Origin of the sequence: Streptomyces liliifuscus, from assembly GCF_016598615.1 — a bacterium.
GTDB lineage: Bacteria > Actinomycetota > Actinomycetes > Streptomycetales > Streptomycetaceae > Streptomyces > Streptomyces liliifuscus.
Window position 1 is genome coordinate 3,508,655 of the sequence record NZ_CP066831.1, and the last position, 57,671, is coordinate 3,566,325.

General features: G+C 71.0%; 45 protein-coding genes (2 of these 45 running past the window's edge). 20 read left to right on the forward strand and 25 right to left on the reverse strand.

The features are described 5' to 3' along the window. On the reverse strand, positions 1–159 hold the 5' portion of the coding sequence (locus tag JEQ17_RS14745) for an acyl-CoA carboxylase subunit beta (RefSeq protein ID WP_200395682.1). Its footprint begins 1,434 nt before the window's first position; only the first 159 of its 1,593 coding nucleotides appear in the window; its start codon is at positions 157–159; its stop codon lies beyond the left edge, outside the window. 154 nt (positions 160–313) lie between these two features. Beyond that, the gene (locus JEQ17_RS14750) at positions 314–2,641 is read right to left on the reverse strand and encodes a polysaccharide lyase 8 family protein (RefSeq protein ID WP_200395683.1); all 2,328 of its coding nucleotides are present in this window, start codon (positions 2,639–2,641) and stop codon (positions 314–316) included. 205 nt (positions 2,642–2,846) lie between these two features. On the opposite strand from JEQ17_RS14750, the gene JEQ17_RS14755 reads away from it, so the two are divergent. Continuing rightward, positions 2,847–3,458 carry a YceI family protein gene (locus JEQ17_RS14755; RefSeq protein ID WP_200395684.1) on the forward strand — a complete coding sequence of 204 codons (612 nt, stop codon included), beginning with the start codon at positions 2,847–2,849 and terminating at the stop codon, positions 3,456–3,458. Between the two features lie 263 nt (positions 3,459–3,721). Then, a complete protein-coding gene (locus tag JEQ17_RS14760) occupies positions 3,722–4,642 on the forward strand; it encodes an isocitrate lyase/PEP mutase family protein (protein WP_234048204.1) in 921 nt (306 codons plus the stop codon). 37 nt (positions 4,643–4,679) lie between these two features. Here JEQ17_RS14760 and JEQ17_RS14765 read toward each other — a convergent pair whose 3' ends face one another. Then, positions 4,680–5,324, reverse strand: a complete 645-nt coding sequence (locus JEQ17_RS14765) for a YdeI/OmpD-associated family protein (RefSeq protein WP_200395685.1) — start codon at positions 5,322–5,324, stop codon at positions 4,680–4,682. A 111-nt stretch (positions 5,325–5,435) separates the two neighbouring features. Between JEQ17_RS14765 and JEQ17_RS14770 the strand changes: the two genes are divergently transcribed. The 4 genes from JEQ17_RS14770 to JEQ17_RS14785 all read left to right on the forward strand — a co-directional run bounded on the left by JEQ17_RS14770 (position 5,436) and on the right by JEQ17_RS14785 (position 8,319). Continuing rightward, positions 5,436–5,978, forward strand: coding sequence for a hypothetical protein (locus JEQ17_RS14770; protein WP_200395686.1), 543 nt, complete (start codon positions 5,436–5,438; stop codon positions 5,976–5,978). Between the two features lie 9 nt (positions 5,979–5,987). Next, complete coding sequence (locus JEQ17_RS14775) at positions 5,988–6,332, forward strand: hypothetical protein (RefSeq protein WP_200395687.1); 345 nt, start codon at positions 5,988–5,990, stop codon at positions 6,330–6,332. Between the two features lie 220 nt (positions 6,333–6,552). Then, positions 6,553–7,782, forward strand: coding sequence for a Cmx/CmrA family chloramphenicol efflux MFS transporter (locus JEQ17_RS14780; RefSeq protein WP_200395688.1), 1,230 nt, complete (start codon positions 6,553–6,555; stop codon positions 7,780–7,782). A 39-nt stretch (positions 7,783–7,821) separates the two neighbouring features. Then, a complete protein-coding gene (locus JEQ17_RS14785; RefSeq protein WP_200395689.1) occupies positions 7,822–8,319 on the forward strand; it encodes an N-acetyltransferase in 498 nt (165 codons plus the stop codon). A gap of 203 nt (positions 8,320–8,522) precedes the next feature. Here JEQ17_RS14785 and JEQ17_RS14790 read toward each other — a convergent pair whose 3' ends face one another. Genes JEQ17_RS14790 through JEQ17_RS14800 form a run of 3 tightly spaced genes read right to left on the reverse strand, consistent with a single transcriptional unit; the run spans position 8,523 to position 11,868 of the window. After that, positions 8,523–9,356 carry an ABC transporter permease subunit gene (locus JEQ17_RS14790; protein ID WP_234048205.1) on the reverse strand — a complete coding sequence of 278 codons (834 nt, stop codon included), beginning with the start codon at positions 9,354–9,356 and terminating at the stop codon, positions 8,523–8,525. After that, positions 9,353–10,939 carry an ABC transporter permease subunit gene (locus JEQ17_RS14795; protein ID WP_200395690.1) on the reverse strand — a complete coding sequence of 529 codons (1,587 nt, stop codon included), beginning with the start codon at positions 10,937–10,939 and terminating at the stop codon, positions 9,353–9,355. The genes JEQ17_RS14790 and JEQ17_RS14795 overlap by 4 nt, the downstream gene beginning before the upstream one ends. Further along, positions 10,936–11,868, reverse strand: a complete 933-nt coding sequence (locus tag JEQ17_RS14800) for an ABC transporter ATP-binding protein (RefSeq protein WP_200395691.1) — start codon at positions 11,866–11,868, stop codon at positions 10,936–10,938. The genes JEQ17_RS14795 and JEQ17_RS14800 overlap by 4 nt, the downstream gene beginning before the upstream one ends. Before the next feature lie 156 nt (positions 11,869–12,024). On the opposite strand from JEQ17_RS14800, the gene JEQ17_RS14805 reads away from it, so the two are divergent. The 3 genes from JEQ17_RS14805 (at position 12,025) to JEQ17_RS14815 (ending at position 15,503) form a co-directional block, all read left to right on the forward strand. Beyond that, on the forward strand, positions 12,025–13,758 hold the full coding sequence (locus JEQ17_RS14805) for a sensor histidine kinase (protein WP_407700051.1): 1,734 nt from the start codon (positions 12,025–12,027) through the stop codon (positions 13,756–13,758). After that, positions 13,755–14,522, forward strand: a complete 768-nt coding sequence (locus JEQ17_RS14810; RefSeq protein ID WP_200395692.1) for a response regulator — start codon at positions 13,755–13,757, stop codon at positions 14,520–14,522. The genes JEQ17_RS14805 and JEQ17_RS14810 overlap by 4 nt, the downstream gene beginning before the upstream one ends. Positions 14,523–14,717: 195 nt before the next feature. After that, positions 14,718–15,503, forward strand: coding sequence for a serine protease (locus JEQ17_RS14815; RefSeq protein ID WP_200395693.1), 786 nt, complete (start codon positions 14,718–14,720; stop codon positions 15,501–15,503). Positions 15,504–15,653: 150 nt separating this feature from the next. Here the strand turns inward: JEQ17_RS14815 and JEQ17_RS14820 are convergent, their stop codons facing one another. Next, complete coding sequence (locus JEQ17_RS14820; protein WP_200395694.1) at positions 15,654–16,991, reverse strand: hypothetical protein; 1,338 nt, start codon at positions 16,989–16,991, stop codon at positions 15,654–15,656. A gap of 98 nt (positions 16,992–17,089) precedes the next feature. Beyond that, a complete protein-coding gene (locus JEQ17_RS14825) occupies positions 17,090–20,110 on the reverse strand; it encodes a glycoside hydrolase family 3 protein (protein ID WP_200395695.1) in 3,021 nt (1,006 codons plus the stop codon). Between the two features lie 252 nt (positions 20,111–20,362). Between JEQ17_RS14825 and JEQ17_RS14830 the strand changes: the two genes are divergently transcribed. After that, on the forward strand, positions 20,363–22,240 hold the full coding sequence (locus JEQ17_RS14830; protein ID WP_200395696.1) for a ricin-type beta-trefoil lectin domain protein: 1,878 nt from the start codon (positions 20,363–20,365) through the stop codon (positions 22,238–22,240). Positions 22,241–22,467: 227 nt separating this feature from the next. On the opposite strand, the gene cimA is transcribed toward JEQ17_RS14830, so the two are convergent. The 6 genes from cimA to ureA all read right to left on the reverse strand — a co-directional run bounded on the left by cimA (position 22,468) and on the right by ureA (position 30,056). Next, positions 22,468–24,108, reverse strand: a complete 1,641-nt coding sequence (gene cimA / locus JEQ17_RS14835; RefSeq protein WP_200395697.1) for a citramalate synthase — start codon at positions 24,106–24,108, stop codon at positions 22,468–22,470. Between the two features lie 298 nt (positions 24,109–24,406). Next, positions 24,407–25,675, reverse strand: a complete 1,269-nt coding sequence (locus JEQ17_RS14840) for a TolB family protein (protein WP_200395698.1) — start codon at positions 25,673–25,675, stop codon at positions 24,407–24,409. A gap of 122 nt (positions 25,676–25,797) precedes the next feature. Then, complete coding sequence (locus JEQ17_RS14845) at positions 25,798–26,403, reverse strand: TetR/AcrR family transcriptional regulator (protein WP_200395699.1); 606 nt, start codon at positions 26,401–26,403, stop codon at positions 25,798–25,800. A gap of 121 nt (positions 26,404–26,524) precedes the next feature. Further along, the gene (locus tag JEQ17_RS14850; RefSeq protein WP_200395700.1) at positions 26,525–27,565 is read right to left on the reverse strand and encodes an agmatine deiminase family protein; all 1,041 of its coding nucleotides are present in this window, start codon (positions 27,563–27,565) and stop codon (positions 26,525–26,527) included. A 41-nt stretch (positions 27,566–27,606) separates the two neighbouring features. Beyond that, positions 27,607–29,343 carry an urease subunit alpha gene (locus JEQ17_RS14855; protein ID WP_200395701.1) on the reverse strand — a complete coding sequence of 579 codons (1,737 nt, stop codon included), beginning with the start codon at positions 29,341–29,343 and terminating at the stop codon, positions 27,607–27,609. Next, positions 29,340–30,056 carry an urease subunit gamma gene (ureA, locus tag JEQ17_RS14860; protein ID WP_200395702.1) on the reverse strand — a complete coding sequence of 239 codons (717 nt, stop codon included), beginning with the start codon at positions 30,054–30,056 and terminating at the stop codon, positions 29,340–29,342. Before ureA ends, JEQ17_RS14855 begins: the two co-directional genes overlap by 4 nt. 151 nt (positions 30,057–30,207) lie before the next feature. Here ureA and JEQ17_RS14865 point away from each other — a divergent pair, with 151 nt between their 5' ends. Beyond that, positions 30,208–31,650, forward strand: coding sequence for a cytosine permease (locus JEQ17_RS14865; protein WP_200395703.1), 1,443 nt, complete (start codon positions 30,208–30,210; stop codon positions 31,648–31,650). Positions 31,651–31,739: 89 nt separating this feature from the next. Here the strand turns inward: JEQ17_RS14865 and JEQ17_RS14870 are convergent, their stop codons facing one another. Together JEQ17_RS14870 and JEQ17_RS14875 are read right to left on the reverse strand one after the other, a co-directional pair. Beyond that, positions 31,740–32,828 (reverse strand): branched-chain amino acid aminotransferase, encoded by a 1,089-nt coding sequence (locus JEQ17_RS14870; protein ID WP_200395704.1) that lies wholly within the window; start codon positions 32,826–32,828, stop codon positions 31,740–31,742. A 254-nt stretch (positions 32,829–33,082) separates the two neighbouring features. Next, the gene (locus tag JEQ17_RS14875; protein WP_189843633.1) at positions 33,083–34,126 is read right to left on the reverse strand and encodes a 3-isopropylmalate dehydrogenase; all 1,044 of its coding nucleotides are present in this window, start codon (positions 34,124–34,126) and stop codon (positions 33,083–33,085) included. Between the two features lie 142 nt (positions 34,127–34,268). Between JEQ17_RS14875 and JEQ17_RS14880 the strand changes: the two genes are divergently transcribed. Beyond that, complete coding sequence (locus JEQ17_RS14880) at positions 34,269–35,852, forward strand: purple acid phosphatase family protein (protein WP_200395705.1); 1,584 nt, start codon at positions 34,269–34,271, stop codon at positions 35,850–35,852. A gap of 14 nt (positions 35,853–35,866) precedes the next feature. Here the strand turns inward: JEQ17_RS14880 and JEQ17_RS50485 are convergent, their stop codons facing one another. After that, positions 35,867–35,995 (reverse strand): hypothetical protein, encoded by a 129-nt coding sequence (locus JEQ17_RS50485; protein WP_260695433.1) that lies wholly within the window; start codon positions 35,993–35,995, stop codon positions 35,867–35,869. Between the two features lie 316 nt (positions 35,996–36,311). After that, positions 36,312–36,851, reverse strand: a complete 540-nt coding sequence (locus tag JEQ17_RS14885; RefSeq protein WP_200395706.1) for a GNAT family N-acetyltransferase — start codon at positions 36,849–36,851, stop codon at positions 36,312–36,314. Between the two features lie 142 nt (positions 36,852–36,993). Here JEQ17_RS14885 and JEQ17_RS14890 point away from each other — a divergent pair, with 142 nt between their 5' ends. Then, on the forward strand, positions 36,994–37,941 hold the full coding sequence (locus JEQ17_RS14890; protein WP_200395707.1) for an NADP-dependent oxidoreductase: 948 nt from the start codon (positions 36,994–36,996) through the stop codon (positions 37,939–37,941). Positions 37,942–38,094: 153 nt separating this feature from the next. Beyond that, complete coding sequence (locus tag JEQ17_RS14895; protein ID WP_200395708.1) at positions 38,095–40,017, forward strand: glycoside hydrolase family 97 catalytic domain-containing protein; 1,923 nt, start codon at positions 38,095–38,097, stop codon at positions 40,015–40,017. 198 nt (positions 40,018–40,215) lie between these two features. Here JEQ17_RS14895 and pruA read toward each other — a convergent pair whose 3' ends face one another. Together pruA and JEQ17_RS14905 are read right to left on the reverse strand one after the other, a co-directional pair. Continuing rightward, entirely contained in the window at positions 40,216–41,847 is a 1,632-nt protein-coding gene (gene pruA / locus JEQ17_RS14900) for an L-glutamate gamma-semialdehyde dehydrogenase (protein WP_200395709.1), read from the reverse strand. Between the two features lie 38 nt (positions 41,848–41,885). Next, on the reverse strand, positions 41,886–42,812 hold the full coding sequence (locus JEQ17_RS14905; RefSeq protein WP_200395710.1) for a proline dehydrogenase family protein: 927 nt from the start codon (positions 42,810–42,812) through the stop codon (positions 41,886–41,888). 174 nt (positions 42,813–42,986) lie between these two features. On the opposite strand from JEQ17_RS14905, the gene JEQ17_RS14910 reads away from it, so the two are divergent. Then, entirely contained in the window at positions 42,987–44,570 is a 1,584-nt protein-coding gene (locus JEQ17_RS14910) for a helix-turn-helix domain-containing protein (protein WP_200395711.1), read from the forward strand. Positions 44,571–44,680: 110 nt separating this feature from the next. Here the strand turns inward: JEQ17_RS14910 and JEQ17_RS14915 are convergent, their stop codons facing one another. Both JEQ17_RS14915 and JEQ17_RS14920 read right to left on the reverse strand, forming a co-directional pair. Further along, positions 44,681–45,424: a DUF1963 domain-containing protein gene (locus JEQ17_RS14915; protein WP_200395712.1), complete on the reverse strand. Its 744-nt coding sequence runs from the start codon at positions 45,422–45,424 to the stop codon at positions 44,681–44,683. A 75-nt stretch (positions 45,425–45,499) separates the two neighbouring features. After that, positions 45,500–47,107 (reverse strand): FAD-dependent monooxygenase, encoded by a 1,608-nt coding sequence (locus tag JEQ17_RS14920; RefSeq protein ID WP_200395713.1) that lies wholly within the window; start codon positions 47,105–47,107, stop codon positions 45,500–45,502. A gap of 300 nt (positions 47,108–47,407) precedes the next feature. On the opposite strand from JEQ17_RS14920, the gene JEQ17_RS14925 reads away from it, so the two are divergent. Genes JEQ17_RS14925 through JEQ17_RS14940 form a run of 4 tightly spaced genes read left to right on the forward strand, consistent with a single transcriptional unit; the run spans position 47,408 to position 52,459 of the window. After that, on the forward strand, positions 47,408–48,913 hold the full coding sequence (locus JEQ17_RS14925; RefSeq protein WP_200395714.1) for an ABC transporter substrate-binding protein: 1,506 nt from the start codon (positions 47,408–47,410) through the stop codon (positions 48,911–48,913). Between the two features lie 5 nt (positions 48,914–48,918). Next, positions 48,919–50,742 carry an ABC transporter permease subunit gene (locus JEQ17_RS14930; protein WP_200395715.1) on the forward strand — a complete coding sequence of 608 codons (1,824 nt, stop codon included), beginning with the start codon at positions 48,919–48,921 and terminating at the stop codon, positions 50,740–50,742. Then, positions 50,739–51,773 carry an ABC transporter ATP-binding protein gene (locus JEQ17_RS14935; protein ID WP_200395716.1) on the forward strand — a complete coding sequence of 345 codons (1,035 nt, stop codon included), beginning with the start codon at positions 50,739–50,741 and terminating at the stop codon, positions 51,771–51,773. The genes JEQ17_RS14930 and JEQ17_RS14935 overlap by 4 nt, the downstream gene beginning before the upstream one ends. Next, positions 51,770–52,459: an ABC transporter ATP-binding protein gene (locus JEQ17_RS14940; RefSeq protein ID WP_200395717.1), complete on the forward strand. Its 690-nt coding sequence runs from the start codon at positions 51,770–51,772 to the stop codon at positions 52,457–52,459. Before JEQ17_RS14935 ends, JEQ17_RS14940 begins: the two co-directional genes overlap by 4 nt. Here the strand turns inward: JEQ17_RS14940 and JEQ17_RS14945 are convergent. Then, positions 52,437–53,072 carry a TetR/AcrR family transcriptional regulator gene (locus JEQ17_RS14945; RefSeq protein WP_200395718.1) on the reverse strand — a complete coding sequence of 212 codons (636 nt, stop codon included), beginning with the start codon at positions 53,070–53,072 and terminating at the stop codon, positions 52,437–52,439. The genes JEQ17_RS14940 and JEQ17_RS14945 overlap by 23 nt on opposite strands. A gap of 138 nt (positions 53,073–53,210) precedes the next feature. Here JEQ17_RS14945 and JEQ17_RS14950 point away from each other — a divergent pair, with 138 nt between their 5' ends. Continuing rightward, on the forward strand, positions 53,211–54,773 hold the full coding sequence (locus JEQ17_RS14950) for an MFS transporter (protein ID WP_200401493.1): 1,563 nt from the start codon (positions 53,211–53,213) through the stop codon (positions 54,771–54,773). Between the two features lie 276 nt (positions 54,774–55,049). Here JEQ17_RS14950 and serA read toward each other — a convergent pair whose 3' ends face one another. Both serA and ilvC read right to left on the reverse strand, forming a co-directional pair. Then, positions 55,050–56,639 (reverse strand): phosphoglycerate dehydrogenase, encoded by a 1,590-nt coding sequence (serA, locus tag JEQ17_RS14955; protein WP_189843650.1) that lies wholly within the window; start codon positions 56,637–56,639, stop codon positions 55,050–55,052. 290 nt (positions 56,640–56,929) lie between these two features. Further along, on the reverse strand, positions 56,930–57,671 hold the 3' portion of the coding sequence (gene ilvC / locus JEQ17_RS14960) for a ketol-acid reductoisomerase (protein ID WP_143640586.1). 257 nt of this gene lie beyond the right edge of the window; only the last 742 of its 999 coding nucleotides appear in the window; its start codon lies off the right edge, out of view; the stop codon is at positions 56,930–56,932.

Consider the following 57,671-nt stretch of genomic DNA (forward strand, 5'->3'; position numbering starts at 1 on the left):
CTCCCGGGAGGTCAGCTTGCCCTTGGCGTGCTGCGCCGCGGTCGCCTTGTCACTGGGTCCGCGAAGAGCCTCCGCACGGATCGCGTGCAGTTCGGCCACGCGCCCGCGGGCGTCGGTCGGTTCGCCTGCCGAGGATCCGGTCTCGTCCAAAACGGTCATGTAGCGACCTTACGAAGCCCACCAAGGAAAGCGGGCCGTCGACTCCGTACAGTCTCCGGCCCGTTTTACTGGTACCCCTGAACAGAACCATGACCGCATGCAGGCGATCCGACTGCTCAGAGGGCGTGTGGCTTGTAGGGGTCACACAAAGCCGTCAGCTGAGAGCCACCTCACATTCATGCGTGGCGCATGCCATCCCCGGAGTGACACGCACCCTCAGACGGCGCCCGGTGGCGAGCACCTCGACCCCGGGACCGGCGCGCACGACCCGGCGTACGGGACAGTCCCAGACGATCTCCAGGGCCTCTCCGGTGCGCGACGGTTCGCTGACGGAGAGGGTAGCGGTGCGGCCGCGGCGGCGTACGAGCACGCTCGCGGGGGCCGAGGCGGTGAGCTGGCCCGCCCTGCCCGCCCGCCAGAAGTTGGCGGCGGTCAGGCCCAGGGAGGGCACGGTCACGGCCTGGCGGCCGGAGTCGTTGGCAAGGACCGACAGCCGGCCGGGGTCGGCCGCGCGGGCTGCGACCATGCGGCGCGAGGCGCCGGGCAGGACGGCGTACGCGTACGTGGCGTCCACCGGGTCCGTGCCGTGGTCGAGCCAGAGGGTCTGCCAGCGGCGGGTGCGGCGTTCGGTGGTGCTGGTGGTGTTGATGTCGGACCAGGCGCCGGTGCGGTCCTCGCGCAGGGTGCGCAGGGCGGACCGGTCCAGGACCACCCAGCCGCCGTGGCCTTCGAGGTGCGCCCACCCGGGACCCCGTACGAGGGTCTGCGTGCCGCCCTCCCCCAGGTTGCGGTTGTCGACGACCGTCTCGACCGGGACGCCGTCGGTGGCCGTGATGCCCGCGCCCAGGCAGACGATCGAGTCCGCGAGACAGAACCAGGACTTGCGGGCCTCCAGAGTCGACCCGAGGCCCAAGAGGTGTTGTCCGACGGCCGCGAACTCCCCGTCGGTCACCCCGCCGACCCAGCGCACGGCGGGCTTGGGCTCGCCCCACTCCCCGCCGGCCTTGTCGGCGAGCCGCTTGGTGGACACGGTCGTGCCGGGGAGCCGGTACCAGTCGACGGTCGGCCAGTACCAGTCCGTGTACTGATCGGGCGGGACGCCGAGGCTGTCGGCCCACCAATAGAGCATTCCGGCGCCCGTGTGCCAGCCGCGCGGGTTCTCGCCGTTGCCGCACTCGTAGTACGCGATCCGGTCGCTCGCCATGGCGATGTTCGCGGTGAAACCGGGGCGGCGGTGGACGGCCCGGTCCATGGCGGCGAAGAGGCGGTGGCCGACCGGTTCGGGCGCGGCCTCGACCGCCGAGCCGGCGACCGCGTGCAGCCGGGCCAGGTCGCCGACGCCGAACTGGGGTGCCGTCAGGAGGGGTGTGACGGTGTCCCGTTCGATCCAGCCCTTGACGCTCGCGTGCCAGCGCTCGCGCTCCGCCGCGCTCGCGCCCTGGGCGAGGAGCGCGATCGCGGCGATCAGCGCCTGTCCGTGGAAGTGGTCGCTGCGCATGATGTGGCGGTCGTCGCTCCTGAGGTAACCGCGGCTGATGGCACGCCCGTTGACGCTGTCCATCATCAGCCCGTCGTGGATCAGGGGCGCGTAGGCACCCTCCACGCTGTCGAGGACGATCTGTCTCTTGGCGTCGGTCACCTCCCACGTCGAACCGGCCAGCAGCGCGAAGAGACGGCCGAGTCCGTCGAGCAGGACCTGCCCGTACGTTCCCGAGTAGGCGACCCAGGTGTGCTGGACGAACGACCCGTCGGCGTACAGCCCGTCCCCCTTCGTGACGTACGGGAAGACCGGGGAGAGCGCGTCCCGGGCGAGCGCGGTCTTCTCGGGGGCGCGGCCGAGGATGCCGCGCAGGGCGACGGAGCGGCACAGGTCGACGCGGTTGGCGCCGGTCGAGGTGCCCGAGTAGTCGCGGAGCATCGAGTCGGGGATGAAGTGGTCGACGGCGGCGCAGGCGGCGGCGACCTGGGCGGCGGAGAGTTCGCTGTGGAGGGCGGCCACGATGTCCATGAGCAGGCGGGGGCTGCCGATCTGCCACTCCCACCAGTTGCCGTAGCGGGTGGTGGAGGGGTTGTAGACGGTGGCGGAGAGGTGGTCGAGGCCGCGGAGGATGTCCGTGCGCAGGCCCGCGTCGCCGGTGGAGCCGGTGCCCTCCTGGACGTACGCCTGAGTCATCGTCCACAGCCGGCTGTAGCTCTGGGTGATGCCGGTCGGCGGGTCGTAGGGGTGGCCGGGCCAGAGCGAGGTGGCGGTGGGAGCCATCGTCTGCCGGAAGCCGCGGGCCAGTTCGCCGGTCTCGGCGAGGCGGGCGGCGTACGGCTCGGTGGCCGGGTCGTAGCCGGCGCCGAGGGCGATCTCCAGCCAGCGAAGGCGGAGGGTGTCGTACTCGTCGTCGCGGGCCGCGTGGGCGGACGTGGTGGGCATGAGCGCCGGGCTCGCCGTGAGCGCCGCTGCCAGAAGGAACGTACGGCGGGTGGGGGTCATGCCAGGCGATGGTGCCCGAGGTGTCCGTGTGCTCACCAGAGGGGCAACGGGTGATCTTAGGACTGAACCAATGGCAACCGGGTGTAATCGACGCAACACGCCCTGCGTTCTGTTGAAACCCGTAAGGAATAGGTCTATGGTCGATGTCGTTGAACGTTAAACAGCTTCGGCGCAAGGCCGGGCTCGTCCCCTCAAGGAGTTAGTCATGGGCCTCTTCGGCAGCAAGGACAAGACCGACACCCTCACCACGGCGCCCGCCGCCGTGAACCCCGACCTTGCCGCCCTCACCGGCGACTACACGATCGACCCGTCGCACTCGACGATCGGCTTCGTCGCGCGTCACGCCATGGTGACGAACGTCAAGGGCGGCTTCCTGGACTTCTCCGGCAGCCTGCACCTGGACGGCGCCGACCCGTCGCAGTCGACTGCTTCCCTCGACGTCACCATGGAGAGCATCAACACCGGCTCCGCCGACCGTGACGGTCACCTGAAGAGCGCGGACTTCTTCAAGACGGACGAGTTCCCGACGATGACGTTCCGCTCCACCAAGGCGGAGGCCCTCGGTGGCGACGACTACCGCATCACCGGTGACCTGACGATCCTCGGCACCACCCAGCAGCTCGCCATCGACCTGGAGTTCAACGGCTCCGCGAAGGACCCGTTCGGCAACGAGCGCGTCGGTTTCGAGGGCAAGGCGGAGATCCTGCGCTCCGAGTGGGGCCTCACCTGGAACGCGGCGCTCGAGACCGGTGGCGTGCTCGTCTCCGACAAGATCAAGCTGAACTTCGACATCTCGGCGATCAAGAACGCCGACTGATCGGGTCCGCGGTTCTGTTTCACAACTGATCGACCCCCGCATTGTCCTCCGAGCGCGCCCGTCGTCCGGCTCCCGTGGATCCCTGGATCCCCTGGGAGCGGGAGGCGGGCGCTCAGGTGTGTCGGGGGCGTGTCGGGGCCCGATCCGGGCGCGTCGGGGGTTCCGGTGCATCGCCCCCGGGTCGTACGTTCTTCTTCGGCCGGACGGAAGGCGATCAGCCGGTCGCAGGACCACGGATCGTCACGGGACCGAGGAAGGGCCGCGTGAGCATCGACAGCGACAGCGACAGCGACAGCGACAGCGACAGCGACAGCGACAGCGACAGGCGCGAACGGGCGGAACGCTTCGTCGAGTTGCATCGGGAGGGCTGCTTCCTGCTCCCCAACGCGTGGGACGTGGGAAGCGCGCGGATCCTGGAGTCGGCCGGTTTTCCCGCCGTGGCGACCACGAGCGCGGGGGTCGCGTTCTCCCTCGGACGCCCGGACCACGACTTCTTCGCCGAGCTGGCACCGGAGGAGGGCCGCGTCGACCGCGGGACGATGATGCGCCGGGTCCGCGAGATCGCCGACGGGGTCCGGGTGCCGCTGAGCGCGGACCTGGAGGACGGATACGGCGAGGCGCCCGAGACCGTGGCGACCACGATCTCGCTGGCGCTCGGGGCGGGAGCCGCGGGCGGCAACATCGAGGACTTCACCGGCGACCGCGCCCGGCCGCTCTACGACACGGCGCTCGGAGTGGACCGTATCCAGGCCGCCAGGGCCGCCGTCGACTCCGCCGGCGAGCCGTTCGTGCTGGTCGGCCGGACCGACGCGCTGCTGGTCGGCGGCTCGCTCGACGAGTGCGTACGGCGGGCCAACGCGTATCTGGCGGCCGGCGCGGACTGCGCGTTCGTGCCGGGTGCGGGCGACGCCTCGACCATCGGCACGCTGGTCCGCGAACTCGACGGCCCGCTCAACGTGGTCATGGGACTCACCGGCAACGCGCTCTCGCTGGACGACCTGCGCGCGCTCGGAGTGCGGCGGGTCACGGTCGGCGGCAGCATCGCCCGCGCGATGTACCGCCAACTGCTGCGCGCCGCACGGGAACTGGCCGACCACGGCACGTTCTCGTACGCCGACGACCAGATCTCCCAGACGGACCTCAACGACCTCTTCCGGCACGGGGGCGGGCAGCCCGGGGCCTAGGGTCCGTCGGCACTCGGTCCCAGGGCCTGTCGGCACGTCACCGCGCCCGGCGGCCCGACTCCAGACCGGTGATCGCCTTCTCCAGGCGGGCCGCCCTGACCTCCGGGGTCCTCGCCTTCAACAGTCCCAGGACGACCAGGTACTGGTCCGTCCTGCCGAGCCCCTCGAAGAAGGCCTTCGCGCGCGGGCTGCGGTCCAGGGCGGCGGCGAGGTCGTCCGGGACCGTGGTGTTCCGCTGGGACTCGTACGCCGCCTCCCAGCGGCCGTCCGCCTTGGCCGCCGCGACCTCCGCGAGCCCCGGGGGCCGCATCCGGCCGGCCGCGGTGAGGGCCTCGACCTTGCGCACGTTGACCATCGACCAGAGGCTGCCGGACCTGCGCGGGGTGTACTTCTGCAGGTAGTACGAGTCGTCTAGGCCCCGCCGCTGACCGTCGATCCAGCCGTGGCAGAGGGCCACGTCGAGGGCCTCCGTGATGGTGACCGACGGCAGGCCGGACCCCTTCTTGGCGATCTTCAGCCAGACGCCGGCGCGGAGCCCGGGATTGGCGGACATCCAGGCGTCGAGGTCCGCCACGTCCGTGAAGGTCCTGATCTCCACGCCGCCGAGGGTGCCGGGGGCATCGGGAGTGCCGGAGGGCCGGGAGGTCCCGGAGCCCTTGGAACTGTTGGAGGTCTCGTCCATGGGGAGACAGTAGGACGGGACTAGGACAGTTTCCGTCCTACAAGGGCCGGTCGGCCGTACGGGACTCCGACGCCGGTTGGCCGTACGGGACTCTGACGCTACTGTGCGCCGGTGTCCGCGTTCATACAGCAACTCCCCGCCCTGATAGGCGTGATAGTCGGCGCCCTCGGCTCGTATCTGGCGATCGTGCGCGGGGACAAGGTCCGGTTCCGGCGCGAGCGGACGGCTCGCTGGGAGGAACGGCGCCTCACCGTGTACTCCGACTACGCCCGCGTCCTGAAGAAGAGCGTCACCCTGACCTACCGGGTCTCCTCCCACCTCGGCAACGATCCGCACCCGCATCCCCTCTCCCCCGAGGAGGCCGCGCCCCAGCTGGCCTCGGCCCTCGAAGCCCGCGATCCGGTCGGCGAGGCGCTCCTGATGCTCGGCTCGCCGGACGTGGTGGAACGGGCGCGCGAGTGGGTCGTCCTGGTCATCGAGATGGAACGCTTCCTGGACACCCGCACCCATGACCCCGAGGCCTGGTCGGCCCTGCTGGCCCGCCAACGGGCGGCCCGGGAGCGGTACTACTCCGCGGTGCGCGACGATCTGGCCCTTCCGCCGGGGCACTCGGGGCGTTGGATCTTCGACGAGCCGGTTTCGGCGGGGTCGTGAGGAGGGCACATGGACGAGCACGGTCATGATCCGCACATCCACGTCGAGGCGAAGGTCGCCCGGGGTGACGCCGCTGTCCGCAATGTGCTGGCGTCCACGTTCGGTCTGGTCGGTGACCTGCCGAGTGTCGTCGACACGGGGTGCGGACTACGAGTGCCGTACGCGATGACCTCGCCTCGTCCGGACAGCGTCACCTGCCTCGCCTGCCGTGAGCACGCGCGGCGCGAGCATCTGCGGCTCGCGGAGATGGTCGAACGCCTGGGACTCATGCCCGGATCGGCCATCAGCGGCGCTGAGGCGAAGCAGGCGGCGGACCGGCATCGCGACCTCGCGGAGCGGTTCTCCGGCAATTGAGTGGACCGGGGAAGCCGGGCGTCGCTAGCCTGCCCCCATGTCCAGCCCCGAGGCGTCAAGACTCCGGCCACCGGCTCTCCGGTGGCTGCTCGGGATGTCCGGCTGAAGCGTCGCGGTCAAGCGCGTACACGCTCCTGCCGTTGTCACTGTCATCACCGTGCCCGTCACCGGAACGCCGTGCAGCCTGTCATGTTCGTTTTCGGGTGTGCGGAGTTCTGTCATGCCGTTCGGGTTGTATCTGTTGGGGCTCGCTGTCTTCGCTCAGGGGACCTCCGAGTTCATGTTGTCCGGGCTGGTCCCGGACATCGCGCGGGAGATGGGGGTGTCGGTACCGGCGGCCGGGTCGCTGACCTCGGCGTTCGCCGCCGGGATGGTCGTGGGCGCGCCGCTGATGGCCGTACTGGCGCGGCGCTGGTCCCGGCGTGCGGCGCTGCTGGGGTTTCTGGGCGTCTTCCTGGTGGTCCATGTCGTCGGTGCGGTCACCGACAGCTTCACCGTGCTGCTGGTCACCCGGGTCGTGGGCGCGCTCGCCAACGCCGGGTTCCTGGCGGTCGCCGTGGTGACGGCCGTGGCGATGGTCGACGCCGACGCCAAGGCGCGGGCCACGTCCGTGCTGCTCGGCGGGGTCACCGTCGCCTGTGTGGCGGGGGTGCCGGGCGGTGCCGTCCTCGGGCAGCTGTGGGGATGGCGGTCCGCCTTCTGGGCCGTGGTCGTGCTGTCCGTGCCCGCCCTCTTCGCGATCGTGCGGTCGGTGCCGGGCGGAGTGCCGGAGACCGCTCGCGCGAGTGTGCGCGGCGAGGTACGGGCGCTTCGTGCGCCCCAGCTCCAAGTGGCCCTGTTTCTCGGGGCGTTGGTGAACGGGGCCACCTTCTGCACGTTCACCTATCTCGCACCGATCGTCACCTCCGTCGCCGGCCTGGGCGAGGCATGGGTGCCCCTGGTGCTCGCGCTCTTCGGGTTGGGATCGTTCGTCGGGGTCGCCGTCGCCGGGCGGATCGCCGATGCCCGGCCCGGGCGGGTCCTCGTCGGGGGCGGAGCGGCCCTGCTCGTCGGGTGGGGCCTCCTCGGCCTGACCGCCGGGAACCCGGTGGCGGCCGTCGTACTCGCCTTCGTACAGGGTGTGTTGTCGTTCGGGGTCGGGTCCACGCTGATCTCCCGGGTGCTGTACGAGGCGGCCGGCGCGCCCACCCTGGCGGGCGGTTTCGCCACGGCGGCGTTCAACGTGGGCGGGGCGCTCGGGCCGTGGCTGGGCGGGCTCGCGATCGGGGCGGGTCTTGGGTACCGCTCGCCGGTGTGGGTGAGTGTCGTGCTGGTGGGGCTCGCCCTGGTGGCGGGAGGGGCCGCGCGGCGGACAGGGGCTCTCGCGGTCCACGTGCGCAGCGACGGCGACGCGGACGGCGTCCGCCGCTTCGACGACAGCGGGCGTCCCCTCGGACGGTCCACGGAATAACCCGGTGCGGGTCGGCGGGCGGGCGGTTAGCCTCCGGGGATGACCTGGCTGCCCGCTGACTTCGTCCATCCGCTGCGCGTCGACGTGCCCGGCGGGCATCATCTGCGGCCGATCACCGGGGGCGACGCCGCGATCGACTACCCGACGGTGATGGGGTCGCGGGAGCGGCTGTGGTCCATCTTCGGGGAGGCCTGGGGATGGCCCGCCGCCACGATCACGTACGAGGCGAATCTGGCCGACCTGGAGCGGCACGAGGCCGAGATCGCCGCCCACGAGTCGTTCAACTACGTGCTGTTCGACGAGGCGGAGAGCGTCGAGTACGGGTGCGTCTACATCGATCCGCCGGAGAAGGCCGGGGCCGATGCCGAGATCTCCTGGTGGGTCGTCGACGAGCGGGTGGGGACCGAACTGGAGCGGGATCTCGACGCGTTCGTGCCGCGGTGGATCGGTGAGGCGTGGCCCTTCGAGCGGCCGCGGTTCATCGGGCGCGACCTGTCCTGGAAGGAATGGCTGGCCCTGCCGGGTCCGGCTCGCTGAGCCGTTGGGGGCCGAGTTGGGGGCCCATTCGTATGTGTGTCGGCTGCGGGCCCGGTGGGGGCTGGTCGCGCAGTTCCCCGCGCCCCTTAAAAGCAGGGGGTGCACGCGAGCTTTTTTCTTTCAGGGGCGCGGGGAACTGCGCGAGCAACCACGACGCACCCGCAGCCGAACACAAAGGGGCCCCTCCCAAAAAAATGGCGCTCCTACGCGTCCCGCACCCTGAAGGCCGCGCCCGCCACCAGCAGCAACCCGAGTGCGTACGCCGCCAGTACGCCGAGGCCCGGCCATGGGCCGATCGGGAGGCGGGAGAGGTCCCGTGTCGCCTGGACGGCCAGGCCCGCCGGCATCGGGGCCCAGCGTTCGAGACGGTCCCGCCAGTTCGGGTCGCCCAGCAGGTCGGCCAGGAGCGGGATCGCGTACAGCAGGCCCAGGCCCGTGGTGATGGCGCCCGTGCTGTCCCGCAGCAGGGCCGCGAGGCCGAGGCCGAGCAGGGCGGTCAGGGTGAGGCAGAGGACCGACCCGAAGGCGGCGCGGAGTGTGGGGCCGTCGGCCAGGGACGGGAGCGGGTAGCCGGCTTCCGGGGTGAAGCCGTTGCCGGGGAGGATCAGCCGGCCCGCGTAGAGGGAACCGAGGATCGCCGCTGTTCCCGCCGCCGCCGTCATCGCGGCCAGCACCGCCGCCTTCGACACCAGCAGCGCCACCCGGTGCGGCATCGCCGTCAGTGTCGTGCGGATCGTGCCCGTGCCGTACTCCGCCCCCATCAACAGCGCGCCGAGGACGAGGGCCGTCGCCTGGCCCAGCCAGACGCCCGTCAGGCTCAGTTTCACCGTGTCCTCGTGGCAGGCGGCCGCCGACGGGCACGCACCGGTGCCGACGGCGGACAGCGCGGCCACGCCGACCGTGACCGTGAGGACCGCGGTCGCCGCCAGCAGCCACCAACTGCTTTGCAGCGTACGGAGTTTCGTCCACTCGGCGTGCAGCGGCCGCAGTGCCGTCAGGCGGGCGTGCGGCCGCCGCGGCGCCCTCGGGCTGCTCACGCGTCCCTCCTGCGCAGGCGCCAGAGCGCGAGGGCCAGCGCCACCGCCGCGTAAACACCCAGCACCGCCAGGCCGTTCCAGGGGGCCATCGGATAACAGCCGCTCTCCGGCAGGCAGTTGTGGTCCACCTGCGGGTAGTAGGTGACCCCCTGCTGGATCGCGAAGGCCGCCGCCGGGGTCAGCCGCAGCAGCCACTCGCCGGCCGGCAGCGGGAGGGCGAACGCCAGGATCTGCGGCAGGATCACCAGGACCACGACCACCGTGATCGCGCCCGCGCTGCTGCGGAGCAACGTGCCCACGGCCAGGGCGAGTACCGCCACCAGGGACAGCAGGAGCGCGCTGCCGACGACGGCCCGCGGGACCGCCCCCTCCAGCATCGACAGATCCGGGAACGCGGGCGGCTCGAAGCCGTTGGAGCGCAGCGTGTCCTGGGCGAGCGAGAAGGCCAGCGCCGCCGCGACGAGCCCCGCCGCGAACGTCACTCCCCCGATCACCAGGACCTTCGCCGCCAGCACCTGTCCCCGGCGCGGACTCGCCGTGAACGTCGTACGGATCATGCCGCGCTTGTACTCGGCGGTGATGAAGAGCGCGCCGAGCGCCACCATGAACAGGACGCCGACGAAGACTCCCTGGAAGCTCATCTGGACGGTGTCGCCGCCGGTCTGGTCCGGCGCGATGTCGCCCTGGCCGGTGAGCGTGAAGGCGCCGTCGCCGGTGACCTTCGTGCTGCCGGGGATCGGCCGCGCCGGGCCCGACTCCGGGAGGTTCGGGTCGTCGGGGTCGGGGGCGCCCACGTCGGTGCTGGTCCAGGAGGGGCGCGCGCTGTCGCCGCGCAGTTCCACATGGCCGAAGGCCGCCGTCGCGGTCGCGATTCCCGCGGTCGCGGACGTGCCGCCGAAGGAGCGGCGCAGGGTGGTGTGCGCGGGGGTGGCGACGAACAGTCCCGCCCGGGCCGTCTTCGGCAGGTCCGCCGGGCGGACGGTCGCGATCTTCGTCCACTCGCGGCCGTCCGGCGACTCGTAGCCCGTCAGCTCCTGGCCCGAGCGGGTCAGCCGGAGCCAGCGCGCCCCGGCGGACGAGCCCTTCTCGTCGTGGGTGAAGTCCCACTGCATACGGACGCCGTGGTCCGGGGTCACCATCAGGGCCACATACGAACTGCCGGGCTTCGTACTCGACTTGACGATGACGCCTGCCTTCGCCCAGGGCTCCGGTGTCCTGCCCTCGTGTCCCTCGATGCCGGACACCTGGACCGTGACGCTGCCGTCCCCGGTGAGCGGCCGGTGGACGAGGCGGAAGGTGTCGTTCACGCGGGTTCCGTCGGGGGCGGAGACGATGCGGACCTGGCCGTTGGAGTCGTTGACGGCGCCGCTCGCGCCGAGTTGAGAGATCACGACCGTGGCGGCGGCCGCCAGCACGAGGACCAGCAGCCAGCTCCGTACGGTCCAGAACTTGCTCCACTCCGCGCGCAGCAGCCGTACGAACCCGTCCCGGCCCGGCTGGAGTTGGGACTTGTACGGGGTTCTCGGCGCAGGTGCCGGAGGAGTCGAGGGAGTGAGTGAGGGCGGTGTCGAGGAGGACGTCATCGTGCGACCTCGCCGTCCACCGCGGAGACGAACTCCGTCGAGTCCCGGGTCAGTTCCATGTACGCCTCTTCCAGGGTGGCCCGGTGGGCGCCCACCTCCGCGAACGCGATCCCGGCCTCGGTGAGGAGCGCCACGATCCGTTCCGACGGCAGACCGGTGACGGTGAGGGTGTCGCGGCCGGTCACCGCGACCGTGCCGCCCTTGCGGGCGAGCAGTTCCATCGCCTCCGTACGAGCACTCGTACGCAGGGCCACTCGGTCGCCGGACGCGGCGGCCAGCAGGTCGGCGACGGCCGTGTCGGCGATCAGGCGCCCGCGGCCGATGACGACCAAGTGGTCGGCGGTGTCCTCGAGTTCGCTCATGAGATGGCTGGACACGAGGACGGCACGGCCCTCGGCGGCCAGCCGGCGCAGCAGGCCGCGGATCCACCGGATGCCCTCGGGGTCGAGGCCGTTGACCGGTTCGTCGAGAAGGAGCACGGGCGGGTCGCCGAGGAGCGCGGCGGCGATGCCGAGGCGCTGGCGCATGCCGAGCGAGTAGCCGCCCGCCCTGCGTCGGGCCGGCTGCTCCATGCCGACCTGTTCGAGGACCTCGTCGACCCGGCGCATGGGCAGGCCGTGCGAGTGGGCCAGCCAGCGCAGATGGTCGCGGCCACGGCGGGCCGGGTGCAGCGCGGCGGCGTCGAGCAGCGCGCCGACCTCCAACAGCGGGGTGCGCAGGGCGTGGTAGGGGCGCCCGCCGATGAGGGCGTGCCCCGCGTCGGGGGCGTCCAGACCGAGCACGGTCCGCATGGTCGTCGACTTGCCTGCCCCGTTGGGGCCGACGAAGCCGGTGACCTGGCCCGGTTCGACCGTGAAGGAGAGCCCGTCCACGGCGACGGTCTGCCCGAACCTCTTGCGGAGGTCCCGGACTTCGATGGTTGCGTCCATGTCAGCGAGGCTAGGGATCCCGGGCGGGCCGCGTCGTCCCGCCCGGGAGCAGTCTTCGCCACCCCTGGCCCGGGGGACGGCATCCCCCACGCGAGGGACACCGCACTGCCGACCTGGGGGACGCGGTCCGGCGCGGGCGGCGGCAGAATGACGGACGTGGACAGGGCGGAGGAAATGGACGAGGCGACGACAGTGCGGGCGGACCCTCGACCCCTGGAACAGCCGCGCCCGCCCGGCCAGATGGGGCTGCGCCGACTCTGGCCGTTGGGGGTGCGCGGGTCCTGGCCGTTGGGGCTGCGCGGGCCGTGGCAGTCGGGATTGCGCGAGCCCTGGCAGGCGAGGCTGCCCGAGTCCTGGCAGTCGGGGCTGCGTCGGGCCGCCGATTCCCGCGCAGCTCGCGCGCGCGACCGCGGCGCAGTCGCCGACGGGCACGGCGCAGGCACCGGCGGCCATGACGTACGTACCCCCGGCCGTGGCGTACACGCTCTCGGCCGGGGCGTAAGCACTCTCCTCGGCCGGGCGGTGCGCTCCCTCTCCCCCGAGGCGCGGCCCGGCTCCCCGGCCCGGTTCTCCGCCCGTACCGCCCATTTCGCCGGTGCCGCCCGTACCGCCCGTTTCGGCAGTGCCCCTGGTGCCTCCGGTGCCGGGCCCCTCTCCCCCGTCGTGCTCTCCGTCGGGCTCGCGGTCCTCGCGTCCGTCGAGATCCTGGTGCGCGCCGCCGGGCTGCGCGGGAATCTCGCGCTGGCCGTGCTGCTCGCGCTGTGCACCACGCTGCCCGTGGGGTTCGTCCTCGCGCCGGAGCGCGGGGCGCCCATCCGCGGCACCGCGGCCATCGCGCTCACGACCGCCTGCGTCCTGGCCCTGGAACCCTTCCGCGCCCTCACCCTCGCGGGAGCGGCGGCCCAGCTGATCACCGTCCATGCGCTGGGCCGCGCGGGGACACCCCTGCTCAGCGGCCTGCTCGTGCTGCCGTACGTCGGTCTCGCGCTGGCCGCGGCAGGCGACCCCGCCGACTCCACCGTCCGTGTCGTGGCCGTCCTGGTCGCCACGCTCGCCTCCGCCGCGGCGGCCACGGGCATCACCCGGCACGTACGGACGGCCGCGCAGGCCCACAGCGCAACGGAACGCGCCTTCGCGGACACCCTGCTCGAACACGCGGCACGGGGTGAACGGGCCCGTATCGCAAGGGAGTTGCACGATGTCGTCGCCCATCACATCTCGATGATCGCCGTACAGGCCGAGACCGCCCGGCTGACCACCCAGGGGCTGCCCGCCGACGGCGCCACCCGGCTGCTCGCCATCGGGGACACCGCGCGGGCCGCCCTGACGGAGATGCGGCGGCTGCTCGGAGTGCTGCGCGAGGACGCGGACGTGGGGGTCACCCGGCGCCCCCAGCCGGGCCTGCGCCAGCTGATGGAGCTGGTCGACGACTCCCGGGACGCCGCGGGCTCCCGTACCCGGCTGATCGTCAGCGGCACGGTCGCCCCGCTCGACCCCGGCATCGAGGTCACCGCCTACCGCATCGTCCAGGAGGCCCTGACGAACGCCCGCCGGCACGCTCCGGGCGCCGCCGTCGACGTAGAACTCCGGTACGGGACGGACGACTTGGAGCTTCGCGTACGCGACAACGGCCCCGGACCCGGAACGGGAACCGAGCCCGGAAGGGGAGCCGGACCCGGCTACGGCTCCCGTTCCGGCTCGGAGCCCGCGCACCCCGCACACCCCACGCACCCCACGCACCCAGCACCCCGTGACCACGCCGGACACGGCCTCCTCGGCATGCACGAACGTGCGGCCACCGTGGGCGGCACCCTGCGCACCGGCCCCGCACCGGGCGGCGGCTTCCTGGTCGAGGCACGCCTCCCGGTACGGGCGGAGGCCCTCGCATGACGACCCCCGAAGCCGCCCCCGAAGCGGTCGCCCAGGCCAGCGCCGAGACACACGCCGAGCCGGCGGCAGATCCGCCGGCCGAAGCCCGCCCCGTCCGTATCGTCGTGGCCGACGACCACGAGGTCGTCCGCGCCGGATACGCCGGACTCCTCGCCACCCAGCCGGACTTCACGGTCGTGGGCACCGCGCGGGACGGCGCGGAGGCGGTCCGCGTCTGCCGCGAACACCGGCCCGACGTGGTGTTGATGGACGTACGGATGCCGGTGTCGGACGGCATCCAGGCGACCGCGGAACTCATGGGCGACGCCGGAACCGCACACCCGCCCCGCGTGCTGATCCTGACCACCTTCGACCTCGACGAGCACGTGTACGACGCCCTCATCGCCGGAGCGAGCGGCTTCCTCCTCAAGGACGTCACCGCGGAGCGGCTGTTCGACGCCGTACGCGTGGTCGCGGCCGGGGAGGCCCTGCTGGCACCCGGGGTCACGCGTCGGCTGATCGCCGAGTTCGCCCGGCTGAAGCCCAGGGCGCCGCGCCGGGACGCGCTCGCGGTCCTCACTCCGCGCGAGTCGGAGGTGCTGCGGCTGCTCGCCGAGGGGCTGTCCAATCCGGAGCTCGCCGGGCGTCTGCACGTGGGCGAGGAGACGGTGAAGACGCACGTCAGCCGGGTGCTTTCGAAGCTCGGGCTGCGCGACCGGACCCAGGCGGTGGTCATGGCGTACGAGACGGGTCTGGTCGTGCCGGGGGCGGGGAACTCGGCCTGACCGGATAGGGGCGGCCGAATTTCACCCCTTGTGGCGGCGCTCACAGCGTTCACATAATCCCTCAACAGAAATTGACCGGCTCATGCCAGCAAACGCGATTATTTGTCGCATTCCTTGGCATGTGCCTGCCATTTCTGCCGCACCCGCATCCGGTTCCACCAGCTCGCATGTCAACCCCCCACGGAAGGCATCACGTTGAAGAACCTCGTCAAGGCCCTCAAGAGATGCGCGGTCGCCGGTGCGGCCGCCCTCGCGGTCGTCAGCCTTCAGCCCGTCTCCAACGCCCAGGCCGCCCCCGCGCCCGTGGTCGGCGGAACCCGCGCCGCGCAGGGCGAGTTCCCGTTCATGGTCCGGCTCTCCATGGGCTGTGGCGGCTCGCTGCTCACCCAGCAGATCGTGCTCACCGCCGCGCACTGTGTGAGCGGCTCCGGCAACAACACCAGCATCACGGCCACCGCCGGAGTCGTGGACCTCCAGAACACCAGCGGCCGGGTCCAGGTCAGGTCCACCAAGGTCCTGCAGGCCCCCGGCTACAACGGCACCGGCAAGGACTGGGCGCTCATCAAGCTCGCCTCGCCCATCACCACCCAGGCCACCCTGAAGATCGCCACCACCACGCAGTACAACACCGGCACCTTCACCGTCGCCGGCTGGGGATCGGCCTCCGAGGGCGGCGCCCAGCAGCGCTACCTGCTGAAGGCCACCGTGCCGTTCGTCAGCGACGCCACCTGCCGTTCCTACAGCGGCTACAGCGGTCTCGTCGCGAGCGAGGAGATCTGCGCCGGCTTCACCGCGGGCGGCGTCGACACCTGCCAGGGCGACTCCGGTGGCCCGATGTTCCGCAGGGACGCCGCCGGTGCCTGGATCCAGGTCGGCATCGTGAGCTGGGGCATCGGCTGCGCCCGGCCCAACGCGCCCGGCGTCTACTCCGAGGTCTCGACCTTCGCCTCGGCCATCACGGCAGCGGCAGCGACTCTCTGACGCCTGCCCATCTCCCGTACGACCTCCACAGGCCCGGCGCGCTGCTCAGCGCCGGGCCTGTGCCCGCACCACCGAAGGGCTCCGCACCACCGAAGGCTCCGCACCTCCGAAGGACGAACGACTCGGCCGTGAGCCGGAGTTGAGCCGGGTTCAGAAACCCCCTCCGAAGTCCCCGCCGCCCCCGAAGTCACCGCCTCCGAAGCCGCCGCCGAAGTCACCGGAGTCGAAGTCGGCGCCGGACACGTCCCCGCCCTCGTAGCCTCCGCCGCCGAAGTTCCCGTACCCGGAGCCGTAGTCGGCCGCGTACGACGGGCTGGCCATCATGGAGCCGAGCATGGTGCCGACGAGGAGGCCGGGCAGGATGCCGCCGCCGAAGTAGCCGCCCGCCCAGGGGCCGTACGCCGGGCCCGCCTCCCAGTAGGGGCGGCGGCCGTAGTCGGTGTCGACCTCGCGGACGGCGGGGTCGTGGCCCTCGGCGAGGCGAACCTGGTCGGCGGCACAGACCGGCACCTCGCGGGAGGCCCCGCCCGACGGCGTCCAGGTGACGTCGGCGACCGACGGGCCGTGGCGCGGGTCGAAGAAGCAGGGGGCCCGGCGCTCGGGGACGGGCCGGTGCTCGCGGCGCGCGGCGAGCACCGCGAGCGAGAAGCGCCCGTCCTCCAGGGACTGGGTGACGGCCCGCACCTCCTCGGGGCGGGTGGCCGCGGCCATGAAGGACTTCGCCTTGTCGTAGGAGTCGAGGGCGCGCTCGTAGTCGGCGCGCATCGCGTCGTCCGCGCCCGCCTCCGCGGGGTGGAAGTCGAGCCGGTCCAGTTCCTCGCCGAAGGCGGTGATGTCCTCGTCGACGACGACCCGCAGCTTGTCGAGCGCGGCCTGCCGCTCGGCCTCCTTCCTGCGGCGGTTGCGGCGCACGAGGGTGTACGCGCCGGCGCCGCCCGCCACGATCACCGCGCCGGCCCCGATCAGGGCGCCCGTGTCCACGCCGCCCCCGCCCTCGCTCCAGCCGCTGGGCGCCGAGCCGCCGACGTTGGCGAGGGCCCGGTCGGTGAAGTTGTCGAGCTGGGTCTTGGTGTCCTCGCCCCGGACGCTGGTGACGAGGTTCTTCACGGCGTCCTGCGACAGGACCGAGGAGTCCGCCTTCGCGTCGAACTGGTCGCCCAGCCGGATCGCGTACAGGCCGGTGATGCCGGTCGCGGTGCGCAGGTTCGGGAAGAGGTCCTGCTTCGGGAAGTCCGCGGGGAGCACGGCGACGAAGACGGGCTTGTCGGCCCTCTCGATCTGCTCGGCGAGGGCGTCGGCGTCGGCCGACGACAGTTGCCCCGACATGGCCGGGTCGACGTACACGGGGCTCTTCTTCAGGGCGTCGGCGACCGTCGAGACGTCCGTCGCCGCGTGGGCGCCCGTGGCCCCGACGGACAGCACCGCCAAGGCCGCGAACGCGATCAGGAGTACGGAGAGTCCTAGCCTGAGGGTCTGTGCGGCCTTCATACCTTCGAAGCTACTCCTGAGTGACCGAAAACGAACCTCAGGTCCGGTGGGCGGCTCACTCGCCGCCCACCGGACCTGACATGTACGGCCCAGCGGGGTCAGGCGGCCCGGTACGCCGCCGTCAGCTTCGCCACCGCCTGTCCGTAGCGGCCGGTCAGCAGCAGGTGATCGGCGTCGGCGAAGGGCTTCGCGCTCGCCGCGGTGATCGTCTGCCCCATCTTCTGCTGGACGAGCAACCGCGCCTTGGTGACGATCGCGCGCCCCGCCGTCTCGGACCCGGCCTTCTCGGCGACGGCGGCCGCGACGGCGAGAGCCTTCAGGGCACTGGTGCCACCGCCCGGCACGGAGGTCAGCGTGGTCAGACCCCATCCGTACGGGAACTGCGGATCGTACGAGGAGTCGCCGACGTTGATCGGCAGCTGGGCCTCCGACTTCGGCCAGGTGAGGGGGAGCTGACCGGTGAAGGCCCGCTTCCCGTACAGCACGTCCGCGACGCCGTCGCCCTCGGTGCCCGGCAGCCAGGACGCGACCAGCGCGTCGATGTCGCCGAGCTGGTCGCCGACGAGCTGCGGCCGCCCGGAGACGACGAGCACCGCGCACTTCATGGCGCCGCACACCTTGTCGACGGCGGCCCGGTCGGCGGCGGAGAACACCAGGTCGTTGCCGTTGCCGACATCGCCGACGCCCTCGGCGTACGGGGTCTCGCCGACGACCACGACCCCCACGTCATGGCCGTCCGTCGGTGCCGACGCGTCCTTGGAGTACGTGACCGCGCTCCCGGCCTTCCGCATGCCCTCCAGGATCGTCGTCCCGTCCGTGATCTTCCCGGACGAGCCCTGCCAGGTGATCGTCCAGCCGCCGGTCTGGTTGCCGATGTCGTCGGCATTGGAGCCGGCGACGTACACCTTCTGCGACTTCTTGAGCGGCAGCACACCGCCCGCGTTCTTCAGCAGGACCTGGGACTCGGCCGCCGCCTCGCGGGCCACGGCCCGGTGCTTCGCCGAGCCGATCGCCGAGGCCCCGCTCGTGTCGGCGAACGGCTTCTCGAAGAGCCCGAGTTTGAACTTCTGCGTGAGGATGCGGGACACCGCGTCGTCGATCCGCTTTTCGGAGATCCGGCCGGCGGTCACCTCGTCCGACAGCGTCCTGTGGAAGTCCTTGTACGCGTACGGAACCATGATCATGTCGAGGCCCGCGTTGATCGACGTACGGACGTCGCTCGCGTAGTCGCCCGGGATCTGGTCGATGGCCTGCCAGTCGCTGATCACGAAGCCGTCGAAGCCCATGCGGTCCTTGAGCACTCCGTTGATCATCGCGGCGTCCGCGTGCATCTTCACCGGGCCCTCGGAGTCGCCGAGGATGTCGAGCGAGGAGTACGACGGCATGACCGTGCCGACGCCCCGGTCCACCGCGTCCTGGTACGGAGCCAGGTGGACGGCTTCGAGCTCCTGCCGGGTGACCTTGGTGATGCCCTGGTCGATGGTGTAAGTGCCGGTCGTGGACGAGCCGTACTCGGTGCCGCCGTCGGCGACGAAGTGCTTGGCGGTGGCGAGGACCTTGTCGTTCCTCTTCAAGTCCTTGCCGCTGGGCGCCCCTTGGAGGCCCTGGATGACGGTCTCCATGGACTCGACGAGCGCCGGGTCCTCGCCGAACGACTCGTAGGTACGCCCCCAGCGCTCGTCGCGCGTCACGCACAGGCAGGGTGCGAAGTCCCACGGGATACCGGTGGCCCGGACCTCGGCGGCGGTCACCTTCCCTGTCTCGTGGGCGAGTTCGGGATCGCGCGAGGCACCGATGCCGATGTTGTGCGGCATGATCGTGGCACCGACGAGGTTGTTGTGGCCGTGCACCGCGTCCACGCCGTAGATCAGCGGGATCTGGAACCGCGTTGCCTGCGCCCGGAGTTGGAAGCCGTCGATCATCTTCGCCCAGGCCTCGGGCGTGTTCGGCGTCGGCGTGGAACCGCCGCCGGAGAGCAGCGAGCCGAGGTCGTACGCGGCGATGTCACCCGGCGTGGTGAGCGCGCCGCGCTCGGCCTGGGTCATCTGGCCGGCCTTCTCCGCGAGGGACATCCGGGAGAGCAGATCGGCGACCCGCTTCTTCACCGGCAACTTCGGGTCCAGGTACGGGAGTCCGTGGGCGTCGATCACGACCTGCGGGTTCTCGGCGGGCGCCTTGGCGCCGCTGACCGTGAGCTTCAGCGGGACGGTCTCGGCGTTCTCGCCCGCCCTGTCGCGCAGGGTAGGCACGGTGACGGTCCGGGAGGTTCCGGAGGCAGTGCCCGCCGGGAAGGTCAACTCGCCCTGGACCGGGGTGTAGTCCTTGCCGGACTCGCCGGTGCCGCCGGCCGTCTCGTATGCGACGGTGACGGGCTCCTCGATCGGCGCGGAGCCGGTGGTGGCGACCGTGATCCTCACGGCGGCCGAGCGGCCTTCCTCCACCGGGTACACGGCGGCGTCGGTGACGACGTTGGCGCGCAGCGCCTGGTCGGCCTTGCCGTACAACTCCACGCCGTCCATGGCGAATCGGTCCGCGCCTCCGACCGGGAGGGTGAGCGCGTAGCCCCACATCTCGGTGAGGCCGAGGACCTGGTCGATGCCGCCGACGGGCTGGTAGTCCGTGCGGTAGGTGAAGGCGGTGAAGGGGATCTCCAGCTGTTTCCAGCCGGTCCAGTCGTCCGTGAAGGAGGTCGTCCACAGTTCGGAGGCCTCGCCGTTGGCGCCGCCGTCCTTGAGCTCGAAGTTGACCTTCTTGCCGTTGTTCCGGCCCTCCCACCAGAAGCGGATGCCCTGGTGGGCCGACCAGTCGTGGGCCGGCTTGTCGAAGGCGAAGTCGTGAGTGAAGCCGCCGTAGCCGCTGATGTCGTACGTACCGGAGAGGACCTTCTCGCCCTGCGGCGCGTCGTCCCGGGCGGCGAGCTCCAGCGTGGGCGGGTCGTCCGTGTCGCTGCCCCAGGTGAAGATGCCCTCGGCGGGCGGGTTCGCGAACGGGATCTCGCCCTCGAAGTTGTCGACGGGCACGGGGGCGGGATCGTCCGCTCCGGAGGCGGGCCCCGCCACGGCGAACGGGAGCAGCCCGGTCAGCAGGGTGGCGGAGACGAGCAGGGCGGTTCTTCGCATGGACCTTCCCTCGGCTCTGGTGCGGCTGTTATGACTTGACCTCTCAGGACTTACCTCACGGCGTGAGTTAACTGATGCCCCGCCAAGCCGTCAAGACTTCACGTCAGAAGCGGTACACACCCAACTCCCGGCCGGATCAGGGCCGTTGCTCCTTCAGAAACTGAACGCGCACCCCCTTGACGCCCGTTCGAAGCCGTCATTAACTCACGCCTCGCACGCCCACATCCCCCACCTCCAGAAGGGCGGCGCACCATGAGCACCCCCAGAAGACCCCTCCGGGTGGCCCGGCTCCTCCTCGCCGGGCTGCTCACCACCGCAGGGCTGACCACCGTCGGTGCCACGCCCGCACAGGCCGCGGGCGAGCAGGTCACGGCCTGGCTCACCACGACGAACGACTCCGGCGGCCGGAATGTCGTGCGGGGTCTGCAGGCGCAGACCCCCTTCGCGTTCCAGGCCGGCAGCGGCGGCAGCGGCGAGAACATCTCCGTGGACGAGAACACGCGCTACCAGTCCTTCTCCGGCGGCGGCGCGTCCTTCACGGACACCGCGGCCTGGCTGATGGACGGCAGCGGCGCCCTGACCCAGGCGACCCGTGACGCGACCATGCGCAAGCTGTTCTCCCCCACCGAGGGCATCGGGCTCTCCCTGCTCCGCAACCCGATGGGCGGCTCCGACCTGGCCCGCTTCGGCTACACGTACGACGACGTGCCGGCCGGGCAGACCGACCCGGACCTCTCCGAGTTCTCGATCGCCCACGACCTCCAGGACGTGCTGCCGCTCACCCGGCAGGCCAGACAGCTCAATCCGTCCCTCACGCTGATGGCGTCGCCGTGGACCGCGCCCGCCTGGATGAAGGACAACGGGCAGCTCAACGGCGGCTGGCTGAAGGCCGAGAACTACGGGGCGTACGCCAACTACTTCGTGAAGTACCTCCAGGCGTGGCGCGACCAGGGCGTCCCCGTCGACTACGTCACCGCCCAGAACGAGCCGACCTGTTGCTCCGGCTACCCCTCCATGAGCTGGAACGGCTCGGGTCTCGCGTACTTCACCAAGAGCGAGCTGCTGCCCAAGCTCCAGGGCGCGGGTCTGTCCACGAAGGTGCTGGCGCACGACTGGAACTGGGACACGTACGACGCGTACGCCGCCCAGACCGTCGACGACGCGGCGGTGCGCTCGCACCCGAACTTCGGCGGGATCGCCTGGCACGGCTACGGCGGCGACGTCGCCAAGCAGACCACCGTGCACAACCAGTATCCGCAGCTGGACGCCTTCGGTACCGAGCACTCGGGCGGCACCTGGATCGCCAACCAGCAGCGCGAGGACATGATGAACATCATCGACTACACCCGTAACTGGGCGAAGTCGGTGACCAAGTGGTCGCTGGCCGTGGACCAGAACCGCGGCCCGCACAACGGCGGCTGCGGCACCTGCGACGGTCTGATCACCGTGCACAACGGGGACTCCCGGCACGGCCAGGTCGACTACACCGTCGAGTACTACACGATGGGTCACCTGACGAAGTTCGTACGCCCCGGGGCCCAGCGCATCGCCTCCACGGCGAGCTCGTCCGTGCCGAACGTGGCCTGGCGGAACCCGGACGGTTCGAAGGCGCTGATCGCCTACAACGACGCGTCGGCGGCGAAGACGGTGACGATCAACTGGGGTTCGCAGCACGCCACCTACTCGCTCCCCGGCAAGACGTCGGCGACCTTCACCTGGTCCGGCACCCAGTCGGGCGGCGGCGATCAGTCGGGCGCGTTCGTGGGGCTCGCGGGCAAGTGCCTGGACGTGGCGGGCGGTTCGTCCGCCAACGGCACGGCGGTGCAGCTCTACGACTGCAACGGTTCTGCCGCCCAGAACTGGACGGTCGCCGCGGACGGTTCCGTCCGGGCGCTGGGGAAGTGCCTCGATGTCACCGGTGCGGCCGTCTCCGACGGGGCGAAGGTCCAGCTCTACGACTGCAACGGCTCGGGTGCGCAGCGATGGTCGTACAACGCCTCGACCGGCGACGTCGTCAACCCGGCCGCGAACAAGTGCCTGGACGTCAGCGACAACTCGTCCGCGAACGGGGCGCGGGCGCAGATCTGGTCCTGCACGGGCGCAACGAACCAGAAATGGCAACTGCGGTAGGGGACCGCAGGTCCTTTTTTCGCCCCCGCCGCCCCTACCCATTCCCGTCACTACTCGGGGGCCAGCCCCCGAACCCCCGCTCCTCAAACGCCGGAGGGGCTGATTTTCAGCCCGTCCGGCGTTTGAGGACGAGCGCGTCAGCGCGATGCGGGGGTTCGGGGGCGGAGCCCCTGAGTAAGGGACGGGAATGGGTAGGGGCGGCGGGGGCGAGAAAACTCCCCGGTGGTCTACTCCGCCGGTTCCACGCCCGCGCGCAGCAACCCGTACGTGTAAGCGTCCTCAAGGGCCTGCCAGGACGCCGCGATCACGTTCTCGGCGACGCCCACCGTCGACCACTCCCCCGCACCGTCGGACGTGGAGATGAGCACCCGAGTCGTGGACTGCGTACCGTGCTTGCCCTCCAGGATGCGGACCTTGTAGTCGACGAGCTCCAGCTTGGCGAGCTGGGGGTAGATCTTCTCCAGGGCCACACGCAGCGCCCGGTCGAGCGCGTTGACCGGCCCGTTGCCCTCGGCCGTGGCGACGATGCGCTCGCCCTTGGCGAAGAGCTTGACCGTGGCCTCGTTGGCGTGGCTGCCGTCGGGCCGGTCCTCGACGATGGCACGCCAGGACTCGACCTCGAAGTACTTGCGGGCCTTGCCCTCGACCTCCTCCCGGAGCATGAGCTCGAAGGAGGCGTCCGCGGCCTCGTAGGTGTAGCCCTTGAGCTCGCGCGCCTTGACCCGCTCGACGACCCGGCCGATCAGCTCACGGTCGCCGCCCAGGTCGACGCCGAGCTCCTTGCCCTTGAGCTCGATGGAGGCGCGGCCGGCCATGTCCGACACCAGCATCCGCATGGTGTTGCCGACCTGCTCGGGGTCGATGTGCTGGTACAGGGCCGGGTCGACCTTGATGGCCGACGCGTGCAGGCCCCCCTTGTGGGCGAAGGCCGAGACACCGACGTACGGCTGGTGCGTGGACGGGGTCAGGTTCACGACCTCGGCGATCGCGTGCGAGATGCGGGTCATCTCGGAGAGCGCGCCCTCGGGGAGGACCTTCTTGCCGTACTTGAGCTCGAGGGCGGCGACGACCGGGAACAGGTTGGAGTTGCCGACGCGCTCGCCGTAGCCGTTTGCCGTGCACTGGACGTGGGTCGCGCCCGCGTCGACGGCGGCGAGGGTGTTGGCGACGGCGCAGCCGGTGTCGTCCTGGGCGTGGATGCCCAGGCGTGCGCCGGTGTCGGCGAGGACGGTGGCGACGACGGCCTGGACCTGGGCGGGCAGCATGCCGCCGTTGGTGTCGCAGAGCACCACCACGTCGGCGCCGGCCTCCGAGGCGGCCCGGACGACGGCTTTCGCGTACTGCGGGTTCGCGCGGTAGCCGTCGAAGAAGTGCTCGCAGTCGACGAAGACGCGGCGGCCCTGCTCACGCAGATACGAGACGGTGTCGCGGACCATCTCCAGGTTCTCTTCGAGGGTCGTGCGCAGCGCCAGCTCGACATGCCGGTCGTGGGACTTGGCGACGAGCGTGACGACGGGCGCGCCGGACGCGACCAGCGCCTTGACCTGCGCGTCCTCGCTCGCCCTGCCGCCCGCCCTGCGCGTGGCGCCGAAGGCGACGAGCTGGGCGTGCTTGAAGTCGATCTCCTGCTGGGCGCGGGCGAAGAACTCGGTGTCGCGCGGGTTGGCCCCCGGCCAGCCGCCCTCGATGAAGCCCACCCCGAAGTCGTCCAGGTGCCGTGCGATGGCCAGCTTGTCCGCGACGGTGAGGTTGATGCCCTCTCGCTGCGCACCGTCGCGCAGCGTCGTGTCGAAGACGTGGAAGGCGTCGTCGACTCGGGAGGGGCCGCGACGGGAGGAGTCGCGATTCTCGTCGGTTGCGTCCGTCATCTCTTGAGGCTCCTGTATCGGATTCGGTCTACCGGAATGACCGGCTCCACCGTCCATGATCTCTCGCGCTCCGGTCCCGGCTGAAGGTGGGCCAGGAAACAGAAAAACCTCTCGCGGGTGCGAGAGGTCTGCGCGCGGGTCAGGACGACGGTGGCCGCCCGTACGTGGTCGTACGGTGCGGTCACTGCGGACCGGCGCGCCTGCTGCCAATAATCATGGCGAACGAGAGCACGGAGGCAGTCTGGCACATACCGCCCCCGTGCTCACCGTCCGTCTCAGGATGCGAGCACTCGGTTGATCACCGCAGGTGGCGTACGAACACGTGCCGGCTGTCCCAGGTGTCGCCCGGCACCAGGTCGGCCGAGTAGGAGTCGAAGGCGACACTGCGGCCGTGCGCGTCGATCACCGGATCGGTCGCGGACTCGTCGTTACCGCCCCCGGCGGTGTCGACGCTGGCGAGCTTGGTGGCACCGGTGCGCAGGTCACGTACGTACACACGCTGTGTGTGGCCGGGATCCCCCGGGTCGACCGAGCCGAAGACGAGGTGGCGGTTGTCGGCGCTGAGCGCGCCGGACACGGTCCACGCGGCCGGGTCGGCGGCGTCGATCCGGCGGATCGATCCGGTCTCCAGATCGCGGAAGAACATGTTCTGGCCGTTGTTGGTGTCGCCCGGGGTGAGCTTGGAGTCGAGCGAGCGGAAGAGGGCGTACCGGCCGTCGGAGCTGACGGCCGGATACTCGGACTGGGCGTCCGGGACGGCTCCGTCCGGCGCCTTGTCCGCCTGCCACAGCTTGCCGCTGGGTACGTCGCGGACGTAGATGTCGCTCCAGTCCCCGCTCGTCGGGAACGGGACGAAGAACTGGTAGCCGACGCGCGTGCCGTCCGCGCTGATCGACAGGTTCGTGACCGATCGCCACCGCCCGGGATCGGGCGCCTGGCTGACCCTGACGGCAGTGCCGGTCCTGCGGTCGACGCGGTAGACCCGGGCGTGCTGGTCGTGCTCGGAGGAACCCTCCGAACGGCTCGCGGCGAAGACGACATAGCGGCCGTCCGCACTGATCGCGGGCTGGCGCCCGGTGTCGTAGCCGGGCGCCTGCTCGTCGTCGAGACGCTCGACGGCGCCGGTGCGGAGGTCCTTCACGTAGACGTGCCGGCGACCGCCGGTGTCTCCGGGCACCAGGTTGGTCGCGGTCGAACTGAACGCCAGATAGCGGCCGTCGGCGCTCAGCGAGAGGTCTTCGACAGCCCCGTCGCCCTGACTTCCGTCGGCGGCGGTGCTGACCCTGCTGGTGACGCCGGTCCTGAGGTCGCGCACGAAGGCGTCGGTCGCGCCGTTGGTGTCGCCGGCCACGAGGTTGGCGGCCTGCGAGGTGAAGGCCACGTAGCGGCCGTTCGCGCTCAGGTCACTGACGCCCGACCCGCGGTCGCCGTCGGCCCCGTCGGGCGCCACGCTGACCTTCTCGGTGCCGGGAACGGGCGGTGCGGCGGACGCGGTGGCCGGTAGGGCCGCGCCGGTCAGTGCGGCGGCCAGGGCGGCGCAGAGCGCGAGTCTCCTTGCATTGGTCATGGTTCCCCCGTGTGTCCCGTTGGTCGCATCTCCCCCGGCCCGATGCCAGGGGCCCACAGGGATACAAGCTCACCACTGACACGGGGTCAATCAGCCGAATTGAGTACAACCTGGACGGGTTCTCAGGTGTCCGAGCGAGCCAGTGCCTCGTCCAGGAACTCCCGTACGTGGCCGAGGATCTGGCCCCGGTCCGTGCCCCTCAGTCCGATGGCCACGTGGATGGAGAAGCCGTCGAGGAGGGCCCTCAGCCGGGACGCGAAACGGTCCGGGTCCACCGGGCGGAACTCCCCGCGCGACACGCCCTCCGCCAGCAGCGCCACGAGGTCGCGGTGCCAGGCGCCCTCGATCGCGGCCTGTCGCTCGCGGGCGTCCTCGTCGGCGTTCTGCGAGCGGTTCCAGACCTCCAGCCAGAGGGTCCAGTGCGGGTCGCGGTGGCCGTCGGGCACGTACAGGTCGACGTACGCGTCGAGGCGCTCGCGCGCCGGAGCCGCCCGCGCGAGCAGCCGGCCGCGCTCCGCGCCGAGCCGCCCCTCGCTCCACTCCAGGGTGCGCAGCAGCAGCTCGTCCTTGGAGTGGAAGTAGTAGAGGAGGTGACCGCTGCTCATCCCGACCTCGCGGCCGAGCGCCGCCATGGTGAGCTTCTCCAGACCGCTTTCGGCGATCATGTCCATCGCCACGGCTAGGACGTCCTCGCGGGGCGGGGCGGTGTTGCGCCGACGGGTAGTCACGCGACGGCCCCGACGGTCTCGACGGTCTCGACGGTCTCGACGGCAGGATCGGTCGGCCGATGGTCGCGGGCGGCACAGGACAGTACGTTCACCCGTACGTTCTACCTGACCGCGGCCGCGGTCAGGCCCTCGGCTGCTGTTGCGTGATGCAGTGGACGCCGCCGCCGCCCGCGAAGATCGCCCGCGCGTCCACCAGCGTCACGGCCCGCTCGGGGAACAGCCGCCGGAAGATCCCGGCCGCGATCTCGTCGCGCGGGTCGTCGAAGCCGCAGAGCACGACTCCGCCGTTGCAGAGGTAGTGGTTGATGTAGGAGTAGTCGACCCAGTGGCCGTCCGCCTCCAGGACCGTCGGGGCGGGGACCTCGACGACCTCGATCCGGCGGCCCCGGGCGTCGGTCTGTGCCCTGAGCAGCCCGATGATCTCCTTCGACACCTCGTGGTCGGGGTGCGCCGGGTCCGGCTGGGAGTGCGCGACGACGACTCCGGGCCGGGCGAAGGCGGCGACGATGTCGACATGGCCGAGCGTCCCGTAGCCGTGCGGGGGATAGTCGCCGGTCAGTCCGCGCGGCAGCCAGACGGCCCTGCTCGTACCGAGCTGGGCATGGATCTCCGCCTCCACCTCCTCCCTCGTCCAGCCCGGGTTGCGCTCGGGGCCGAGCTGCACGGTCTCGGTGAGCAGCACCGTGCCCTCGCCGTCCACATGGATCGCGCCGCCCTCGTTGACGAGCTTCGAGGCGTACGTCCGTGCCCCGGCCAGGTCCGACACATGCGCCGCGATCTTGGCGTCGTGTTCCCAGCGGGCCCATTCCTGGGCGCCCCAGCCGTTGAACGTCCAGTCCACGGCGGCGAGTTCGCCCTTCCCGTCGATGAGGAAGGTGGGGCCGATGTCGCGCATCCAGGCGTCGTCGAGTGCCCGTTCCACGGTGTCGATGTCCGGGCCGAGGAGTTCCCTGGCCGCCGCGGACTGCCCCGGCCCGCACACCACGGTCACCGGTTCGAAGCGCCGGACCGTACGGGCCACCGCCGCCCACGCCGCACGCGACCCGGCGAGGTCCTCCGGGTTGTCGAAGGTGTGGTTGGGGCCCGGCCACGCCATCCAGGTGCGCTCGTGCGGGGCCCACTCGGCGGGCATGCGGAAGCCGTCGGCGGCAGGCTTGTTCATGGGGGTCCTCATCGGGTCCTCGTCGGTCCTCGTCGGGTTTCTCACAGGAAGTACAGGCGGTTGAGGGAGACCGAGTCGGCCGGCTCGGAGCGCAGCGGGTCGCCGTCGAGGGTGACCAGGCCGGTGCGCTGGTCCACATCGACCGTCCCGGTACGGGAGTTGAGGCGCAGGTCGGCGGGACCGATACCGCGGGTGCCGCGAACCGCCACGCGACGGCGGCGTGTTGGCATGCCGTCGTTGCCCTGGTCGAGCGCGGCCCGTGCCACGAAGGCGACGGAGAGGTCCGCGGGTGTGGTGCCGTGCGCCCCGAACTGCGGTCCGAGGACCAGGGGTTCGCAGGTGTCGGTCGCCGCGTTCGGGTCGCCCACGACTCCGTACGCCGGGAAGCCGGACTTGAGCACGAGCTGCGGTTTCGCGCCGAAGAACTCGGGGCGCCACAGCACGATGTCGGCGAGCTTGCCGGTCTCGATGGAGCCGACCTCGTGGGCGAGGCCGTGCGCGATGGCGGGGTTGATGGTGAGCTTGGCGATATAGCGCAGGACACGCGCGTTGTCGTCGCCCGAGTCGTCGGAACCGCCGGAACCCCCGAAGCCGGCCGGGCCGCCCGAGTTCCCCAAGAGGTCCCCGTCCAGGGGCCCCAGCTCCGCCTTCATCTTCCCGGCCATCGCGAACGTCCGGCGCACGGTCTCCCCCGCACGCCCCATCCCCTGCGCGTCCGACGAGGTGATGCCGATCGCGCCCAGGTCGTGCAGCACGTCCTCGGCACCCATCGTCCCGGCCCGTATCCGGTCGCGGGCCATCGCCGCGTCGCCGGGCAGGTCGGTCTTGAGGTCGTGGACGGAGACGATCATCCCGTGGTGCTCGGCGACCGCGTCCCGGCCGAACGGCAGGGTGGGGTTGGTGGAGGAGCCGATGACGTTCGGAACTCCCGCCATTTTCAGCACGTTCGGTACGTGCCCGCCGCCGCAGCCCTCGATGTGAAAGGCGTGGATGGTGCGGCCTTCGAGGACGCGCAGGGTGTCCTCGACGGACAGGCACTCGTTCAGCCCGTCGCTGTGCAGGGCGACCTGGACGTCGTACTCCTCGGCCACCCGAAGGGCCGTGTCGAGCGCGCGGGTGTGGGCGCCCATGTCCTCGTGGACCTTGAAGCCGGACGCTCCGCCCTCGGCCAGGGCCTCGACGAGCGGCGCCTCGTGGGAGGACGAACCCCGGCCCAGGAAGCCGATGTTGACCGGCCACGCGTCGAACGCGTTGAACGCGTGCCGCAGTGCCCAGGGCGAGTTGACTCCGACGCCCCACACCGGCCCGAACTCCTGGCCGATGATCGTCGTCACGCCGGACGCGAGCGAGGCCTCCATGACCCGCGGCGACAGCAGGTGGACGTGCGTGTCGACGGCTCCGGCGGTGGCGATCAGCCCTTCCCCGGAGACGATGGACGTGCCCGTGCCGACCACGACGTCGACGCCGTCGAGGGTGTCGGGGTTCCCGGCCCTGCCGATGGAGCAGATCCGCCCCTCGCGAATGCCGATGGAGACCTTCCGGATCCCCTGCGCCGCGTCGATCACCACCACGTTGCTGATGACGACGTCACAGGTCTCGCGGACAGCGGCGGCCTTGAGGTGCAGCCCGTCGCGTGCGGTCTTGCCGAACCCGGCGAGGAACTCGTCGCCGTACCGCTGGTCGTCGGACTCGACGCGGATCGTGAGCCCCGAGTCGCCGAGGCGGACGCGGTCGCCGGCCCGGGGACCGTGGGTGGCGGCGTACTCGTACGGATTCATCGTGTCGCTCCCCGATCCTGAGACCCGCCCTCGGGAGCCGCGGCTCCCAGATATCCGCAGGCCGCCGCCCTGTGCAGGGCCTCTTCCTTGGCGCCCGGCGCGTCCAGCGGGCCGTCCACGAGCCCGGCGAACCCGATCGCGATCCGCTCGCCCCCGACCGGTACGAGCCCGACCTCGACACGCTCGCCCGGCCCGAACCGCACCGACGACCCCGCCGGCACGGCGAGCCGCATCCCGTAGGCGTCCGCGCGGGGGAAGTCGAGCCGCGGGTTGGCCTCGAAGAAGTGGAAGTGGGAGGTGACGGAGACGGGCACGGTGGCGGTGTTGGTGACCGCGAGCCGCACGACCGCCTCGGGTTCGGCGTGCACGGGCCCGGGCAGCAGCGCCCCGGGGGCCCGCTCCCCCAGCCCGCCGCCGATGGGGTCGGCCACGACCGCGAGCCGCGAGCCGTCGTCGAAGACGGCCTCGACATGCACCTCGGTCACGATGTCGGCGACGCCCGGCAGCACGTCGTCGGGGCCGAGCACCGCCCGGGCCGCATCGATGGCCTCGGCGAGCCGCCGTCCGTCGCGCGCGGCCTCGCAGACGGTGTCCGCGATGAGCGCGGTCGCCTCCGGCACGTTGAGCCTGAGGCCGCGCGCGCGGCGGGCACGCGCCAGCTCGGCGGCCCCGAACAGGAGCAGCCGGTCACGTTCCGTGGGGGTCAGTCTCACGCCGCGACACCTCCTTGCGTCACACGATTTAGAGCATCACTCTAACCATGAGCTTCATGGAACGGAACCATTGACGGACGATTGCGAACCCGGCACATTGAACGTCGCTCTAAAGTGCGGGGCGCAAGGGGCCGATCGAAGGGGACCTGCCATGCCGGTGGAACAACACGGAGTCGACACCATCCCGGAGGAGGAGCGGACGAGCGGTCCCCGGGACCTGGTCTCGATCCTGCTCGGCTCGAACCTCTGCCTCGGCGTGATCATCTTCGGCTGGCTGCCGCCGTCGTTCGGGCTCGACTGGTGGTCGTCCGTCACGTCGGTCGTCGTGGGCACGCTGGTCGGCACGGCCCTCACGGCTCCGCTCGCGCTGGTCTCCCTGCGCACGGCGACGAACCTCTCGACGTCGTCCGGCGCCCAGTTCGGCGTCCGCGGCCGACTCGTCGGCTCGGTCGTCGGGCTGCTGCTCGCCCTCGGCTACACGGCCCTGACCGTGTGGATCGGCGGCGACGTGATGGTGGGCGTACTGCACCGCCTGTTCGGACTGCCCGCCTCGGACCTCTCGTACGCGCTGGTCTACGCCCTGCTCTCGGCGGCCACCGTGGCGGGCGCGGTGTACGGCTATCGCGTGCTGCTTCGCATGTCCCGGATCCTGGCGGTGGGCATGACGGCCCTGTTGGTCCTCGGGGTGTTCGCGTACGCGCCGCACTTCACGACCTCCGCGCTGCCGGAGGCGGGCGGGTATCTGCTCGGCGGCTTCTGGCCGACGTGGCTGCTGGCGGCGGTGGCCGCGGGTCTCTCGGGCCCGGTCGCCTTCATCACGCTGCTCGGCGACTACACGCGCTACATCTCGCCCGCCCGGCACTCCTCGCGTACGGTCCTGCGCGCGACCTGGCTGGGCCTGACCGCCGGACTGCTGGTCCCCCAGCTCTTCGGCACCTTCACGGCGTACGCGGCAGGCGCGGCCCTCGACTACGCGGGCCCGCTGGTCTCCGCCGCCCCCGGCTGGTACCTGGTCCCGCTCCTGCTCGCCGCCTCAGCCGGGTCGGTCGGCAACGCGGGTCTGATGCTGTACTCGATGGGCCTCGACCTCGACGCGATCCTCCCGCGCGCCTCCCGCACCCGGGCCACGTACACGGTCGCCGTCGTCGCCACGGCCTGCGTCTTCGTCGGCCACTACGCGTCGAGCGCCCAGGACGCGATGACGTCCTTCGTACTGCTGCTGACCGCGATCGGCACGCCATGGGCGGTCATCACACTCATCGGCTTCGTGCGCTGCCGCGGTATGTACGACCCTGACGCCCTCCAGGTCTTCAACCGCCGTTCCCGGGGCGGGATCTACTGGTACTCGGCCGGCTGGAACATCCCGGCCACGCTGTCGTGGACCCTGGGCGCCGTCACCGGCCTGCTCGCGGTGTCCCTCCCGTCGTACGAGGGCCCGCTGCTGACGCTGACCGGCGGGGTGGACTGCAGTTTCCTGCTGTCGGGGCTGGTCGGAGGCACCGCGTACCTGGCTCTGACGGCCCGCTCGCCTCAGCCGCCTGTGCCCTCGGAGGTCTCGGGGACGGAGACCCGGCGGGCCTCGGTCTCCTCGTAGCGCGAAAGGCCCGCCCCCGATGCAGGGAGCGGGCCTCACGCAACGCAACCACTGGGTCCGGACGGCAAAGTAACCGCCGAGCCGGGGTCTCAGCCCAGGTTGTGCATCCAGCCGTGCTGGTCCTTCGTCACGCCCCGCTGGATGTCGAGGAGTGCCTGGCGGAGCTTGAGGGTGACCTCGCCGGGCTCGCCGCCGGACTGCTGCCACTCGGCGGAGGAGCGCTTGACCGTGCCGACGGGGGTGATGACCGCCGCCGTGCCGCAGGCGAAGACCTCGGTCAGGCTGCCGTTCCCGGCGTCGCGCTGCCACTGGTCGATGGAGACGCGGGCCTCCTCGGACTCGTAGCCGAGGTCACGGGCGACCGAGAGGAGCGAGTCGCGGGTGACGCCCTCCAGGATGGAGCCCGTCAGCGTGGGCGTGACGATCTTGTCGCCGTACACGAAGTACAGGTTCATGCCGCCCAGTTCCTCGACCCACTTGTGCTCGACGGCGTCGAGGTAGCAGACCTGGTCGCAGCCCTTCGAGGCGGCCTCGGCCTGGGCGAGCAGGGACGCGGCGTAGTTGCCGCCGGTCTTGGCGTCGCCCATGCCGCCGGGGACGGCGCGCACGCGGTCCTCGGAGAGCCAGATCGAGACGGGCTTCACGCCGCCCGGGAAGTACGCGCCGGCGGGGGACGCGATGACCAGGAAGAGGTACTCGTTGGCGGGCTTCACACCCAGGCCGACCTCGCTCGCGATCATGAACGGGCGCAGGTAGAGCGACTCCTCGCCGCCGTGCGCGGGCACCCATGCCTTGTCCTGCTGGACCAGCGTGTCGCACGCCTCGATGAACGTCTCGACGGGCAGCTCGGGCATGGCCAGGCGCCGGGCGGAGGACTGGAAGCGCAGGGCGTTGCGGTCCGGGCGGAAGGTGGCGACGGAACCGTCGGGCTGCCGGTAGGCCTTCAGGCCCTCGAAGATCTCCTGCGCGTAGTGCAGGACGTTGGTCGCCGGGTCCAGGGAGAGCGGTCCGTACGGCGTGAGCTGGCCGTCGTGCCAGCCGCGGCCCTCGGTCCACTTGATCGTCACCATGTGGTCGGTGAAGTGGCGGCCGAACCCGGGGTTGGCGAGGATGGCCTCGCGCTCCGCGCCGGAGAGTGGCGAGGCCGAGGGCTTGAGCTCGATCGTGGGCGTCGTCATGAGTAGATGTCCTTCACCGGTTTCGTGTGTGACGGGCCGCGCTCACGCCTGTACCTGCCAGTGGCCGGTGTTAGGACGTCCGAGCATTCCCTCATTCCGCGGCTCCGCGTTCGATTATCGCGCGTGCGGGGCCATGGACGAAAAGGGCGTGAATGCGACCCAGGGGATGATGGTGACACCCGGCGGGGACATAGAAAAGCCGCCGGGTGCTTGAGAGACCCGGCGGCTTCGAGAGTTCGAGTGGCGCGGCAGGGTCAGCCGGCTACTCGTACGGCGAGCGCGTCGCCGATTTCCTCGGTGCTGCGGGCGGGCTTGCCGACGCGCTCCGCGAGGTCGGCGGAGACGGCGTCCTCGATGCGCGCGGCCTCGGACTCGTGGCCGAGGTGGCGCAGCAGGAGGGCGACGGACAGGACGGTGGCGCTGGGGTCGGCCTTGCCCTGACCTGCGATGTCCGGGGCCGAGCCGTGCACGGGCTCGAACATCGACGGGAACTCGCCGGACGGGTTGATGTTCCCGCTCGCGGCGACACCGATGCCGCCGGAGACGGCCGCGGCCAGGTCGGTGATGATGTCGCCGAAGAGGTTGTCGGTGACGATCACGTCGAAGCGGGCGGGGTCCGTGACGAGGTAGATCGTCGCGGCGTCCACGTGGATGTAGTCCGTGGTGACCTCGGGGAACTCCTCGGCCACCTTGTTGAAGACGTTCGTCCACAGGTGACCCGCGAAGGTCAGCACGTTGTTCTTGTGGACCAGCGTGAGCTTCTTGCGCGGGCGGGCCTGGGCACGGGCGAAGGCGTCACGGACGACGCGCTCCACACCGAAGGCCGTGTTCACGGAGACCTCGGTGGCGACCTCGTGCTCGGTGCCCTTGCGGATGGTGCCGCCGTTGCCCGTGTACGGGCCCTCGGTGCCCTCGCGGACCACGACGAAGTCGATCTCCGGCTGGCCGGCGAGCGGGGTGGCGACACCCGGAAGGAGCTTCGACGGACGCAGGTTGACGTGGTGGTCGAAGGCGAAGCGGAGCTTGAGCAGGAAGCCGCGCTCCAGGACACCGGACGGCACGCTCGGGTCACCGATCGCGCCGAGCAGGATGGCGTCGTGCTTCTTCAGGGCGTCGAGGTCGGCCTCGGTGAGGGTCTCACCGGTCGCGTGGTAGCGCTTGGCGCCGAAGTCGAACTCCTTGGTCTCCAGCTTCACATCCTGCGGAAGGACGGCCGAGAGGACCTTCAGGCCTTGGGCCACGACTTCCTGGCCGATGCCGTCACCGGGGATCACTGCGAGATTGAGGCTGCGAGACATGTCGGCACCCTACTCCTCGTCCCACGGGATGACATGGGGAGTCCGCGATACGGACACCACCGGACGGCCGCGCATCAATCTGTCGGCTCCCGTTCACCCGTACGTATGGCGGTTGTTGGGACACGCTGGGAAGTTCACCAGCATGGACACTCCCGACGTCGGCATCCCGCCGCAGCTCGCACGCCGGATGAGCATGGCGGAGCAGTACGAGTACCTGCGGACGAAGTACTCGCGGCGCCGCGCCCTGGTGACCGCGGGAGCGGTGGCAGGCGGGCTGCTGACCGGCTGCTCCGGCTCGGGCTCCGGTACGGACACGGCGGACCGGACGGCCTCGCCCCTGTCCGCCACGTCCACGCCCACCGGCACCCGCGGGGTGAACGGCTCCGTCGTCGCCCCCTTCGGCCGCCACCTCGCCTTCGGCGCGGACCCGAAGACCCAGATGCGGATCTCGTGGCAGGTACCGCTCCCGGTGAAGAAGCCGTACGTGCGTGTGGGGCTGAAGCCGTGGGAGCTGAGCCGGAAGATCGAGGCCGAGGTCCGCGACCTGCACACCCCGGAGGTGGAGGGGCAGCGGCTCGCGGTGGAGCAGTACTACCTGCACGCGGCGCTCGACGGGCTGCGCCCCGGCACGACGTACTACTACGGCGTCGGCCACGACGGCTTCGACCCGGCGTCCAAGGAACGGCATTCCACGGTCGGCTCGTTCACCACGGCGCCCGCCCGCCCCGAGACGTTCGTGTTCACCGCGTTCGGCGACCAGGGCGTCACCCCGGACGCGCTCGCCAACGACCGGCTGATCCTCGGCCGGGAGCCGTCCTTCCATCTGCACGCGGGGGACATCTGCTACGCCGACGACACGGGACACGGCAAGAAGTCGGACTACTACGCCCCCACCACCTGGGACCTGTTCCTCAAGCAGACCGAGCCGGTGGCCAGGTCCGTCCCGTGGATGGTGACGACCGGCAACCACGACATGGAGGCCTGGTACTCCCCGAACGGGTACGGCGGGCAGTCCGCGCGCTGGGCCCTCCCGGACAACGGCTTCGACGCGAAGAACTCCCCGGGCGTCTACTCGTTCACGTACGGCAACGTCGGGGTGGTGGCGCTGGACGCGAACGACGTGTCGTACGAGATCCCCGCCAACAAGGGCTACTCGGACGGTAGGCAGACGGCCTGGCTCGACACCCGGCTCGGTGAACTGCGGGGGCAGGTCGACTTCATCGTGGTCTTCTTCCACCACTGCACGTACTCGACGTCGACCCACGCCTCGGACGGCGGCGTACGCGACGCCTGGCTGCCGCTGTTCACCAAGCACCAGGTGGACCTGGTGATCAACGGGCACAACCACGTGTACGAGCGGACCGACGCCATCAAGGGCGGCAAGGTGGGCAGGCGCGTGCCCGTCGGCGCGTCGACCGATCCGACGCGGGACGGGATCGTGTACGTCACGGCGGGCGGGGCGGGCAAGAGCCTCTACCACTTCCCCGCCGGGGTGAAGGACAGCTACGAGGGGAAGATCGCCGACCGCGAGTCCGTGCAGACGTACCACTGGACGAAGTCGAAGGACCAGAACCCCGACACCGTGGAGTGGTCGAGGGTTCGGTACACCGGCTACTCCTTCCTCTCCGTGGAGGCGGAGGCGGGAGCGGCCCCGAAGCTCAAGGTGTCGGCGCTGGCGCAGAGCGGCAAGCGCATCGACTACTTCGAGGTGCGACGCGGAGCGTGAGGCAGGGGCCGGGCTCAGTGCCCGGTCGAGCCGCCGTTGTCCCTGCGGTCGAGGGCGCGCTGGAGCGCGGCGGCGGCGTTCTTGCGGTCGGACTCGCTCGAACGGGAGACGTGACGGACTCGGCGGGCGGTCGTCTCGGCCATGATGAATCGACTCCTTGCCTCCGGCAGCGGCCGCCGGAAGTGCGATGAGGGATTTACGAGACTCCCCCACTGCCTAAAGGGCGTGGGAGGGGCCCCAGATGGGCCGGGGAGCGGGTGCCGCAGGGGTTGCCTGCAAAGGGCTCCGGCTCACGACCGCCATTCGCTTGGTCGAGCGAGACGTTCGGCTCCTACAAAGCTAAGTGAGGACCGCGCATCTGTCTCCACAGTTAGTCGGACTTCCTACTATCTGAGACGACACATCGGGTCGCACCGCGCTGACCTGCGCTTTTTACATTTGTCTCCCTGGAGGACATCTCTAGAGGACATCGCCGTCGCGCCAGTCGAAGGTCAGGTCGCGGGACGGGTCGAGAGGGCCGGACGAGGCGGGGCGGACGAAGGTGGTGCCCTCCTCGTCGGGGAGACGCACGACGCCGTCCGGGCCGAGGGCGGAGATCCGGCCCGGCCAGACCTGCCAGCCGCGGGCCGTGTAGAGGGCGGCACCCTCCTCGCTCGCGGAGAGCGCGCCGAGGGCGTACGCGCGGTCGACGATCCCTTCCAGCGCGGCCATGATCTGCCCGCCGAGGCCGGTCCGGCGTACGTCCGCGCGGACGGCGACCGCCTCGACGTACCCCGTGCGCAGGGAGCGGCCCCGGTGCAGCACCCTGCGCATGACCACCGAGCCGTGGGCGGCGAGTCCGGCCCCGTCGTGCACGAGGGCGTGCACCCCGCCGAGCCCGTGGTCCCAGTCCTCGTCGGAGAAGTCGCCCTCGAACGCGTCGTCCAGGAGGGTGCGGGCGGCGCGGAGTTCGGCGGGCGTGAGGTCCGCCGTGTGGGCGGTGCGCAGTCGGATGGTCATCGCATCAGTATCGGATGGCCATCGCCCCGGTATTCGTCCTGATTCCGCTGTCGATGCCGATTCCGCGGGCTGCGGAAGCCGGGCCGCGGGAGCACGATGGGGGCCGAGCGGTCCGTGAAGCCGGCTTCGGGAGGGAGACCCGATGACCACCGCACTTCCGCGTACGCGTGTGATCACCCAGCACCGCTTCGGCGGTCCTGAGGTTCTGGAGATCGAGGAACGGGAGCGGCCCGTCGCCGGTCCGGGGGAGGTTCTGCTACGGGTGCGTGCGGTGGGCGTCAACGCCGTTGACCGGCTGGTGCGTTCGGGCACCGCGCCGCTCTTCGGGGAACCGCCGTTCGTCCTCGGCAACGATGTCTCCGGTGTGGTGGAGGCGGCCGGGGCGGGCGTCACCCGGTTCCGGCCCGGCGACGAGGTCTTCGGCAAGGTCCTGGGCGGTGGGTACGCGGAACATGTGGCCGCCCCCGCCGACCACTTCGCGGCCAAGCCGTCGACCCTGGACCACGTCCACGCGGCGGGCGCCCCCACGGCGACCCTCACCGCCTGGCAGGCGCTGATCGACCTCGCCCGGGTCGGCCCGGGCACAAGGGTGTTGGTCCACGCGGCAGGAGGCGGCGTCGGTCACGCGGCGGTGCAGATCGCCAAGGCGGAGGGCGCGTACGTCGTCGGCACGGCCCGGGTGGACAAGCACGAGTTCCTGCGCGACCTGGGTGTGGACGAGCCGGTCGACCACACGGCGACGGACTTCGCCACGGCTGTACGGGACATGGATGTCGCCCTCGACCTGATCGGCGGCGACTACGGTCCGCGCACCCTCAACACCCTTCGCCCGGGAGGGCTGTTGGTCTCTGCCCTCCCGGGGGACACGGGCCTGTCGGCCGAGGACGTCGAGGCGCGCGGGCTGCGTTTCGCGGTCGTGCGGGTGGAACCGTCCGGCATGCGTCTGGCGAAGATCGCCTCGCTGCTGGCGGGTGGCCGGGTGCGTATCCACGTGGACGCGGTCCTGCCGTTCGCGGAGGCGGCCAAGGCCCATGAGCTCGGGGAGGCGGGACACACCAAGGGAAAGATCGTCCTCAGCCTTCCGGAGTGAGCCGCGCACTGCCCCGAGTGATCCTCTCTTACTGAATGACGCATCAGCAATCCGATGTCTGATGCTGTCAGATTCCTTGACATGCCCCAATACCCCCTCCACTCTCACATTCATCGACCAGTCATCGGATGACTGCGACAGGAGGGGTTCCACATGGCGGTCCAACCCCGGGCCCGCACCATCGTGTTGACGCTCTGTTCCGCACTCCTCGCCACCACCGCGGCGACGCTTCCGGCCCGTGCCGAGGCTCCCGCGGCATCCACCCCGCACACGTCCTGGGAGGTGCGCGGTCCGCACGGCTCCCCCTCGGCCGTGGTCTCCCTCGACCCGGCCGACGGCAGCCCGACCCTGGCGGTGAGACGCGCCGGCCGTACGGTCCTCGAACCGTCCCCCGTCGGCCTCGTCACCGAACAGGCCGACTTCTCCCGGGACCTGACCCTCACCGGCCGCTCCGACCGCACGGTCTCGGAGCGCTACACCGTCCCGACGGGCAAGTCGCACAAGCGGGTTGTCCGGATGACCGAGTCCCGTTTCCGCTTCCGTACGGCGGACGGCGCGCGTATCGACCTGCTGACCCGCGTCGCCGCGGACGGCGTCGCCTATCGCTACGTCCTGCCGGACGACCACGGCGACGTCGTGCGCGAGGCCTCCGCCTTCACCTTCCCCGCCACCACCGAGCCCGTCATCAGCGCCTACCGCCGGGACAACGAACTCCCCTTCGTCCGCTACCCGTCGGCGGCCGCGGTACCGGCGGGCACGTACTCGATGCAGGCCCTCTTCAAGACGGACGGCGGCTACGCCCTCGTCGCCGAGTCGGACCTGACCGGCAGCTACGCCGGCTCCCACCTCACGCACGCCGCAGGGTCGTCCACGTTCGGCGTGAGCCCGTGGAACGACGAGCCGATCCAGGTGTCCGGCAGGCTCACCACGCCCTGGCGCGCGGTGGTCACCGGCGATCTGCCGACCGTCACCGAGTCGACCTTCACCGACGACCTCGCCCCCAGGTCCCGTGTCCGTGACACCTCCTGGATCAAGCCGGGCCCGGCCCTGTGGACCTGGCTCGCCGGCGGCAAGGAGGCCGGGCAGAGCCTGGAGGCGCAGAAGAAGTACGTCGACTACGCGGCCCAGCGCGACTGGCCGTACGAGGTCGTCGACGCGGGCTGGTACTACAAGCCCGGCGAGTGGGACGTCATCGACCCCGACTGGCAGACGAACAACTGGATGCCGGAGCTGGTGCGTTACGGCAAGGAGCGCGGCGTCGAGATCCAGGTCTGGCTCCACTACTCGCTCCTCGTCGACCCCGTCGAACGGGAGAAGTGGCTCTCCACACTGGAGCGTTGGGGCGTCAAGGGCGTGAAGATCGACTTCATGGACTCCGAGTCCCAGGAGCGGATGGCCTGGTACGACGAGATCCTGCCGGCCACCGCGAAGCACCACCTGATGGTCAACTTCCATGGCTCCACGATCCCCAAGGGCATCCAGCGCACCTGGCCGCACGTCATGACGCTGGAGGGCGTCGGCGGCGAGGAGAAGCGCAACAACACGCCCGAGCAGCTGGCCGCGCTCCCCTACACCCGCAACGTCATCGGCTCCATGGACTTCACGCCGGGTGCCTTCCACCGCCCCTTCCGCCCCAACGTCGGCTCCGACGCGGGTGAGTTGGGCCTGACCGTCCTCTACGAGTCCGGCATCCAGAACCTCGCCGGCACCCCTGAGTCGTACGAGGCCCGTCCGGAGGCCCGCCGCTATCTGGAGCAACTGCCCAGCGGCTGGGAGGAGACCAGGCTGCTGACCGGCGATCCCGGCCGCTCCGCGGTCCTGGCCCGCCGTGCGCCCGACGGCCGCTGGTTCATCGGCGGCACGTTCGCGGGGGCGGCCCACAGCGTGGACGTACCCATGCGTCTGGGCGCGGGCAAGTGGCTCGTCGAGACCGTGACCGACGGCCCGTCGGGCCTGGTCCGCGAACCGCACGTCGTCCGCGGCGGCGCCTCGCTCACCGTGCCCGTCGTGGCGGACGGCGGCTTCGCCGCGCTGGCCTGCCACTGGTACCCGGGCAGGACGAGCTGCGACCGCTGACACCGCACGTCCATGACGTGGACCGTGGCCCTGTCTCCGTGCGGAGGCAGGGCCACGGTCCGTCGGCACGACGCACGCCGCCCCCGGCCCGGAGGGATGCGTCCGGGGCGGGGGCGGTTCAGTGAGACGCCGGCCCGTGTACGGGGACGCCTCGGCTCGTGGGCGCGTACGGGACCAGGCCCGTGCGCGGGTACGGGCTCAGCCCATGTGCGGGTACGGGTAGTCGGTCGGCGGGACCAGGGTCTCCTTGATGGCGCGGGTCAGGGTCCAGCGCATCAGGTTCTGCGGGGCGCCCGCCTTGTCGTTGGTGCCGGACGCGCGGCCGCCGCCGAAGGGCTGCTGGCCGACGACGGCACCGGTCGACTTGTCGTTGATGTAGAAGTTGCCAGCGGCGTAGCGGAGCTTCTCCATCGTGTACGCGGCGGCCGCGCGGTCGCCCGCGATGACCGAGCCGGTGAGCGCGTAGTCCGACACCGACTCCATCTGGGCCAGCATCTCGTCGTACTGGTCGTCCTCGTAGACGTGCACCGCGAGGAACGGACCGAAGTACTCCGTCGTGAAGACCTCGTTCGCCGGGTCGGAGCACTCGACGACGGTCGGGCGGACGAAGTAGCCGACGGAGTCGTCGTAGGTGCCGCCCGCGACGACCGTGCAGGACGGATCGGCGTGCGCCCGGTCGATCGCCGCCTTGTTCTTGGCGAAGGAGCGCTCGTCGATGACGGCGCCGATGAAGTTCGACAGGTCGGTGACGTCACCCATCGTGATGCCGTCGATCTCGGCCGCGAACTCCTCCTTGAAGCCGGAGTTCCAGATGGAGGCCGGGACGTACGCGCGCGAGGAGGCCGAGCACTTCTGGCCCTGGTACTCGAAGGAGCCGCGGGTCAGGGCCGTCTTCAGGACCGCGCGGTCGGCGCTCGGGTGCGCGACGACGAAGTCCTTGCCGCCGGTCTCGCCGACCATGCGGGGGTACGTGCGGTACTTCTCGATGTTGTTGCCGACCGTCTTCCACAGGTACTGGAAGGTCTTGGTCGAGCCGGTGAAGTGGATGCCGGCGAGGTCGCGGTGCTCCAGGGCGACCTCGGAGACCTCGATGCCGTCACCGGTGACGAGGTTGATGACGCCCTTGGGCAGACCGGCCTCCTCCAGCAGCTGCATGAGCAGAACGGCCGCGTGGGTCTGCGTCGGCGACGGCTTCCACACGACCACGTTGCCCATCAGCGCGGGCGCGGTCGGCAGGTTGCCCGCGATCGCCGTGAAGTTGAAGGGCGTGATCGCGTAGACGAACCCTTCGAGCGGGCGGTGGTCGAGGCGGTTCCAGACGCCCGGCGAGTTGGCCGGCGGCTGCTCGGCGAGCAGGTCACGGGCGTACTTCACGTTGAAGCGCCAGAAGTCGACCAGCTCGCAGGGACAGTCGATCTCGGCCTGCTGGGCCGTCTTCGACTGGCCGAGCATCGTCGAGGCGGCGAGCGTCTCGCGCCACGGTCCTGCCAGCAGCTCGGCGGCGCGCAGGATGATCGCGGCGCGGTCGTCGAAGGACATCGCGCGCCAGGCGGGCGCGGCGGCGAGGGCCGCGTCGATCGCGTCCTGGGCGTCCTGCTGGGTCGCGTTCGCGTACGTGCCGAGGCGGGCCTTGTGGTTGTGCGGCTGCACGACGTCGAAGCGGTCGCCGCCGCCCATCCGCTTCTCGCCGCCGATGGTCATCGGCAGGTCGACCGGGTTCTCGGCGAGCTCCTTGAGCTTGGACTCCAGGCGGGCGCGCTCGGGAGAGCCGGGGGCATAGCCGTGCACCGGCTCGTTGACGGGGGTGGGGACCTGGGTCACAGCGTCCATGAGTTCCGTAACTCCTTAACTGAGCGGGGTGGTTGGCGTCAGCTCTTGGTGAGGATCGAGCGGCCGAAGAAGAGGAGGTTGGCCGGCTTCTCGGCGAGGCGCCGCATGAAGTAGCCGTACCAGTCGGTGCCGTACGCGGTGTAGACACGCATCCGGTGCCCTTCAGCGGCGAGCCGCAGATGCTCGTCGCTCCTGATCCCGTACAGCATCTGGAACTCGTACTCGTCGGGCTTGCGCCCGGCGCGCCGGGCCAGCTCCTGCGCGATGGAGATGAGGCGCGGGTCGTGGGACCCGATCATCGGGTACCCCTCGCCCTCCATCAGGATGCGCAGGATGCGGACGTACGCCTTGTCGGTCTCGGCCTTCTGCTGGTACGCGACCTCGGCGGGCTCCTTGTAGGCGCCCTTCACGAGCCGTACGCGGCTGCCGCTGTCGGCGAGACGGCGGGCGTCGGCCTCGGTGCGGAAGAGGTAGGCCTGGATGACGCAGCCGGTCTCCGGGAAGTCCTTCCGCAGCTCCTCGTGGATGGCGAACATCGAGTCGAGGGTGGTGTGGTCCTCGGCGTCGAGCGTGACGGTCGTACCGATGGCCGCGGCGGCCTCGACGACCGGACGGACGTTGGCGAGGGCGAGCTCGTGGCCACCGGGGAGCGCCTGCCCGAACAGGGACAGCTTCACCGACATCTCGGCGCGCTCCCCGAGCTCCAGCTGCTTGAGGCGGTCGATCAGCTCCAGGTACGCGTCACGGGCGAGCGTGGCCTGCTCGGGCGTGGTGATGTCCTCACCGACCACGTCCATGGTGACCTCCAGGCCCTTGGCCGTGAGGTCCTGGATGATCGGTACGACCTGGTCGACGCTCTCACCGGGGATGAAGCGGTCGACGACCGGCTTGGTCACCGGGGCCGCCGAGATCAGACGACGCATCCGGTCGCTGCGCGAAGCGGCGAGAATCACGGGACCCAGCACGGGGCACCTCCACAACAAGGCCGGCGGAAGGCCGTACCCGCCGCCGCCCGGCGGCGTTCCGGTACGACACGGAGAACCACCGTGAAACCTAAGGATCCCTCCGATCGTCGGCCATCGACAGCTGTCACGCATCCGTGCCCTGGATCTCAGACAGATGTATGAAGGCGCGGGGAAATGATGGAGAATGCCCGGGTGACATCGGATCCCAAGGGCGAATACCAGGAGCTGGTGGACGAGATCTCGGAGCTCCTCGGCGCCCCCGCGACGCTGGAGAACCGCGACTTCGAGCTGATCGCCTTCGGCGCGTACGACAGCGAGGGCGAGCTGGACGCCTCCGCGCTGGACCCCGTACGCGCCCGCTCGATCCTCACGCGCCGCTCGACCTCGGCGGTCCGCACCTGGTTCGAGGGCTTCGGCATCGCCCGCGCCACGGCGCCGGTCCGTATCCCGCCCACCCCCGAGGCGGGCGTCCACCGGGGCCGCGTCTGCCTCCCCGTACGCCATCGGGGTGTGGTCCTCGGGTACGTGTGGCTGCTGTCGGACGATCCGGGTCCCACCGACCAGCAGCTCTCCGCGGCGATGGAGGTCACCCCGCGCATCGGTGCCCTCCTGGCGGACGAGGCCCAGGCGGGCGCGGACCTCAGCCGTGAGCTTCGCGCGGTCCTCACCGCCGAGAGCGGCTGGCAGCGCGACATGGCTTTGGCCGAACTCCACACGGAGCTCGGCGCCCGCGGCGAGGGCCTCCACACGATGGTCTGCGTGGCCCCCTGGCCCTCGTCCCACCCGGACGACGCCCCGTCGGTCCGCACCATCCCGTCCGCCACCGCCGTCTGCGCCCTCCCCTGGGGCTCCACCGCCCAGAGCCTGGCCCTCCTGGTCCGCCTGCGCTCACCGGAGGTCCTCACCCCGGCGACAACGGCGGCGGCCCGGCTGCTGGAGAGGGCGGAGGGGGTACGGGGATCAGGGCGCCCCCAGTCCTCCCCGGCCGAGCCCGGCCCCCCAGGGGCTCACCAGCAGACCGGCGGCACGCAGGGCGGCCGGGGCCCGGCCCAGCCGCCGAGCAAGGGCGGCCAGGGCAAGGGCACCGGGGCGGCCCAGGCCCAGCCGACGAACCACCCGGGCGAGGCGGAGGCCGCGCGGGCGGACGAAGGGTCGGAGGGAACCGGACGGACAGCGGGGTCGGGGGGAGCCGGACGGACAGAGGGAGCGGGGCGGACAGGGGCAGCGGGGCGGACAGAGGGAGCCGGGCGGACAGCGGCAGCGGGACGGACAGAGGGAGCCGGGCGGTCAGCGGGAGCGGTGGGGGCTGCCGGACAGGCTCCGGAGCCGCACGGCCCCCGCCCCGGCCGGGTCGTGGCCGGGATCGCCGTTCCCCACTCCGGTCTCGCCGACCTCGCGACCGCCTGGCAGCAGGCATCGGCCGCCGCCCGCGCGGCGCTGGCCGATCCGCGGCTGGGCCCGGTCGCGCACTGGTCGTCCATCGGCCCGTACCGCCTGCTGACGACGCTGGCGCCGACCGCCTCCCACGACCCCGCCGTACGCCCGCTCCTGGCCCCCGCCCACCGCGAACTCGCCCACACCGCCGAGGTGTTCCTCGACTGCGCGGGCCAGGCCGGCCGCACCGCCGCCGAACTGGGCATCCACCGCCAGACCCTCTACTACCGCCTCTCCCGCGTCGAACAACTCACCGGCCTCGACCTGGCCAACGGCGAGGACCGCCTGCTCCTGCACATGGGGCTCAAGGCGCGGCGGCTCTAGGCGCGGGGGCTTTAGGCGCGAGGGGCAGGCACGGGGGGGCAGGCACGGGGGCTCCAGGCGCCCTGCGTTCAAAAGCGGTCAGCCGGGCCCGTGAGCGCCCCGCGGCGGCATCACATGTAGGACTGGAAATCGACCCGCACGTTCTCGAAGTTCCGTTCCGCCAGCTCCCGGGGGCGGATCAGCCAGGACGCGGCGCAGCTGAGGGGCGTGTCCACGAACGTGAAATCCGCGTGGGCCAGCATGACGAATGAGTCGTCGTCGGTGACGGGCCAGGGGGCCGGGTCGTGATGGATCACCGACGCGTATCCGCCCAGGGTGAGTTCGCCGTTCATGGTCTCGTCCCAGTGGTCCAGCAGGTACGGGTGGATGAGGCGCACGGTTTCCTGGTCGGCGATGTCGTGGTTGTTGTCCGGCATGAACCGGTCGAGCCGGCCTCGCAGGGGGTACGGCTCGAACGTGTAGGACGCGTCCTCCTCGGACGGGGCCCGTTCCGTCGTCGCCGTCCCGGCCGGGACATACACGACCCGGCCTTCCTGCGTCGGCCCCGGGACGTAACTCGGCTCGCTGTTGTTGGCGAAGAACAGTAAGTGCCCGTCCTCCGGCAGCCGGATATCCAGTTCGCCGACCGGAACGGCGGCACAGTCGACCGACGCGATGAACGCCGGGAAGCCGGTCCATTCGACGTCCGGTGGAAGCTGGGGATGCCCTCCGTACTGTCCGACGACCGGAGCGTCGGAGCCCTCCATCGACCGCAGCTCCAGACGCGGTCGGGCAAGCCTCAGCGCCCTGCCGAGAAGATCCTCGGGCACGCCCCGCTTGCGGGCTGCCGCCCGATATTCGTCAAGTGCGTTCATGACCGACAGTGTGCAACAGCGGTCTGACACACCCCGGTTGTGTCCTCGGCCACTTCGCAGCAGGCCGGTCCTCGGTCAGCCGGACCGAGTCTCGTCGTGACCGGTGAGCGCGGTCAGCGCGTGGCGGAGGATGTTGTCGCTCGGCGGGCAGTCGCGCCAGCGGGCACCGATGTGGCCGTCGGGCCGGATGAGCAGCGCTCCCCGGGGGCTCAGGCCACAGAGATCGGCGTGCTCGTCGGGAAGGCGCTCGATGTGCAACACCCCTGGTGCGGTGGCTTGTTGCTCCCAGGCGGCGGGGTCAGGGGTGAGCAGGGTGAACCATTCGCCGAAGGCGTCGAGCGTGGAGCGGTCGGGTGTGAGCCAGAGGTGCGGCATGCGATGGCCGGGCTCCGCGCTGGGGACGTAGTCCGTGCCCGTCTCGGACGGCTCGGGCGGGGTGCTGCCGTCCGTGAGGAGGGTGTCGGTGAGCACGGCGTCGCTGAGGACGGCGTCGGATCGGTAGGCGACGCCGAGCACGAGACCGAGTTGGGCGAAGTACCTGTCGGACCAGGGCAGTTCGACCCGGGTCGGCGCCGCTCCGCCGCTGTGCAGCTGCTCGTGGCGCAGCCTCTGCGCTTCGAACATGAGCTTGCTGTTGGCCACCGCTTGCTGGAGGGTCCGGTGGGCGACGGGCCGCCGTTCCGTCTCGTACGTGTCCAACAGGCCTGGCCCGGCCCACCCGTGGACGACGCCCGCCAGCTTCCAGCACAGGTTGTGGACGTCGGCGATGCCGGTGTTCATGCCCAGGCCGCCGACGATCGGGATCGCGTGCGCGGCGTCGCCGGCCAGCAGGATCCGGCCGTGCCGGAAGCGCTCGGCGACGAACGCGTTCATCACCCAGTGCTGAACCCGGGTCACCTCGGCCCGTACACCTGCGCCGGGCCCGAGGGCACGCGAGACGAGGCCGGGCCAGTCGGTGTGCTCGGAGTCTTCGGGGGTGGGGCCGAGCCAGGCCCAGCCGCCTTCGGGGTAGAGCGGGAGGAAGGAGCCGTGCGCGGTGAAGTACACCCCGGCGGGCTGGTCGGCACACCAGCCGTCGAGGTCGGCGCCGAACACGACGGTGGTGACCGCCGCCAGCGCTCCGGGGCCGGCGGTGCCGATTCCCAGCCGCTGCCGGACGGTGGAGTGCGCACCGTCGGCGGCGAGAACATGGCGGGCACGGACGCGGGTCTCCTCACCGCTTCGTTGGTCGACGAGGACGGCCAGAACGCTGTCGGCCTCTTCGGTGAGGTCGACGAGTTCGGCCCCGAACCTCATCCGTGTCCCTGCCGCGGCGAGCAGGGTGGGTTCCAGCCGATCCTGCGACGTGACGATGCCGGTCACAGGGCTTTCGGGGATCGGCGCGTTGATCCCGACCATCGCCGCCGTGGCGAAGTCACTGTCGTGCAGGGTGTCCCGGAAACGGATGCGTCCGAACTCCGGCCCGAAGGCACCGGACGTGATCTCACCGGCGAGCCCGAGCCCGCGGTAGATCTCCATCGACCGCACATTGACCAGCCGCGACCGTGGAAAGGGGGACAGCTCACCGCGCTTCTCGACCAGCGAAACCCGCACGCCCCAACGCTCCAGCAGCGCACAAGCAGTGAGCCCGACCGGCCCGCCACCGACGATCAGCACGTCCACCTCGGCATCCACCACGGCCATGTCGAGCTCCTTCTGCTCACCTTGGACCTTGGACGTCAAGATCCGTCGGGCCACTCGGTGACCGCGGTTGTGCCGCCCCTGGCCACCGACGAGGCCGATCCTCCCCACCCGGCACCCGACCACAACATCATCACGTCGACGTACACCCGAACGTGCTCAGGCACGATTGCACCCTCCCGGGGCTTGCACAGCGGCCACCCGGCGGCGGTCGGCATTCGGACCCCACTACTGAAAACGATTGTCATCATGCTACGGTCGGCGCCACGTCTCCATTGACCATCCCTTTACCCGGAGTGCTCCGTGCGCCTGCCCGCCCGCCTTCTCTCCCTCTCCGCGGTCACCGCGGCTTCCGCCCTGCTGCTCACCGGGTGCTTCTCGGAATCCGCCTCGGACGATTCCGCGGGCGGCTCCGCGGGCGGCGACGGCAAGCGCGTACGCGTGGCGATGATGAACCCGCCGCGCTCCGGGCTGTCGCCGCTGTCCGACGACGCGTTCAAGCTGTCGCGCTGGTCGACCGCCGAGACGCTGGTGACGCTCGACGCGGACGGCGACGCGGAGCCCGCCCTCGCCACCAAGTGGCAGCAGAACGCCCGGACTTGGACCTTCGAGATACGGGACGGCGTCACCTTCCACGACGGTACGAAGCTCACGGCCGAGTCCGTCGTCCGGTCGCTCACGAGGGCCGCGACCGCCTCCCCCAAGCCACGCATCCTCGACGGCGTCGACCTGACGGTGAAGGCCGACGGCGACTCGGTCGCCGTCACCACCGGAACCGAGGACCCGCTGGTCCCGCAGCGGCTGAGCTCGCCGCAGCTGTCGATCCTGGCGGCGAAGGCGTACCGCGGGAAGACCGTCAGCCCGGTCGGCGCGGGCACCGGCCCCTTCGAGCTGACGAAGGTGAACGGCACATCGTCGGCGACCCTCGACCGCTACGACGACTACTGGGGCGGCACGGCCAAGTCCCCCGGTATCGATGTGAAGTTCGTGCCCGACGGCACCGCCCGCGCGGCCACCCTGCGCAGCGGCGAGGCCGACGTCGTCGAGGCGGTACCGGTGTCGCAGGCCGCGCTGCTCGACGAGGACCTGGTCACCGAGGTGCCGATGCCGCGCACCAACACCCTCTACCTGAACACCGGGAGCGGCCCCTTCAAGGACGCCTCCCTCAGGGCCGCCGCCCGCGAGGCCGTCGACGCCGAGTCGATCGTCAAGGGCGTGTACGAGGGCCGCGCGGACGTCGCGAAGGGCCTGCTGGGCCCCGCCCTCCCCTGGGCCGCCGACCTGCGCGAGCCGGTCCAGCGCGCCAAGTCCGGTGACCCGAACGGCAGGACGATCACGATCGGCACGTTCACCGACCGCGCCGAACTGCCCGAGGTGGCCCAGACGCTGCAACAGCGGCTCCAGAAGGCCGGGTTCAAGGTGAAGCTGGACGTCCGCGAGTACGCGAACATCGAATCCGACGCGCTGGCGGGCGAGTTCGACGCGTTCATCCTGTCCCGGGCGACCGTCCTCGACTCGGGCGACCCGGCCGCGTACCTCTACAGCGACTTCGGGTCGAAGGGTTCCTTCAACATCTCGCAGCTGTCCGACAGGAAGGTCGACGCGGCCCTGGAGAAGGCCGCAGGGACGAAGACCGGTGACGCGCGCCGCCGGGCCGTCGTCGACGCGGAGGCCGCGGTGCTGGCCACCGACGCCGCGATCCCGATGCTGCACGAGCGCGTGATCCAGGGCGACGCGGCCGGTGTCGTGGACGTCGAGCACGACCCGCGCGAGCGGGCACTGATCACCGCGGACACCTACGTCAAGTGACGTTCATGGCACGCCTGTTCACTCCGGTCACTCTGTTCTCGCCGGGCGGCCGGGCCGCTCTCACCCGGCTCGGCTGTCTCGCCGCGGTCCTCGCCGCCGTCGGACTGCTCCCCTGGCTCTCCGGCCGCGACCCCGCCCTCACCGTCCTGCGCGCCCGCTCGGCCGAGCAGGAGGGCACACCGGAGGCCCTCGCCGCGATCCGCGCCGACCTCGGCCTGGACGCGGGTCCCCTTTCCCTGCTGGGGAGTTGGCTCTCCGGCCTGCCACGCGGCGACCTCGGCACGTCCTGGGTGTCGGGCACCGACGTCCTCCCGTCGGTCGTCTCCGGACTCCAGGTCTCGCTCGCCCTGATGGGCGCGGCGCTCGGGGTCGCGCTCCTGGTGACCTGCGCGATCGTCGCTCCCGTACTCGTACGGGGCCGGGGGTCGGCCGGCGCGTTCGCCGCGATGCTCGCCGCGTTGCCCGAATTCCTGCTGGCGACGGTCGCGTTGCTGGTGTGCGGAGTGTGGCTGGGCCTGCTGCCGACCTCCGGCTGGCAGGGCCCCGCGTACATGGTGCTGCCCGCCGTCGCACTCGGCATTCCCGCGGGCGGACTCCTCGGCCGACTGGTCGCGGACGCACTGCCGCCCGTCCTCGACGAGCGCTGGGTGGAGCTGTGGCGGGGCGCCGGGGTCGGCAGGGCACGCATCTCGGCCGCCGCCCTGCGGCGCGTACTGCCGCCGCTGGTACCGCAGTTCGGAATGGTCGCCGTAGGACTGACCGGCGGGGCGGTCGCCGTGGAGACGGTGTTCGCGGTGCCGGGCATCGGCCGTACGGCACTGGGGGCGGCCAAGTCGCAGGACCTGCCACTGCTTCAGGGGTCGGTTCTCGCGCTGCTCGCCCTCGGCCTCGTCACGGGTGCCGCGGCGGCCGTCGTACGGCGGCGGCTGCTGGGCCCGGCCCTGCGCGACGCCGGGCTGACGCTGCCCGCGGCCCGCCCGGTCCGCGCGCACCCGGCCGTCCCGTTGACGCTCGGAATCACACTGCTGACCTGCGTCGGCTGGGGCCTGCTGCGCGACCCGTACACGGTGGACACGAACGCCCGCCTCCAGGCGCCCTCCTGGGCGTATCCCCTCGGCACGGACGGGCTCGGCCGTGATGTGCTGGCGCGGCTCGGGCACGGCGCGGCGTCGACGATCGGCACGGCGACCGCGGTCTGTCTGGCCGGCCTCGTCCTCGCGCTCGCCCTCGGTTTCCTGCCCGCCGTGGCGTCCGGCGCCTCGGACATCGCCAACGCGCTGCCGCCGGTGATCGCGGGCATCCTGGTCGCGGCCGTCGTGGGCCCCGGAACGGGCGGTGCCGCGCTCGCCGTGGCCCTGCTCTCCTGGCCCACCCTGTCGTCGCACGCGGCGGCGCTGGTGCAGGAGGTCCGCGCGTCGACGTTCCTGCTGGCCCAACGGGCCATCGGGGCAAGCCCGTTGTGGATCCTCACCCGCCACGTCCTGCCCTCGGTGGCGGCCCCGGTCACCCGTCACGCCCTCCTGCGCCTTCCCGGCATCGCCCTGGCCCTGGCTTCCCTCGGCTTCCTCGGCCTCGGCGCCCAGCCGCCCGCCCCGGAGTGGGGCCTGCTCCTGGACGAGTCACGGGCATACGTGGAACGCGCCCCGTGGGCGGCCCTGGCCCCCGCGGTGGCCCTGGCCCTGCTGGCGGCCCTGGCTGTGTCGTCGGCGCCATACGCGGAGCCCGGCCCCAGCAGAACGACCGCGCAGCCCCGCCCCGGCTCCAGCCTCCTCCCCCGCTCCCGTGCCGCCCTCTCCGCCCTACGCCCCCGCAAGGAGCCGACCCGTTGAACCCCGAAGTCCTCCTCTCCGTCCGGGACTTGCACGTCTCCATCGGCGCGGTCGATGCCGTGCGGGGCCTCTCCTTCGACGTGCGCAAGGGTGAAGTCCTCGCCGTGGTGGGCGAGTCGGGCGCGGGCAAGTCCCTCACGGCCCGCGCCCTGCTCGGCATGCCACCACAGGAGGCGACTGTGACGGGCAGCGTGCGGATGGGGTCTTACGAGCTGGTGGGCGCCCCCCGTTCCGTACGCGCCGCCCTCTGGGGCCGCCAACTCGCCCTCGTCCCACAGGACGCGCTCTCGGCACTGTCGCCCGTGCATCGAGTCTGCGACCAACTGGGCGCCGCCGTACGGTCCGTGGACGGGGTCTCCCGCAAGGAGGCGCGGGCCCGGGCGGTGGCCGCACTGAAGGAGGTCGGCATCCCCGCGGACCAGACGCGGGCCTACCCGCACGAGTTCTCGGGCGGTATGCGCCAACGAGCCGTCATCGCCATGGCGTTGCTCCACTCCCCCGCCCTGGTGATCGCCGACGAACCGACGACAGCCCAGGACCCGGAGACCCGACGCCAGATCCTCGACCTCCTCACCCACCGCAGCGAGGCCACAGGCACCACGCTGGTCCTGATCACCCACGACCTCCCCATGGTCCGCGAACACGCCGACCGAGTACTGGTCATGTACGCGGGCCGCCTGACCGAGGAGGGCCCGGTGGAGGAAGTATTCACCCGCCCCAGGGCCCCATACACGGCTGGCTTGCTGACATCACTGCCCCAGCCCAAGGCGCCCCGCCAGGGGCGCGGGGAACTGCGCGACCAGCCACAACGCACCCGCAGACACAGACTCCCCTCAATCCCAGGCACCCCACCCACCCCCACCGACCTCCCCCCAGGCTGTGCCTTCGCCCCCCGCTGCCCCCTCGCGGACGCGACCCGGTGCCACACGGAACACCCCAAGCCCCAAACCCACAACAACCACACCGTTGCCTGCCACCACTGGCGCGACCTCCCCACCCACCCCGCCGAGTTGTTCCTGGAGTCGGTGTGAACCCTCTGCTGGACGTACGCGACCTGGTCGTCCACCACGGCCCCCGCACCACCGTGGACCACGTCTCCTTCGACATCGCCCCCGGCGAAACCCTCGGCCTCATCGGCCCCTCGGGCTGCGGCAAGTCCTCCACAGCCATGGCCGTACTACAGCTGCGCCGCCCCTCAGGCGGCGAAGTCTGGTTCGACGGCCACGAGTTGACCTCACTGAACGAGAAGCGACTACGCCCGCTCAGACCGGCGATGCAGCCCGTGTTCCAGGACCCGTACGGATCACTGGGCCCCCGCCACCGCATCCGAGACGCGATCGCGGAACCCCTGCGCGTACAGGGGAGTTGGGACCGGACGACCGGCCCCGAGCGCGTGGCCGAGCTGCTGGAGCAGGTCGGCCTCGACCCGTCACTCGGAGACCGTCGCCCGCACGAGCTCTCCGGGGGCCAGTGCCAACGCGCCGGTATCGCCCGCGCGTTGGCGTGCGGGCCAAAGCTCCTGGTGCTCGACGAACCGGTCTCCGCGCTGGACCCGTCCCTGCGCGCGGGCATCCTCAACCTCCTGGCCGAGCTGCAGGAACGCCTGGGCCTCGGCTACCTGTTCATCTGCCACGACATGGCGCTCGTACGCCACTTCTGCGACCGCGTGGCGGAGATGCGCGACGGCAGGATCGTCAGGACGACCCCTCTGCCGTAACCGCGGCCGCCGAACCCACGGCTCCCGCCCCCGTCGTCCCCGCCTTCGCGATCACCCTCCGCAACCCCTCGGTGAGTTCCTCCGCACTGGCCGCGGTCTCGGGATCGAAGGTCCACTGCGCGATGAGCCCCATCATCAGGGTCATGTAGAACTTGCCCAGCGTGTCGACGTCCCTCTCCCGCACGTCCTCCTCCAGCCCGCCCATCAGCAGCGGGACGATGCCCCGCGCCCCCTCGCGCTGGGCCTTGGCCAAGTGGTCGCGCACGCCCGGCACCTTGTCGCCCATCACCACGATCTCCATGCTGAGATGCCACATCGAACCGGGCCTCTGCATGGTCCCGATGACGTTCGACCACACCTCCTGGAACCGCTCCAGGGACCCCGGCTCCGTATTCGCCGTGGCGCTCCCGCCCGCGTCGAAGTCGTCGGACAGCTCCTCGACGATGGAGACGTAGGCCTCCGCGAGCAGTGCGTCCTTCGACCCGTAGTGGTAGCCGATCGACGCCAGGTTCGTCCGCGACTCCTTGACGATGTCGCGGGCCGTCGTGCGCACGAAGCCCTTCTCCAGCAGGCAGCGCTTGGCGCCTTCGAGCAGATCCTCACGGTGTCCCATGCGGTTCAGCGTACCTCCGCGGCAAACAAGCGTCCCAGACTGGCGTATAAGACGAGCGTATTGGGCAACAGGTTTACACGCTCGTTCTAGACAAGCGTTTAAGACGCCCGTACATTGCTGGGCATGACGACTTCCGGCATGCCCGACCCGCTCACTCCGCCGACTCCACCCGCCGAGGGAGGCACTCCCGCCCGTGCCGGACGCCGCGAATGGACCGCACTCGGCGTCCTGATGCTGCCGCTGCTCCTGGTCTCGATGGATGTCTCGGTCCTCTACTTCGCGGTCCCGCAGATCAGCGCGGACCTGGAGCCGACCGGCACCCAGCAGCTGTGGATCTTCGACATGTACGCGTTCGTGCTGGCCGGGCTGCTGATGACGATGGGCTCGCTCGGCGACCGCATCGGCCGCCGCAGGCTGCTCCTGATCGGCGCCGCCGCCTTCGGAGCGGCCTCGCTGGTCGCGGCGTACGCCGACAGCGCCGAGACGCTGATCGCGGCCCGCGCGGTGCTCGGCATCGGCGGCGCGACGCTGATGCCGTCCACACTGGCGCTCATCCGTACGCTCTTCACGGACCAGGCCCAGCGCTCCAAGGCGATCGGCGTGTGGTCCGGAGTGATGACGGCCGGTGTCGCGCTCGGCTCGGTCATGAGCGGCGTACTCGTGGAGTACTTCTGGTGGGGCTCGGTCTTCCTGGTGAACCTGCCCGCGATGGTGCTCCTGCTGATCCTCGGCCCGATGCTGCTCCCCGAGTCGAAGAACCCGGCGCCCGGCCGCTTCGACCTGCTGAGCGTGCCGCTGTCCATGGCCGCCGTCCTGCCGGTGATCTACGGCCTCAAGGAGATCCCCTCGGAGGGCTGGAACGTCCGATACGTCATGTCGGTGACCATCGGTCTGCTCTTCGCCACGCTCTTCGTCCACCGCCAGCGCACGATCGAGTCGCCGATGATCCCGCCCTCGCTCTTCCGCGGCCGCGGCTTCGCACCGGCCGTCTCACTGAACCTGCTGTCCTCGTTCGGGATGATGGGCTCGGCGCTCTTCACCACGCAGTACCTGCAGTCGGTGCTCGGCAAGAGCTCCATGGAGGCCGCGCTGTGGGGGCTGCTGCCCACCGTGCTGGTCGGCGTCGCCGCGCCGGTCGCCGCACGGCTCGTCCAGCGGGGAGTCAACCGGGCGTACGTCGTCTCCGGCGGCTTCGTCCTCGCGGCCTGCGGTTACGGAATGCTGACGGCCGCCGGTACGGACTCGCTGTGGCTGGTCCTCGCCGGGTCCGGGGTCATCGCCGCCGGGATCGTCACCGTGATGTCCCAGATGATGGACCTGGCGCTGGGCACCGTGCCGGTGGAGAAGGCGGGCAGCGCGTCCTCGGTCCTGGAGACGGGTGCGGAGTTCGGCGGGGCGCTGGGCATGGCGCTCCTCGGCTCCATCGGTACCGCGGTGTACCGCCACGACATCCCGGACGGCGCGCCGGCCGCGGCCCACGAGACCCTCGGCGCGGCTCTCGCCGTGGCCCCGCAGCTTCCGGGCCGCGCGGGCGACGCCCTGGTGACCGCGGCCCGAGAGGCCTTCACCAGTGGGATGCAGGCGGCCGCGGTCGCCGGGGCGGTGCTGTTGCTGGCGGCTGCGGTACTGGCGGCGATGAGCCTGCGCCAGGTCCGCGTACGCGAAACGGAGTGCGCGGAACCGGAGAAGGCCCTCGTCTGACGACCCTGAGTTGGTCGCCCCCGCCGCCCCTACCCATTCCCGTCCCTGACTCAGGGGCTCCGCCCCCGAACCCCCGCCAAAAGATTGCGCCGTTCCCCGCGCCCCTTAAATAGGGGCGCGGGGAACGGCGCAATCTTTTAGGGGCGCGAGGAACTGCGCGACCAGCCACACACAACCCGCAGCCGAAGAACCTCTCAGCCCGTCCGGCGTTTGAGGACAAGGCCGTTCAGGCCGAGGCGGGGGCCTGGGGGCGGCAGCCCCCAGTGGCGGGCATCCTCACACGAGGTTGACCGACCGAGCCTGCGTCGCGCCGATCTCCTCCGCCAACTCCGTCAGAACAGTCTGCGGAACCGTGTCGTCCACGGTCAGCACGGCAAGCGCCTCGCCACCCACGTCCGCACGGGCGACCTGCATGCCCGCGATGTTGATGCCGGCCTCGCCGAGGATCCGGCCGAGGGTGCCGACGACACCGGGACGGTCGGTGTAGTTGAGGACGACCATGTGGTCGGCGAGCGCCAGATCCACGTCGTACTCGCCGACCGCGACGATCTTCTGGTGGTGCTTGGGCCCGGCGAGCGTGCCGGAGACCGAGACCTCCTGGCCGTCACCGAGGGTGCCGCGCACGGTCACCACGTTCCGGTGGTCCGAGGACTCCGAGCTCGTGGTCAGCCGCACCTCGACACCGCGCTCCTGCGCGAACAGCGGAGCGTTCACGTACGACACGGTCTCGTCGACGACGTCCTCGAACACACCCTTGAGCGCGGAGAGTTCGAGCACCTTGACGTCGTGCTGGGTGATCTCGCCGTACACCTCGACGTCGAGGCGGACCGCGACCTCGCCCGCGAGGGCGGTGAAGATGCGGCCGAGCTTCTCGGCGAGCGGCAGACCCGGCTTGACGTCCTCGGCGATGACACCGCCCTGGACGTTCACCGCGTCCGGGACCAGCTCGCCGGCGAGCGCGAGGCGCACCGAGCGGGCGACGGAGATACCGGCCTTCTCCTGCGCCTCGTCCGTGGAGGCACCGAGGTGCGGGGTGCAGACGACCTCGTCGAGCTCGAAGAGCGGGGAGTCCGTGCAGGGCTCCTTCGCGTACACGTCGAGGCCGGCGCCGGCGACCCGGCCCTCCTTGAGCGCGGAGTACAGCGCGGCCTCGTCGACGATCCCGCCGCGCGCGGCGTTGACGATCCGCACCGACGGCTTGACCTTGTGCAGCGCCTCGTCGCCGATGAGACCGACGGTCTCGGGCGTCTTGGGCAGGTGCACGGTGATGAAGTCGGAGACCTCGAGCAGCTCGTCCAGCGACAGGACCTTGACGCCCATCTGCGCGGCCCGCGCGGGCTGTACGTACGGGTCGTAGGCGACGACCTTCATGCCGAAGGCCGACATGCGCTGGGCGACGAGCGCGCCGATGCGGCCCAGACCCACGACACCGAGGGTCTTCTCCGCGAGCTCTACGCCGGTGTACTTGGAGCGCTTCCACTCACCGTTCTTGAGAGCGGTGTTGGCCTGCGGGATGTGACGCGCGGAGGCCAGGAGCAGACCACAGGCCAGCTCGGCGGCGGTCACGATGTTCGAGGTGGGGGCGTTGACGACCATCACGCCGGCCTTGGTGGCGGCGGAGACGTCGACGTTGTCCAGGCCGACGCCGGCTCGTGCGACGACCTTCAACTTGCTCGCGGCGGCGATGGCCTCGGCATCGACCTTCGTCGCGGAACGGATCAGGATCGCGTCGACGTCGGCGATGGCGGGCAGCAGTTCGGCGCGGTCCGCGCCGTTCGCGTGCCGGATCTCGAAGTCCGGGCCCAGGGCGTCGACGGTCGCGGGCGACAGCTCTTCAGCGATGAGTACGACAGGTTTCGAGCTCACGTGAGTCCTCACAGGTCCAATGCGGACGGCCGTCCCGACGGCCGCATGCGGTGGAGGGGTTGCCGCGTGGAAGACGCACGACGCTGTGGGCCCGACGCGTATGTAGTGGAGCAGTCTAGTGGCGGCGCGGTGCTGTTCTTACGCCTCCGCAGAAGGATCACCCGGACGTGAATCTCAGCCCCTCCGGCGATTGAGGAGCGGGGTCCGGGGCGGAGCCCCGAGGCGTAACCCGAGGCAGGCGCTCGGGCCGTGGTACCGGGCAACCCGACACCACGGCCCGACCGACGGAGTCACTCGTCGTCGTTGACCCACGACATGAGCTTGCGCAGCTCCTTGCCGGTGGTCTCCAGCAGGGACTCGGCGTCCTGCTGCTTGTACTCGTTGTACTTCTTCAGACCGCCGTGGTACTCGTCCATCCACTGCTGGGCGAACGTGCCGTCCTGGATCTCGCCCAGGACCTTCTTCATCTCGGCCTTGGTGGCGTCCGTGATGATGCGGGGGCCGGTGATGTAGTCGCCCCACTCGGCGGTCTCGGAGACCGACCAGCGCATCTTCTCCAGGCCGCCCTCGTACATGAGGTCCACGATCAGCTTCAGCTCGTGGAGGCACTCGAAGTACGCGATCTCCGGCTGGTAGCCGGCCTCGGTCAGCGTCTCGAAGCCCGCCTTGACCAGCGCGGCCGTACCACCGCAGAGAACGGCCTGCTCACCGAACAGGTCGGTCTCGGTCTCCTCGGTGAAGGTCGTCTTGATGACGCCCGCACGCGTGCCACCGATGCCCTTGGCGTACGAGAGCGCCAGCGGGAAGCCGTTGCCGGTCGCGTCCTGCTCGACGGCCGCGATACACGGAACGCCGCGGCCCTCCTCGTACTGGCGGCGGACCAGGTGGCCCGGGCCCTTCGGGGCGACCATGCAGACGTCGATGCCGGCCGGGGGCTTGATGAAGCCGAAGCGGATGTTCAGGCCGTGGCCGAAGAACAGCGCGTCGCCGTCGTTGAGGTTGTCCTTGATGGACTCCTCGTACACCTGGGCC

Coding starts and splice junctions, on each gene's coding strand:
- JEQ17_RS14750 (WP_200395683.1), bottom strand. CDS start 2,641: ATGACCCCCACCCGCCGTACGTTCCTTCTGGCAGCGGCGCTCACGGCG.
- JEQ17_RS14755 (WP_200395684.1), top strand. CDS start 2,847: ATGGGCCTCTTCGGCAGCAAGGACAAGACCGACACCCTCACCACGGCG.
- JEQ17_RS14765 (WP_200395685.1), bottom strand. CDS start 5,324: ATGGACGAGACCTCCAACAGTTCCAAGGGCTCCGGGACCTCCCGGCCC.
- JEQ17_RS14775 (WP_200395687.1), top strand. CDS start 5,988: ATGGACGAGCACGGTCATGATCCGCACATCCACGTCGAGGCGAAGGTC.
- JEQ17_RS14780 (WP_200395688.1), top strand. CDS start 6,553: ATGCCGTTCGGGTTGTATCTGTTGGGGCTCGCTGTCTTCGCTCAGGGG.
- JEQ17_RS14785 (WP_200395689.1), top strand. CDS start 7,822: ATGACCTGGCTGCCCGCTGACTTCGTCCATCCGCTGCGCGTCGACGTG.
- JEQ17_RS14795 (WP_200395690.1), bottom strand. CDS start 10,939: ATGACGTCCTCCTCGACACCGCCCTCACTCACTCCCTCGACTCCTCCG.
- JEQ17_RS14800 (WP_200395691.1), bottom strand. CDS start 11,868: ATGGACGCAACCATCGAAGTCCGGGACCTCCGCAAGAGGTTCGGGCAG.
- JEQ17_RS14810 (WP_200395692.1), top strand. CDS start 13,755: ATGACGACCCCCGAAGCCGCCCCCGAAGCGGTCGCCCAGGCCAGCGCC.
- JEQ17_RS14820 (WP_200395694.1), bottom strand. CDS start 16,991: ATGAAGGCCGCACAGACCCTCAGGCTAGGACTCTCCGTACTCCTGATC.
- JEQ17_RS14825 (WP_200395695.1), bottom strand. CDS start 20,110: ATGCGAAGAACCGCCCTGCTCGTCTCCGCCACCCTGCTGACCGGGCTG.
- JEQ17_RS14830 (WP_200395696.1), top strand. CDS start 20,363: ATGAGCACCCCCAGAAGACCCCTCCGGGTGGCCCGGCTCCTCCTCGCC.
- cimA (WP_200395697.1), bottom strand. CDS start 24,108: ATGACGGACGCAACCGACGAGAATCGCGACTCCTCCCGTCGCGGCCCC.
- JEQ17_RS14840 (WP_200395698.1), bottom strand. CDS start 25,675: ATGACCAATGCAAGGAGACTCGCGCTCTGCGCCGCCCTGGCCGCCGCA.
- JEQ17_RS14850 (WP_200395700.1), bottom strand. CDS start 27,565: ATGAACAAGCCTGCCGCCGACGGCTTCCGCATGCCCGCCGAGTGGGCC.
- JEQ17_RS14855 (WP_200395701.1), bottom strand. CDS start 29,343: ATGAATCCGTACGAGTACGCCGCCACCCACGGTCCCCGGGCCGGCGAC.
- JEQ17_RS14865 (WP_200395703.1), top strand. CDS start 30,208: ATGCCGGTGGAACAACACGGAGTCGACACCATCCCGGAGGAGGAGCGG.
- JEQ17_RS14870 (WP_200395704.1), bottom strand. CDS start 32,828: ATGACGACGCCCACGATCGAGCTCAAGCCCTCGGCCTCGCCACTCTCC.
- JEQ17_RS14875 (WP_189843633.1), bottom strand. CDS start 34,126: ATGTCTCGCAGCCTCAATCTCGCAGTGATCCCCGGTGACGGCATCGGC.
- JEQ17_RS14880 (WP_200395705.1), top strand. CDS start 34,269: ATGGACACTCCCGACGTCGGCATCCCGCCGCAGCTCGCACGCCGGATG.
- JEQ17_RS50485 (WP_260695433.1), bottom strand. CDS start 35,995: ATGGCCGAGACGACCGCCCGCCGAGTCCGTCACGTCTCCCGTTCGAGC.
- JEQ17_RS14885 (WP_200395706.1), bottom strand. CDS start 36,851: ATGACCATCCGACTGCGCACCGCCCACACGGCGGACCTCACGCCCGCC.
- JEQ17_RS14890 (WP_200395707.1), top strand. CDS start 36,994: ATGACCACCGCACTTCCGCGTACGCGTGTGATCACCCAGCACCGCTTC.
- JEQ17_RS14895 (WP_200395708.1), top strand. CDS start 38,095: ATGGCGGTCCAACCCCGGGCCCGCACCATCGTGTTGACGCTCTGTTCC.
- pruA (WP_200395709.1), bottom strand. CDS start 41,847: ATGGACGCTGTGACCCAGGTCCCCACCCCCGTCAACGAGCCGGTGCAC.
- JEQ17_RS14910 (WP_200395711.1), top strand. CDS start 42,987: ATGATGGAGAATGCCCGGGTGACATCGGATCCCAAGGGCGAATACCAG.
- JEQ17_RS14915 (WP_200395712.1), bottom strand. CDS start 45,424: ATGAACGCACTTGACGAATATCGGGCGGCAGCCCGCAAGCGGGGCGTG.
- JEQ17_RS14920 (WP_200395713.1), bottom strand. CDS start 47,107: ATGGCCGTGGTGGATGCCGAGGTGGACGTGCTGATCGTCGGTGGCGGG.
- JEQ17_RS14930 (WP_200395715.1), top strand. CDS start 48,919: ATGGCACGCCTGTTCACTCCGGTCACTCTGTTCTCGCCGGGCGGCCGG.
- JEQ17_RS14945 (WP_200395718.1), bottom strand. CDS start 53,072: ATGGGACACCGTGAGGATCTGCTCGAAGGCGCCAAGCGCTGCCTGCTG.
- JEQ17_RS14950 (WP_200401493.1), top strand. CDS start 53,211: ATGCCCGACCCGCTCACTCCGCCGACTCCACCCGCCGAGGGAGGCACT.